Source organism: Stenotrophomonas sp. YJH_SMC_43 (assembly GCF_059372535.1).
Window position 1 is genome coordinate 1,125,552 of sequence record NZ_JCAFVQ010000001.1, and the last position, 53,701, is coordinate 1,179,252.

Consider the following 53,701-nt stretch of genomic DNA (forward strand, 5'->3'; position numbering starts at 1 on the left):
CCGACACCCATGCCCGCAGCGAAGGCTCCACGGTCTCCCGCGTGGTCGATGGCTCGCTGGAGGGTCATGCGCTGACCGGTATCGCCGGCGTCGCCAACATCGGCGTGGACCGCACCTGGAGTGGCTCGCACTTCGATCAGGCCAACTGGTACGCCTTCGGCCGACTGGCCTGGAACCCGCAGGAATCCGCGCGCGCGATTGCCGAAGACTGGGCAGCGCTGACCTTCTCGCCCGACCCGCAGGTGACAGGCCCGATCGTGCGCATGATGATGGACTCGCGCGAGGCGGTGGTGGATTACATGACGCCGCTGGGTCTGCATCACCTGATGGCACGCGGCCATCACTACGGCCCCGGCCCCTGGGTGGACGGCGGCCCGCGTGCGGACTGGACGTCGGTCTACTACCACCGCGCAGATAGCAAGGGCATCGGCTTTGACCGCAGCGCCAGCGGAAGCAACGCCGTGGGCCAGTACGCCCCGCAGGTCGCCGAGGTCTATGGCGACCCCGAGCGGGTGCCCGAGTCGCTGCTGCTGTGGTTCCATCATGTGCCGTGGGATCACCGCATGCGCTCGGGCAGGACGCTCTGGGACGAACTGGTCGGGCGCTATTCGCGCGGCGTGCGCCAGGTGCAGTCGATGCAGGCGACCTGGGCTGGCCTGAGCGACCGGATCGATCCGCAGCGGCATCGGCACGTCGCGGCGTTCCTGCAGATCCAGCACGACGAAGCGCAATGGTGGCGTGACGCCAGCGTGGCGTACTTCCAGTCGCTCAGTGGCCGGCCACTGGCCGCCGGCGAGCGGCCGCCGCCGCATCCGTTGTCGTATTACCAGGCCTTGCAGTTTCCGTTCGCACCGGGGGATGGCCGATGAGCAGGTTCGGAGCGGTCGGGTGTGCGCTGTTGATGATGGCTGCGGCAGTAGTGGCGATGCCGGCCGCGGCGCGGGAAACGACGGGACTGCTGCATCCTCTGTTCAAGGATCACGCGGTCCTGCAGCGCGACCGGCCCATTGCAGTCTGGGGGCGCGCAGGCCCCGGGCAGCCGGTTTCCGTGACGTTTGCGGGGCAGGCGGTGAGCAGCCGGGCGGACGCCGCAGGCCGCTGGCAGGCGATGCTGACCCCGGTCGCCGCTGGCGGTCCCTACACGCTGGAGGTAAACGACGGAACGCGCCGGCAGACGGCGCGCGATGTGCTGATGGGCGACGTGTGGCTGTGCTCGGGCCAGTCGAACATGGAGCTGCCGGTGTGGCGCTCGCTCAACGCTGCCAGCGAGATCGCCTCGGCCACGATGCCACGGATCCGGCTGTTCACCGTGCCGCAGGAGGGGGCCGCGCAGGCACAGGAGAGCTTCAAGGGCGACCCTGCATGGACAACGGCAACCCCCGACAGGGTGCGCGACTTCTCCGCAGCCTGTTTCTATTTCGCGCGCGAGCTGCAGCGCACGGCTGCCGTGCCGATGGGCTTGATCCAGGCGGCGTGGGGCGGGTCCCGGATCGAGGCGTGGACCAGCCCGGGCGCGCTGCGCGGGCAGGGCGGCATGGACGAGCCCCTGGACATCCTTGCTCAGTCTGCCCACGACCCGCAGCAGGCACATGCACGCTGGGGTCGCTACTGGCAGCACTGGTGGGCCACACGCGAGGGCGCACTGTCAGGTGACGCACCATGGCGGACGGATGCCGATGACCGCGGATGGTCGCGCGCACCGGCCACACTGGGCGCATGGGAGCGGTGGAACGAGCCCGCACTTGCCGACTACAACGGCATGGTCTGGTATCGCACGCAGGTGATGCTGAGCGCTGAACAGGCTGCACGCGGCGCGACCCTGGAGCTGGCATCGGCTGACGAGGTGGACGTGACCTGGGTGAACGGGGTCGCCGTCGGCAGCCAGTACGGCGCCGGCGAGAGGCGCTACCCGTTGCCACATGGCCTGCTGAAGGCAGGATCCAACAGCATTGCGGTCAACGTGCTGGACACCTACGGCGAAGGCGGCCTGGCCGGCCCTTCAACGGCACACCGCCTGCAGTTCGATACCGGCGAGCGGGTGCCACTGCAGGGACCGTGGATGTATCGGGTTGCGCCGGGCCAACAGGCGCCGCCGTTTGCCCCGTGGCAGGCCGCCACCGGGCTGTCGACGCTGTACAACGGAATGATCGCACCGCTCGCGGGCTTCGGTCTGCGCGGCATGCTCTGGTATCAAGGTGAATCGAACACCGGCGATGGTGCGGCCTATGCAGTGCGGTTGCGTGCGCTGCGCGAGGACTGGCGGCGGCAGTTCGGTGCGCGCACGCCACTGCTGCTGGTACAACTGGCCGGCTACGGCCAGCCGCCGGCTGCGCCCGCCGACAGCGGCTGGGCGCAGGTGCGTGAGGCGCAGCGGCGCGTCGCGGCCGAGGATGCGCAGAGCGGTCTTGCCATTGCCATCGACATCGGCGACGCCTACGACATCCATCCGCCGAACAAGCAGGAGCTCGGGCGCCGCCTGGCGCGCGTGGCGCGCCATGTGGTGTACGGCGAGCAGGGCATGGCACCGTCGGGCCCGCGAGCGGTCGCCGCCGTGCGGACGCCCACGGGCGTCGCCATTGCGTTCGAGGATGTCGAAGGCGCGCTCACCGCGACCGGCGCACTGCGTCCGATCGGCTTTGAACTGTGCGAGGCCAGGGGCCATACGCGCCACTGCGAGTACGCCGATGCCGGACTGGATGCGCGCCGGATCCTGCTGCGCGGCCCGCTGTCCACGCGCGCAACGCATGTGCGCTACTGCTGGGCCGATGGCCCGGTGTGCACGCTGCGCGACCGCAGCGGGGCGCCGGCCGGCCCGTTCGAACTTCCCATTGCCGAAGCCGAGGCCCGACGATGATGACGTTGTCCAAGCAGTCCCCTCTGGCCCGCGACAGGGCCGGCCTGAGGTCGATGGCGCGCCACCTGCTGGGGGCGTTGTTCCTGCTGTCGGCCGCAACCACCCGGGCCAGCGCGCCACCGGATGCTCCCCCGGTGTACTTCGACTGGTTCGAGTACCGCGGCAATGACCAGGCGTTTGAAGTGCCGCTGCCGGCCGGCCACTACCGCAATCCTGTCCTGGCCGGCTTCCATGCCGATCCCAGCGTCGTGCGCGCGAACGGCCGGTTCTACCTGGTCAATTCCAGCTTCACCTACTTCCCTGGCATTCCGGTGTTCGAAAGTGCCGACCTGGTGCACTGGAAGCAGATCGGCAATGTGATTGACCGCCCCACGCAACTGGATTTCGACGGCCTGAGCGTCTCGCGCGGCATCTTCGCGCCGACCATCGAGTACCACGACGGTACCTTCTACGTCGTCACCACCGCCACCGACAGTGGTGGCAACTTCATCGCCACCGCGCGTGATCCGGCCGGTCCGTGGTCCGATCCGCACTGGCTGCCCGGCATCGATGGCATCGACCCGTCACTGTTCTTCGACGATGACGGCAAGGTGTACCTGGTCAACAACGATGCACCGCCCGGCCCGCCGCGCTACGACGGGCACCGCGCCATCTGGATGCAGCAGATCGATCTGGCGGCGTTCAGGCCGATCGGGCCGCGCCGGGTGCTGGTTGATGGAGGCGTGGAGCCGGCAAAGAATCCCATCTGGATCGAGGGACCGCACATCTACAAGCGGGAGGGCTGGTATTACCTGTCCGACGCTGAAGGAGGTACCGGGCCGCAGCATTCGCAGGTGGTGCTGCGCAGCCGCACGGTGTGGGGCCCCTACGTTCCCTATACGGGCAATCCGATCCTGACCCAGCGAGAACTGCCGGATGACCGTCCACTTCCGATCACCAATGCCGGCCATGCCGACCTGGTCGAAGGCCCGGATGGCTCGTGGTGGGCGGTGTTCCTGGCCAGCCGCAACTACCAGAAGCGGCACTACAACACCGGGCGCGAGACCTACCTGTTGCCGGTGCGCTGGCAGGATGGCTGGCCGCAGATCCTGCCGGTTGACCAGGCCATTCCCTATGTGGCCAAGGCCCCCGCGTGGATGCAGGGCGAGGCATCCCAGGCCCCTTCGACCGGCAATTTCGTAGCGCGCGACAATTTCGATGGCCCGACGCTTGATCCACAGTGGCTGCGCGTGCGGGTGCCCCGGCATGCCTGGGCCGACCTGGCCACGCGCCCCGGCATGCTGGCCGTGCATCCGCTTGCCGAGGATCTGGACACGCTGCGCAATCCGACGTTTCTCGGCCGGCGCCAGCAGCATCTGCGCTTCGAGGCGAGCACCGCGATGACCCCGCCAGCTTCCGGAGTCGCCGCCGGTCTGGCGGCGTTCCAGAGCGAGGCGTACTGGTACTTCCTTGGCGTTCGTGACCTTGGCGGGGGGCGCCTCTCGCTCTTCCTCGAAGCGCGCGACGGTGGCCGCAGCACGCGGACGCTGGCCAGCCGTGAAGTACCGGTGCCTGCAGCACTGCGCCTGAAGATTGCCGGCAACGAGGGCGACTATGCGTTCTCGTTCGACACCGGCGATGGGCAGGGCTGGCAACTGCTCGCAGGCGGGGTGGACGGCACCGTTCTGAGTACGGACCGGGCAGGCGGCTTCGTGGGCGCACTGCTGGGTCCTTTCGCGCGCGACGAGCGCACCGGGAGAAGCAAATGAGGCTGTCGATTTCGTCCAAGGCCCGCCGCCGTACCTTGCGCGGTGGGGCCGCGCTGTTCGTACTGACCTGCGTGGCGGCCGCCGCGTCCGCGGCCGCGCTACGGCCCTGGCTGGACGTTTCGGCCAGCTTCGAGCAACGGGCCGCCGCACTCGTCGCGCAGATGACGCTGGAAGAGAAGGCCGCGCAGATGCAGAACGCCGCGCCGGCGATCGAACGGCTGGGGGTACCCGCCTACGACTGGTGGAACGAGGGACTGCACGGCGTCGCACGGGCAGGGCAGGCCACGGTGTTTCCGCAGGCGATCGGCCTGGCCGCGACCTTCGATGTACCGTTGATGGGGCAGGTGGCCGCGACCATCAGCGACGAGGCCCGCGCAAAGCACCACCAGTTCCTCCGCGAAGGCTCGCACGGGCGTTACCAGGGTCTGACCTTCTGGTCGCCGAACGTCAACATCTTCCGCGACCCGCGCTGGGGCCGCGGACAGGAAACCTATGGCGAGGACCCGTACCTCACCGCGCGCATGGGCGTGGCCTTCGTACGTGGCCTGCAGGGCGACGACCCCGTCTACCGCAAGCTGGACGCCACCGCCAAGCATCTGGCCGTGCACAGCGGACCGGAGGCCGACCGCCATCACTTCGATGCACGGCCCAGCCGGCGCGACCTGTATGACACCTACCTGCCGGCGTTCGAGGCGCTGGTGAAGGAGGGCGACGTCGATGCGGTCATGGGCGCCTACAACCGCGTGTACGGGGAGTCCGCCAGTGCCAGCCGTTTCCTGCTGCGCGATGTGCTTCGACGCGACTGGGGCTTCAAGGGCTACGTGGTCTCGGACTGCTGGGCCATCGTCGATATCTGGAAGCACCACCGTATCGTCACCACGCGCGAAGCCGCTGCGGCGCTGGCGGTGAGGAACGGCACCGAGCTGGAATGCGGCCAGGAGTACGCCACATTGCCCTCGGCCGTGCGCCAGGGGCTGATCAGCGAGGCGGAGATCGACGATGCAGTGACCCGCCTGTTCACCGCACGGATGCGCCTGGGCATGTTCGACCCACCGGAGCGGGTGCGCTGGGCGCGCATTCCGGCCTCGTTGAACCAGGCGCCGGCCCATGATGCGCTGGCCCTCAAGGCCGCGCAGGCATCGCTCGTGCTGCTGAAGAACGACGGCATCCTTCCACTGTCGCGCGACATCAAGCGCATTGCCGTGGTCGGACCCACTGCCGACGACACCATGGCACTGCTCGGCAACTACTTCGGCACACCGGCGGCGCCGGTGACGATCCTGCAGGGCATACGCGAGGCGGCCAAGGCCGTTGAAGTGCGTTATGCCCGCGGCGTCGACCTGGTGGAAGGCCGCGACGATCCCGGCGCCACACCGCTGATCGAGCCGACCTATCTGCGGTCCTCGGCGGAGTCGCCCGAGCGCGGCCTGCGCGGTGAGTACTTCCGCACGCCCGACTTGTCCGGCACTCCGGCCCTGGTGCGTACAGACGCGCAGATCGGCTTCCGCTGGGACCGCGGCTCGCCGACCGACAACCTGCTGGCTCGCGGCGAAGCGGCACCAGGGCAGGGCATACCCAACGACCGCTTCAGCATCCGCTGGAGCGGCCAACTGCTGCCGCCCGTGTCCGGTCGCTACCGGCTGGAGGTGGCCGGCGATGATGGCTACCGCCTCTATCTGGACGGCAAGCGCGTGATCGATCACTGGGTGAACACGGATCGCCTGCATGCCGAGGGTGTCGAACTCGACCTGCAGGCCGGGCGTGCTTATGAGCTGAAGCTGGAGTACTACGACGACCAGCGCGATGCCGGCGTGCGCCTGGGCTGGCGCATGCCCGGCGCCAAGGCACCGTTCGATGAAGCGCTCGATGCCGCACGCGATGCCGATGTGGTGGTGTTCGTTGGTGGACTCACCGGCGATGTCGAAGGCGAAGAGATGACGGTCAACTACCCGGGCTTTGCCGGTGGCGACCGTACCGACCTGCGGCTGCCCGCGCCGCAGCGCACCCTGCTGGAGGCCCTGCACGGCACCGGCAAGCCGGTGGTGATGGTGCTCACCGGTGGCTCGGCCATCGCCGTGGACTGGGCGCAGGCGCATCTGCCGGCGATCCTGATGAGCTGGTACCCGGGGCAACGCGGCGGCACCGCTGTCGGCCAGGCGCTGTTCGGCGACGTCAATCCCTCCGGCCGTTTGCCGGTCACGTTCTACAAGGCCGGCGAAGCGATGCCGGCATTCGACGACTACGCCATGGAGGGCCGCACCTATCGCTACTTCCGCGGCACGCCGCTGTATCCGTTCGGTCACGGTCTGTCGTATACGCGGTTCGACTATGGAACGCTCCGCCTCGATGCAGACAGCCTCCGCGCCGATGGCCGCCTGGGCGTGGCAGTGGATGTCGCCAACACGGGCACGCGCAGCGGTGACGAAGTGGTACAGCTGTACGTGCGGCGCGAGCACGCCGGCAGCGGCGATGCCGTGCAGGAACTGCGTGGCTTCCAGCGCGTCCAGCTGGCCCCGGGCGAACGCCGCACGGTGACGTTCACCCTGGAGGCGGCGCAGGCCCTGCGCCACTATGACGAGGCGCGTGCGGCGTACGCGGTGCAGCCCGGTGCCTACGAGGTCAGGGTGGGGGCGTCCAGTGCCGATATACGTGCGCAGGGCAGGTTCACCGTGGTGCCCGCGCATGACTGATCGCCCCCGCCGGCATCGATTCCCCTTCGACCAGATCCCTTTTCCAGGATGTCCGCTGCATGGCAAGCACTGAACACGCACTATCGGTACGCGAGAAGCTCGGCTACAGCCTGGGCGATCTCGCTGCCAACCTGATCTTCCAGACCCTGATCACCTACCTGGCGTTTTTCTACACCGACGTCTACCGCCTGCCAGCTGCCACCGCGGCCACGATCATCTTCGTGGTCGGCCTGCTGGGTGCGTTCGTGTTCACGCCGTTGATCGGCATCGCGGCTGACCGAACGTCCACCCGCTGGGGCCGCTTCCGCCCGTGGATCCTGTGGACGGCCATTCCCTTTGGCGTACTGTCACTGCTGGCATTCAGCACCCCCGACCTGGGCGAGCGCGGAAAGGTGATCTATGCACTGGCCACCTACGCGCTGCTGGTCTGCGTTTACGCCGCGAACAACCTGCCGTACTCCGCGTTGAGCGGCGTGCTGACCGGCAGCATGGCCCAGCGCAACAGCCTGTCGGCCTACCGCTTCGTGGCCGTGATGATCGCGCAGTTCATCATCCAGGTGCTGCTGATGCCGCTGGTGCTGATCCTGGGCAATGGCGACCGGGTGCGCGGCTTTGAACAGGTCATGACCGCCTTCGCACTGATCGGCACGGTGTTCTTCCTGATCACCTTCGCCACCACCCGCGAGCGCATCGTGCCGACGCGCGAGCAGACCGGCGGCATAGTGCAGGACCTGTCGGACCTGCTGCACAACCGCCCGTGGCAAGTGATGCTGGCGCTGACCGTGCTGGTGTTCATCAACCTGGCGTTGAAAGGCGGCACCTACATCTATTACTTCCAGTACTACATGAGCGAAGCGGCGCTGGCCGGCTTCCTGGAAAACTCAGGCTTCAACGGCCTGATCAGTGCATTGAATGGCGCCCTGGCCAGCGCCGGTTTCGCGGCGTTCACCTGGCCGAAGGATGCGGCCACCTCGGCGTTCAGCCTGTTCAACGCGTGCGGCATCCTCTGCATGATCCTGGGTATCGGCGCATCACGGCGGCTGGCGGATCGCTTCGGCAAGCGCGATGTCTTCGGTGGCGCCCTGTTTGTCTCGACCCTGTTCCTGCTGGCCTTCTACCTGTTCCCCCCGACGGCGATGGCGGTGGCGTTCGCAGCCTTCATGCTGCATGGCTTCTGCTATGGCATCACCATCCCGTTGCTGTGGGCGATGATCGCCGACGTCGCGGACTACTCGGAGTGGAAGAACCATCGAAGGGCAACGGCGATCATCTTCTCGGCGATGTTGTGCGGGCTGAAGATCGGCCTCAGCGTCGGCGGCGCGCTGGTCGCCGCGATCCTTGCCCACTACGGCTACCAGGCAGGACTGGCGCAACAGCCTGAGGGCGTGGTGCAGGGCATCCGCTTGACCGTAAGCGTCTACTGCTCCCTTCCTTTCCTGCTCGCCGTGGCGCTGCTGTTCTTCTACAGGATCGACAAGCGCACCGAAACCCGCATCGAGCAGGACCTCCACCTGCGTCGACGTTCCGCCGACGCCTCCGCGTAACGCCAAGATGACAACCATGATCGACCTCCATGCCGGCGAAGACGGCCAGGCCAGCAAAGCCCGTCTTGCGCAGCTCACCGCGCACGCCATTTCGCAACCGCTGGTGACCCACATCTACACCGCCGACCCTTCGGCGCACGTGTTCGAGGGGCGCCTGTACATCTATCCCTCGCACGACATCGACGGTGGCCAGCCATTCGACGACGAAGGTGGCCATTTCGGCATGCAGGATTACCATGTGCTGAAGATGGATACGCCCGATAGCGCGGCCATGGATTGCGGCATGGCGCTGCACGTGCGCGACGTGCCCTGGGCGCGGAAACAGATGTGGGCCCCCGATGCCGCCTGCCGCGATGGCCACTACTACCTGTACTTCCCGGCCAAGGACGCCGAGGGCCGGTTCCGCATCGGCGTGGCGATCGGTACGCGGCCGGAGGGCCCGTTCGTGCCCCAGCCGGAGCCGATCAAGGGCGCGTACTCGATCGACCCGGCCGTGTTCGAAGACGAGGATGGCAGCCACTACCTGTACTTCGGCGGCATCTGGGGCGGGCAGCTGCAGAAGTATCGTGACAACCAGTACAGCGAGGCCCACGAGGAACCCGAGGGCAGCGCGCCGGCCCTGGGGCCGCGCGTGGGCCGCCTGGACGCCTGCATGACCGAGCTGGCCGAACCCACCCGCGAAGTGCAGATCCTGGATGAGCATGGCCAGCCGCTGCGTGCGGACGACCATGCGCGCCGCTTCTTCGAAGGCCCGTGGCTGCACAGGTACCAGGGTCGCTACTATCTGTCGTACTCCACTGGCAACACCCACCAGCTGTGCTACGCCATCGGCGACAGCCCGTATGGCCCGTTCACCTACGCTGGCGTGATCCTCACCCCCGTCGTGGGCTGGACCACCCACCACTCCATCTGCCAGTTCGAAGGGCAGTGGTACCTGTTCTATCACGATGCGCTGATGTCCGGCGGCATCACCCACCTGCGCTCGGCCAAGTGCACGCCGCTGCACATGGAGCCGGACGGAAGCATCCGCACGATCAATCCGTATGGGGCCTGAGCGCATGCTGCCGGTGGATGATGCGCTGGCCCCGCTGCCGGCCGGTGAACTGCACTGGCTGAGATGCGGCGAACTGGAGGTTGCGCTCGCCGCAGGGGCGGGCGGGCGCGTGGCGCACCTGCGTTACCAGGGCGTGGAGTGGCTGGTGGACGCGCAGGAGGGCGGGGCGGCTGCGATCGCCTGGGGCTGCTACCCGATGGTGCCCTGGGCCGGTCGCATCCGCCATGGAACGTTCCGCTTTGATGGCAGGCCGCATCGGCTGCCGCTCAACTTCGACGGGCATGCCATTCATGGGTTGGGCTTCTCGCGACCGTGGCAGATCGACCGGCTGGATGCGGCGGCAGCCAGGTTGTCGCTGGCGTTGCCGCGCGACGGCTACTGGCCCTTCGGTGGCATTGCCATGCTGGACCTGCAGCTGCAGGCCCACACCCTGCAGATGCGCCTTTCGGTCCAGGCCGGCGAGCAGGCGATGCCGGCGGTGCTGGGCTGGCATCCCTGGTTCCGGAAGCCGGACCGGCTGCTGTTCACGCCTCGTGCGATGTACCCGCGGGACGAGGAAGGTATTGCCACGCTGCCCTGTGTGGATCCCACTACCGGTCCCTGGGATGACTGCTTCATCGCCGACAGCGACATCACGCTGATACGCGAAGGCCAGCGCCTGCGGCTGCGCTCGGACCACGACCATTGGGTGGTCTACGACGGCACGCCGCACGCCACCTGTGTCGAGCCGCAGAGCGGTCCGCCGGACGGCTTCACGCTGGCGCCGCACCGGCTGGAGCCCGGCCAGCGCCTCGCGTTGACGTTCGACCTGGCGTGGGCGGCGGACAGCACCTGAAACCCCGGCCAGGGCAGGCGATCATCCGGGTGCCGGGCGGTCGGTACGCCGCCTGGACCGGCCGTGGACCCGGTGCCTGACACGGGCCGCGCCCAGGAGCACCTGACATTTCCTACAGGTTCCAGTCGATCCGCATGCCCGCGATCAGCGCATCCGGCAGGTCGTGCTGGCGTGCGGGCTCATTGAACTGGTCGGGGTGCACGATGTAGTGCAGGTTCGGTGCAACACGAAGCTGCGGGGTGAGCTGGATGCCATAGCTCAGCTCCATCATCACCTGGCTCCCGTGCGGGGTGCCGCTGCCACCGGCTGCGGCGCGGGCGAGGCGCAGGTCTTCCAGCGCCATGCTGCTGTACTTCTGCTGGGTCACGACGAAAGCGATGCTGTCCTGCGGCCGGTGGGCGAACGTGCCTTTCTGCACCAGCCCGGCCTGCAGGAAATGATCCTCGATCAACTGGCCAGAGGTGCCCTTGAGCGCCGCACCGAAAAGGGTCAGGCCACGGCCGCTGCCATCACTGCTGAGCTGCTGCTCGAAGCGGGCGAACGCGCCGGAGCGACCGTGACGTGTTGCGTATTCCTGACCACTGAGCAGCGCCGGGATGCCGTTGGCATCGCGCAGCGGATCGCGATAGGTCGAGTTGTCCTGCCAGCCACCGAGTTCGTAGCGGGCTTTCAGTCGTGCCGAAGCAGGGCTGCGCCAGCCGATCGTGTAGGGCACGATCCAGCCGGTGGCCTGGTTCGTATTCCACTTCAGGCCATGCTGGCCATCCTCGGCCTGGCTGGGATCAACCTGGTAGGCGCCGACGCGCACGTAGACATCGGGCGTCACCCAGGCCGTGGCATCGGCCATCCAGCTCGATACCGGCCACCAGGTGAAGTTGCTGGTACGGAATACGTAGGTCGGGTTGCCGCAGGCCGAGTTGCCCTGGAAGTACTGGCACAGCTCCGAACCGAGATGATGGATGTTGGCGACGCTGCGTCCCGCCTCAAGCACCAGCCGGTCGTCCAGCAGTTTCTGCTCCAGCGTCAGGTTGGCCAGGCGCGTGCCCTGGCCACCGTAGATTTCCTGCACCGAGGTGCTGTTGCCCGTGCTGCTGTTGGCGAGGTTGGTGCCATGACGATTGATGCCGTAGGCCTTGATCGTCGCGCCTCGCCAGCCAAACGCAGCGTCCAGGTCCACGTCGGCACCGAACATCAGCTGGCCGGCATAGGCCGTGCCGCTCCGCTTGCCCCCATCGAGCGTGGCGGCGGCTTCGCCGGTGTAGGCGAGCTTGGGAGTGAAGACGTCGCTCGCGTCTGCGGTGGTGGCCAGGGATGGCAGGGCAAGCGCGATCGCCATCGGCAACATGTGTCGGGAAGAGCGGGTCATGGGCGAGGGTCCTTGTGCAGGGCGTAGGTCGCTGCGCCCCTGCGTGCGCAGGGGAGGTGGAAGGGGCTTGGTGATGGGGTGGATCAGGCCGGCGTGGTGACCGGCTTCTTGAGGATGCGCAACGCGACTGCAGTGACGGCCACGCCCGCCAGCAGTGCCAGCAGGTAGATGCCGAGGTGAGTGACTGCGTTCGGGATCGGCAGCACGAACACGCCGCCGTGCGGCACCTTCAGCTCGACGCCAGCGGCCATCGAGATTGCACCTGCCACGGCAGAACCAAGGATCAGCGCCGGAATGGTGCGCAGCGGATCACGCGCGGCGTAGGGGATCGCGCCTTCGGTCACGAAACTGAGGCCAAGCACGCCGGCGGCACCGGCCGTGCCGCGCTCCTCGGCGGTGAAGCGGTTGCTGAACAGCCATGTCGCCAGTGCAATACCCAGCGGCGGCGTCATGCCGCCGATCATCGTCGCCGCCATCGGCGTGTAGACCTGGCTGGAAATCAATGCAGTAGAGAACGCGTAGGACGCCTTGTTGACCGGCCCGCCCATGTCCACTGCCATCATTCCGCCCAGCAGCAGGCCAAGCAGGATCGCGCTGCCGCCCTGCATACCGCGCAGCCAGTCGGTCAGCCAGGCCAGCAGGCCGGCGACCGGCGTGCCGATCACGTACATCATCAGCAGGCCGACCAGCAGCGTGCCCAGGACCGGCAGGATCAGCACCGGCTTGAGGCCTTCCAGGCTGCGCGGCAGGCGCAGCGCACGGTTGATCCAATGCACGCCGTAGCCGGCGATGAAACCGGCCAGGATACCGCCGATGAAGCCCGCATCCATGTTGACTGCCACCAATCCCCCGATCATGCCCGGGGCGATGCCCGGGCGATCGGCGATGGAGTAGGCGATGTAGCCGGCCAGTGCCGGCACCATCAGCATGAAGCCGGACTTGGCGCCGATCTGGAACAGCGACCAGGCCAGCGTGCCCTTGTGTGCATCGTCGAAGGCATAGATGCCGCCGAGCGCGAACGCCAGTGCGATCAGCAGGCCGCCGGCAGTGACGAACGGCAGCATGAACGACACGCCGGTCATCAGGTGCTTGTAGGGGCCGGTCACCCTGGCCTTCTCGGTGGTGCGACCTGAAGCCACCGTGCCGGTCTGCACGCCAGCTTCGGCCAGCGCCTTGCGGATCAGGTTCTGGCCGTCGCTGATCGCCGGTTTGGTGCCGCTCTTGAACAGGCGTTTGCCAGCGAAGCGCGACAGATCGACTTCGCGGTCTGCGGCGATCAGGACGAGGTCAGCAGCCGCGATTTCCTCGTCGCTCAACGCGTCCTGCGCGCCGACCGAGCCCTGGGTTTCGACCCGGATTGCATGGCCCAGCGCCTTGGCGGCCTGTTGCAGCCCCTCCGCCGCCATGAAGGTGTGAGCGATGCCGGTGGGGCAGGAAGTAACGGCGACGATGCGCTTGCCGGCATTCGTGCCAGCGTTGCTCGACAGTGTGGCCGCGAGCGGTGCGAGCGCCGCAACCGGGTCGTCCAGTACCTCGCCCAGGCTGGCATGCGCGACTTCGGCATTGGCGAAGCGCGCGATGTCCGCCTCACCATCCCCCACCAGCAGCAGGTGCGTCGCGGCGGCGGCGTTCGATGCAGGTAGTGCGCCGGTCACGCCCTGGTCGCTGCGGATCTCGATCATCAGCTCCAGCCCGCGCTGGCGGGCGGCGCGGCGCAGCGCTTCGGCGGCAAGAACCGCCTCGATGCTGCGCTCGCCAGCGGCGATGACTACGGTGGAAGCGTGCATGGGAACTCCTGGAATTCTTCGGGTTCGTCCTTGCCGAGGGCGCTGCGGTTGGCGTGAAGCCAGCCGCCGTGCCTCCGGCAGGAGGGGTCAATCCAACCGCTCGATCAGTACATCGCCGGCCCATGCGCGTACCTGCGCCGGGTCCAGCCGTCGTGCGTCACCGCTTTGCAGCCGGCTCATCGAGAACGCGGTCGCCAGCCGTGCGCAACCGGCCAGATCGAGGGAGGACTCCAGCATCGCGGCAGCGATGCCGGCGACCATGGCGTCGCCCGCACCGACCGTGCTGCCCTGGGCCAGTCGCGGCGGTCGTGCGACCAGCGCGCCGCTGCGATCAATGAACAGCGCGCCGTCGGTGCCCATCGAGATCGCTACGAGCGCAACACCGCGTTCGACCAACGCCTGGCCAGCGACACGCAGGGCGCTGCGGTCCGGCAGCTGGGTGCCGGTCCAGGCCTCCAGTTCGTGGCGATTGGGCTTGACCGCGTGGGGCAGCGCACCCGCGGCGTCACTCAAGGCAGCCACAAGTGCGTCGCCGCTGGTGTCCAGCAGCACGCGCGCACCGGCGGTGCCGGCCTGTATCTGCAATCGCGCCCATGCATCGGCCGGCAGCCCGGACGGCAGGCTGCCGGACAGCACCACCGGCAGGCCCGGCCGCAGCAGGGCAGCGAGCCGGCCCGACACCGCATCCAGATCGGCCTCACGCAGTGACAGGCCGGGCAGGTTGATGTCAGTGGTCTCGCCGTCGGCCTCATCGACCAGCTTGATGTTGGTGCGGGTATGGCCAGGAACGCGCAGGCAACCATCCTCGATGCCCCGTTCGGCGAACAGTGCGGAGAACACGCCGGCGTTGCCATCGCCGACCACGCCCAGCGCGGTAGTCGGCACGCCCCAGTCGGCCAGGCAGGCGGCCACATTGATGCCCTTGCCTCCTGCATCGTCGTGGCTGCTGCGGGCGCGGTGCACGTGGCCCGGCCGCAGGCCGGCCAGCCGCACGGTCTGGTCGATCGCCGGGTTCAACGTGACGGTGACCGCGCGGCTACTCATGCGCCTGCTCCATCGAGCGCGCGTACCTGTTCAGCGGTTTCGCAGTCCAGTGCGGCGTTGGCCAACCTCTGCAGATCAGCCAGCGCAGTGCCGCGCAGGCGTGCTTTCACCGACGGGATGTCGTTCGGGGTCATCGACAGTTCGTCCACGCCCAGTCCCGCCAGCAGCATCGCACCGAACGGATCGCCGGCCAGGCCGCCGCAGACACCCACCCAGCGCCCCTGCGTGCGTGCACCGTCCACCGTGGCGCGGATCGCGCGCAGCACGGCCGGATGCAGGCTGTCGGCCTCTGCGGCAAGCTCCGGATTCTGGCGGTCGATCGCCAGCACATACTGGGTCAGGTCGTTGGTACCTATCGAGAAGAAGTCGGCGTGGCGCGCCAGCGCATCGCTCTGGGCTGCGGCAGCCGGCACTTCGATCATGATGCCGATCGGCACGTCGGGCGCCTCGAGTTCGGTGCGCAGGCGCTCGCAGATGGCGCGCAGAGCGACCAGCTCGGGCACCGAGGTGATCATCGGGAACATGATGGACAGGCGTGCACCGTCCTTGGCTGCGCGATACAGCGCACGCAGCTGCGGTTCCAGAAGATCCGGGCGACGCAGCAGCAGGCGCGCGCCGCGCACGCCGAGGAACGGGTTTTCCTCGTGTGGCAGCTCCAGGTGGGCGACCTGCTTGTCGCCACCGATATCGAGCGCGCGCACGATCAACGGACGGCCGTCCAGCGCGTTGGCCATCGCCATGTAGGTTGCGTACTGCTCCTCCTCGCTGGGCGTGCTGCCGCGTTCGAGGAACAGGAATTCGGTGCGCATCAGGCCGACACCTTCCGCGCCCTGTTCCAGCGCCAATGGCACCTGCTCGGGCAGGTTCACGTTGGCACCGATGTCGATGCGATGGCCATCGGTGGTCTGCGCTGGCTGCGCACGTTGCGCCGCTTCTCGCGCGCGGATCTGCTGCTGCCCAGCGATCCAGGCGCGAGCCGAAGCAAGATCTGCCTCGGAGGGGGACAGGTAGAGCCGCCCGCTGCTGCCGTCGATGATCGCCTCGCGGCCGGCCTGGATCACCAGCAGTTCGGCGCCACCGGCCACCAGCGCCGGCAGGCCGAGCGTGCGCGAGAGGATTGCAGTGTGTGAGGTGGGACCGCCCAGTGCGGTGGCGAGGCCGAGCACGCGGGTGGTGTCGAGGTTGGCGGTATCAGAGGGCGACAGGTCGGCGGCAAGCAGGATGCACGGCTGCGCCGGCAGATCGGCCAGGCCGCCACCGGCCGCAGAGGGGTCAAGCTGCGCCAGTACGCGCCGACCCACATCGCGCAGGTCGGCAGCGCGCCCGGCCAGCACCGGATTGCCCAGCGCCGCCAGCCCGGAGGCGATCTGCTCGATGGCCTGGTGCCACGACCAGGCGACACCATGACCTTCAACCATCAGCTGGCAGGTGCGGGTAATCAGGTCGGTGTCGTCAAGCAGCGCAGCCTGCGCCTTGAAGATCGCAGCATCCGAAGCGCCAAGGCGGCGCTGCGTGTCGTCCTGCAGTGCGGCCAGCTGCTGGCGGGTGCGACCGAGTGCATCCTGCAGGCGTGCGCCGCCCTCGCCGAGCGGGGCAGGGCGATCGGCAACATCGGCCTGCGCGCTGGCCAGTACATGCACCGGTCCGATGGCCAGTCCGGGGCTGGCGCCGATGCCGACGATCGCCGCCTGCGCTTCGGGTGGACTCCAGCCCGCGACCGGCGCTGCCTTTCGCTGTGCTGCACGCTCCGCATCGGTCTTTTCCTGCGCCACCAGCCCATCCATGACCTTGCGCAGTGCGGCCAGCAGGGCGTGGGCATCGGCACCCTCGGCAGAAACACTAACGGCATCGCCCTCGCGAAGCCCGAGCTGCAGCAGCGCCACCAGACTCTTGGCATCGGCCACCTGATCGCCCGCGCGCACCTGCGCACGGGCCGTGAAACCCCGCGCCGTCTCTGCCCAGCGCGTGGCCGGGCGCGCGTGCAGTCCACTGGGGTAAGCGATGGTCCAGTCGAAGCGCTCGGCCAGGTCCGCCACCGGCACGTGGGCTGCCGTGACCGCGACATCACTGGCCAGCGCATTGACGATGTCGCTCGAATCGGGGGTGGTGAACAACCGCTGCAGCGCGGCCTCGTCCTGGATCAGACGGGTCAGCCTGCGCAGCAGGGTGATGTGGGTATCGGACTGGGCAGCGATGCCAACCACCAGGCGGGTGGCCTGGCCGGGGTTCCATTCCACGCCTTCCGGCAATTGCAGCACCGCGATGCCGTCGCGGCGCACCAGGTGGCGGTCCTCGCCGAGCCCATGCGGGATCGCCACACCATGGCCGAGGAAGGTGTTCGCCAGCGCTTCGCGGCGTCCCATGCTGGCCTCGTAGCCCGGCGCCACGCAGTCGGCGGCGACCAGCATCTGGGCTACCTGGGCGATGGCATCGGTCTTGTCCTGTGCCCGCGCGTCCAGGCGGATCAGTTCCCGGCTGACGGGGGAGGGGGAGGTCAGGGGCGACAAAGCGGGCTCCGGGAAGGGGGGGGGGGGCTGGGACGTATTGGGAACGTTCCCACTCCGTATTTCAATGTGCACTGCACAAAAAGCCAATATTCCTTTGGCGTTAGGATTATCCTGGACAGCCATTCGGCCATGAACAGCGCACGTTTCCGGGAACGTTTCCAATGAGCATCAGCATCAACGACGTCGCACGCGTGGCGGGGGTCTCCAAATCCACGGTGTCACGGGTGCTCGGAGGCGGTCCGGTCAGCGAGGACGTGCGCCGCAGGGTCGAGCTGGCGATCCGCCAGACCGGCTATCGACCCAACCTGCAGGCAAGACGGCTGCGCTCCCGGCACACCGGCATCATCGGGTTGATCGTTGCGGATATCCGCAACCCGTTCTTCACTGCGCTTATCCGTGCGGTGGAGGAGGTCGCCTATCGCGAAGGCCTGCGCGTCACGCTCTGCAACACCGATGAAGACCCCGAGCGCGAGGCGCTGTATCTTCAGTTGATGCACGAGGAGCGCATCAGTGGACTGATCTTTGCGCCCACACGGACCACGGTGGGGCGGCTGGAACGGCTCGCGCTGGACTTCCCGACGGTACTGGTGGACCGCGCCGCGGCCAGCGGGTCGATCGACAGCGTGGTGCTGGACAATCCCGCGGCGATGGGCGCCCTGGTCGAGCATCTCGTCGAGCGTGGCTATCGCCGCATCGGCGGCCTGTTCGGCAGCACCAGCACCACGGCGGCCGAGCGCCGCGACGGCTATCTTGCTGCGATGCGCACGCACGGGTTGGAGCCGGATTACCGCGAAGTCGAGCCAACGGCCGAGGCCGCCATCGCAACGGTCGACCAATGGCTGGCCGGCCCTTCGCGTCCCGACGCGCTGGTCACCAGCAACAGCCTGCTGCTCATGGGTGCATTGAAGGCGGCGCGCAGCGCCGGTCTCGCCATCCCAGGAGAGCTGGCGCTGGCAGGGTTCGACAACGAGCGCTGGACCGAACTGGTCGAACCTGGCATTACCGTGGTCGAGCAGCCGGTTGAAGACATGGGGCGAGCTGCGATGTCGCTGTTGCTGGAACGCCTGCGCATGCCGGAGCTGCCCGTGCGCAGACTGGTGATGACGGGAAGGTGCGTCGTGAGAGGGTCGACGGCTGCGCGATAGTCCGGCGCCTGCTTGCGGCAGTCCATGAAGCAGCCGCCAGGTGTTGGCGGGTCATGCGTTGTCTGCTACAAGCCATCCGTACGCAGACACAGTGGAGGATCGCATTGTCAGAGCCATATTCAACACTGCTCCGCCTGCAGATATCCCACCACGATCTTTCCAGATGGCTGGCAGCGCCCGTGCCTTCAGCATCCCGTTGGTCCGACTAGCGACGTATCTCCGGGCAGTGGCGCATGGAAAACGGCCAATACGACGTATTCTGAAAGCCTCTACGATGCCATCGCGTTTCTTGGCTAGCTTGATCGGCTTTGACCTCTGCCGCGTGGCATCCATGAAAGCAACAGCCAGGGCCTCAACATGAAGGGACATCACCAACCCCAGGCGCGCCGCGTCATGTGTCGGCTCCTCGCACTTGGCCTCTGCGCGCTGGCTGGGTCCGCCGTGGCCGGAACAACGCAGCCGGCACGGACCTGGCTTGTCAGCGGCACGGAACTCATCACCCTCCTGCAGGGGAAAGGCGATGACGGGTTCTGCGACGGCGAACAGTGCCGGAGCCTGTCCAGCGCTCGCGCCAGCGGCTATATCCTGGGCGTCGCCGATGCCAGCCGCGGACAGTGGTGCGGGCAGGGCCAGATCCTTCCGCATGAACTGGTCGACCATGTGTCTTCCCATCTCCGGCAACTGCCCCGCGAGCGATTGCAGCAGGATGCGTCGCCACTGGTTGTCGAAGGGCTGCGGACGGCGTTTCCCTGTGGTCGCGGCACACCACGTGGCAACAGTGCCGAGCCCGGCAATGACCAATGAAGCACGCCGCGCCCGCTTGGCGACGGTGCGAACGTCCTACACCCTCGCGACACGGTGCATTCACGGCCACCGACATTCGCGCTTGCCACACTGCATGTTCCTTCCACAGCACGAGGTGCCCCATGGCTACCTGTGATGTCTGCGGCAACAACTACGACAAAAGCTTTACGCTGCAGCAGGGCGGGCGCAGCGGCACGTTCGATTCGTTCGAGTGCGCGATCCACGCATTCGCACCCCGCTGCGCACACTGCGAATGCGCGGTTATCGGGCATGGCGTTGAAGGAAATGGCCAGATCTTCTGCTGTGCACATTGCGCCGGTCATGCGGGCGTACAGGGTATAGCCGACCGGGCCTGAGCTGCCTTCAGCGCCATCCTGCTTCCTGCCCGGAGACGAGCGAAGAAAGCCGCGCGATCCTGGCTGCGCCCGAATCAGCCAGCAGCGCCAGTGCGCGCCGCTTCCGGGATGGCAGCCCCGCCACGACCTCCGGTGCCAACACGACGTGGAACTCTCTGGCGTTGGCATCCAGCGCGGTGGCGAGAACGCACGAATCGGCCGTCATGCCACTCAGGCACAGGCGGCGCACTCCGAGTTTGGCCAGCAGAATCGGCAAGGGACTGGCCAGGAACGCCGAATGCTTGGGCTTGAGTACGAAGTAATGACCGGGCAAAGGTGAGAGAAGGCTGGCAATTCGCCCCGCCGGACCGCCGTCACGCCGGCACTGTTCCACCTGCTGGCGGAAATCGCGCTTCCAATCCGAGAAGTTGTCATTGGCGTAGATGACCGGCCACCCGCGTTCGTCGAAGTCATCCCTCAGGCGCCGGATCTGCCGGGCCGCCCGCTCTGCCGCGGGCGCCAGCTCCTGCGCGCCCGGGAAATCGAAACGGCTGAACATGTCGATGATCAGCAAGGCAGTCGACGGATCATCTGCCATGGTTCAATCTCCTGTCTGGGTATGTGGCGCCTCGACCGGCTTGGATTGCGGCGAATCTTTCTGGCGCAGGAAGATCGTCAGCACCACCAGAGACAGCACGGCCAGGAATTCGCTTTGCCAGTTCTGCATGGATTCGAACCAGAATGTGCTGCTGGCCAGGTGCTGCAGGAAGCCGGGTGCGGGCAGGCCCTGCAACAGCTTCTCGGCTTGCTCGGCTCGCCAGCTTCCCAACGCGTGCAGCGTGAAGCTCAGCAGGAACAACAGCCCGAAGGCGATTGCAAGCGAATGACCGTACAGCACCTTCCAGATGCCGCCACGCTTCACCGGCCAGGGCGTAGGTCCTGGCTCGACGCGGCTCTGCTCCCGTGCAGTGTCCAACGGCCGCGATTCAGCCGAACCGCGCTGGCGTAGGCTGACCGTCAGCAGAACGTACATCCCCATCTGCAGGAATTCGCTCTCCCAATTCTCGAACGTAGCGCTGACGAAGTGCCCGGTAGCCAGGTAGTGCCAGAAATCGATCGGCATGCGTCCGTGCTCGACCAGTTCCTGGTTGTGCACGTGATGCCCTGCAACTGCCTGCCCCACAATGAACACCAACGTGAGCGCAAGCAGCACCAGCGAGAGACCGTTGCGTTTCCACATGCAACACCTCGTTCAGGCTGTTCCAAAGACCGTCCATGAAGCTTGCGTGGGCAAAGGGCCTTGCCTCGTGATTGCTGCGCATCCGGAATGTGAGGCGGGCTCAACGCTTGTCTGTCGGGTCAGGATCCGGCCGCTCGTAGTCTTCAGGTACCGCCTTGGGGCCGTCCCCATCGTCGGGCATGTCGTGGTCCTTCCACCTGGCCTGGTCGTTGCGACGTTTGTCCGGCGTATGGGCCTTCGACTGATCGTCCATGTCTGTGGTTGGATTGAAAGGCAGCTTGTCGTTCATGGGCAGCTCCTGCGGCGAGAACCTGAAGCCTGCACCGGTCCGGGTTAACGCCACGACGCCGCGGAATGAACGCTGCGCACACCCGGATGTCACCGCAGCAGGAGGAGCGCCCTGCGATGCTGGTGTTCCGATCTTTCTGGAGCACCGCGATGCAGGCATTGACCTATCACGGCCGCAAGGATGTGCGCGTCGAGACCGTGCCGGACCCGGTACTGGCGGCCGAGGATGATCTGATCCTGAGGGTGACCGCCACCGCCATCTGTGGTTCGGACCTGCACCTGTACCGGGGCAAGATTCCTGACCTGCACGATGGCGATGTGCTGGGCCACGAATTCATGGGCGTGGTGGAAGAGGTCGGCAGCGGCGTGACCCAGGTGAAACCCGGTGATCGCGTGGTGATCCCGTTTGTGATTGCCTGTGGCGAGTGCTTCCACTGCCGGCTGGCCGAGTATGCCGCCTGCGAGACCACAAATCCGGGCAAGGGCGCCGCACTGAATCAGAAGGGCATACTGCCTCCGGCCGCATTGTTCGGCTACAGCCATCTGTATGGCGGCGTGGCCGGTGGGCAGGCCGAATTCGTGCGTGTACCGAAGGCGAATGTGGGTCCCTTGCGCATTCCGGAAGGCATTGCTGATGAGCAGGTGCTGTTCCTGTCTGACATTCTCCCCACCGGCTACCAGGCTGCGTTGAACGCAGGGGTCAAGGCAGGCTCGACGGTGGCCATCTTCGGTGCCGGGCCGGTGGGGCTGATGAGCGCAGCCTGCTGCCGGCTGCTGGGGGCCGAGACCATCTTCATGGTGGACCATCTTCGCTACCGCCTTGACTACGCGCGTCGCGCCTACGGGGTGACCCCCATCGACTTCAGAGAGATCGAGGACCCGGCCGATTACATCCTGACCCAGACCAGCGGGCGCGGCGCAGACGCCTGCATCGAGGCCGTAGGCTTCGAGGCCGAAGGCAGTGCGCTGGAGTCAGCGCTGACCGCCGTGAAACTGGAAGGCAGCAGCGGGGTGGCGATCAGGCAGTGCATCGCAGCGGCCCGCCGCGGCGGCGTGGTCAGCATCCCCGGTGTCTATGCCGGCTTCATCCACGGTTTCCTCCTGGGCGACGCGTTCGACAAGGGCTTGACGTTCAAGATGGGGCAGACCCATGTCCAGGGGCTGATGCCCGAGCTGCTGGACGCCATCATGGAAGGAAAGCTGGACCCGGGTGACATCATCTCGCACCGGATGCGCCTGGCCGATGCAGCGCAGGGCTATGCGATGTTTGATGCCAAGGATGACGACTGCCGCAAGATCGTTCTGACACCGTGAGTGTGGCGCCATGAGTGCGATTGTCGTGGGCTGTGTGTACGCACTGTGGTTGGTGGCCGGTTCGCTGGACTTCCATTTTCATCGCCGGACCGACCTTCCACACACCTCCGCGATGCGCGAAAGCCTGTTGCATGGGGTGCAGCTGCTTCTGATCGGCAGCGGCGTGCTGGCGTGGCTGCTGCTGGAAAACACGTTGTCGCTCCTCACGTTTCTGGCACTTCTGGTCATCGCACACGCGGTCGCCGGATACTTCGATACCGTCAGCGCGGACGGCCGTCGACGCATCAGCCCGGCGGAACAACATTTGCACAGCGTGTTGGATGCCGCGCCGTGGGTCCTGCTGGGCTGGGTCGGCTGGCAGGTGCACCCCCGGTGGTCGCTCGAAGTGAAATCTGCAGCACCAGACGTCTGGTGGTTCACCCTGTTGCCGGCACTGGGCCTGGTGGTGCTGCCATGGCTGTGGGAACTGCGGCAGTGCGTGCGTGCACGAGAGCAACGCACGCAGACGGGTCTGTGAGGATCACGGTACCGGGCATTCATGTGCCCGCCACGCCGTCAAGACAGGCATGTGACTGCCTGCCGCCTACGTTCATGGCGTATCTCCATTGCAGGTCTGCCACCCATGCAGGATGTGACGTCATCCTCTTCGCTGTTCAATCGCGCACGCCAGGTGCTGGTACAGCAACCGGCATTGCCTTTGCCCGGGGGCGGCCAGACGCTGCAGCGTTGGCAGGCGCTGGCAGCCTGGGGGGCAGAGGATCTCTGCCTGGCCAAGGTACTGGAGGCCCACTATGACGCCCAAGCGATTGCTGCCGAGTTGAGGGTGCCCATCCATGCTGAAGACACGTTGCTGGCGGTGTGGGCTGCAGACGGTCCGGCCAACACCGTTCGCATCGATGCCGGCGGTGGACTGTACGGTGACAAACCCTGGTGTTCCGGCAGCGCATGGGTGGATTCGGCACTGGTAACGGTTCGCAACGCGCAGGGCGTGTGGCTATGCCAGGTGGCGGCGGAACACTGGCACACACTTGCAGGCGAGCCATGGCCCGCCGTGGGCATGGCCGCAATCCCGTCCACCACGGTGCGCTTTGACGGCGCACCGATGGTGATCCTGGGGACGCGCGATGACTACCTTCAGCGCCCGGGCTTCTGGCATGGCGGGGCAGGCATCGCGGCGGTCTGGTTTGGCGCAGCGGCCGCATTGGCCGAGCGCATGCGACCGGCCTGCACCGAGGGGAATCGCGCGCGGCTGCTGGGTGAAGTGGACCTCGCCCTCGGCCCGGCTGCCGCGCTGCTTCGCGAACTGGCGGCGCGCATCGACGCCGCGCCCGAACTGGCCCATCGCGAAGATGTGGTGCGCCTGCGCTGTGTGGTCGAGCGTGCGGCAACGCGTGTGCTGGACCTGGCGGGTCGCGCGCTGGGCCCGGGCCCGATGTGCCTGGAGGCCTCCCATGCCCGGCGCTGCGCGGACCTGACCGTGTTCCTTCGCCAGAGCCACGCCGATCGCGATTGGGAATGGCTGGGCGAGCAGCGTGCCACACAGGAGGCGACATGGGCGCTGTAGCCAGGACACCCCTGCAAGGGGAAGGAACCCAGGAGCAGGCCTGGCTGCACTGCGATTGGCTCTGGCAGCAACCGACCATACCGGCAACCGCACTCTGCAGCGGGCATGACCGCATGGTGGTGGTCGCGCCGCATCCGGATGACGAAATACTCGGCTGTGGCGGGCTGCTGCATCACGCTGTGGGGCAGGGTATCGACGTCAGTGTCGTTGCCGTGACCGACGGTGAAGCATGCTATCCGGGCGAGCCGTGGTGGACGCCCGAACGCCTGCGATCAACGCGCCGAGCGGAGCTTGCCGCGGCATTGGGCGAACTCGGTATTCCGGTCGGCTCCATCTTCCACCTGGGTATCGCCGACGGCGCGGTCAGCGCGCACGAGCAGGGGCTGGAAGGCTGGCTGCAGCAGTATCTGCAACCGCGCGATCTGGTCCTGGCGCCATGGCGGTTTGATGGCCACCCCGATCACGAAGCCGCAGGGCGCGCTGCCTGCCGCGCCGCGCGGGCGGCCGGTTGCCACCGGCTGGAGTACCCGGTGTGGGGCTGGCACTGGCTTGACCCTGCCTGCGCACATATGGCGTGGGAGGTTCCGAAGCTGATCGACATTTCAGCGGTGGCGTCCGCAAAACGAAACGCGATCGCGCATTTCCGGACGCAGACGGGTGACGTGGCGGGCCTGAACAGCCCGCCGGTGCTGCCCGCACATGTACTCGCCCGATTCTTCCGAAACTACGAGGTGTTTCTGGCATGAGCGCCCAACCGTACTTTGATGACCTGCATGAGCAGGAGGACCCGTTCGGCTACCGCAGCCGGTGGTATGAAGAGCGCAAGCGTGCGCTGCTGCTGGCAAGCCTCAGCCAGCGCCAGTTCGCTCGCGGCTGGGAACTGGGGTGTTCCAACGGCGTACTGACCGAGGCGCTGGCGGCACGTTGCGAACGCCTGCTTGCAACCGACATCAGTCCACGTGCGGCGTTCCAGGCGCGCCGCAACCTGGCCCATCTGCCGCACGTGCAGGTCCATTGCGCCAGCCATCCCGAGCAATGGCCGCCAGGACGCTTCGACCTGATCGTCTGCGGCGAAATGGGCTACTACCTGGGGGCAGGCGCACTGCGCGAACTGCGCGGTGGCATCGATGAAGCACTTCGCGATGACGGCCTGCTGGTCGCCTGCCATTGGTTGCCCTCGTTCCCGGGACGCGCGAGCCGGACCGAGGTGGTGCATCGATGCCTGGGGGAAGGCCTGCAGGAAGCCTTCCACTACCGCGATGCGGACTTCGTGCTTCAGGGATGGACACGGGGCCCCTTATCATTGGCCCGGAACGAGGGCTTGCGGTGATAGGCGTCCTGATACCCGCCCACAATGAGGCGGACAGTATCGCGCGGTGCCTGCAATCCATCCGGGTGGCGGCCCTGCACCCAGGCCTCGGCGGCGAAGCAGTGGAGGTAATGGTCGCGCTGGACGCTTGTACGGATGCAACGGGCACCATCTGCCACCGATACCGGGTCGGGAGCGTACAGCTGGATGCACGCTGCGTCGGTGTCGCCCGGGCCGCAGCCGCTGCTGAACTGCTGGGGCGGGGCGCCAGGTGGCTGGCAAGCACGGACGCTGACAGTGAGGTGCCTCCCGAGTGGCTGGCCGCACAGGTTCAGAGCAGTTGTGACGCTTTCTGCGGACTGGTGGACATAGCGACGACCTGCCAGAGTGAACGGCGCCTGCGCAGGGCATTCCAGGCAAGGCAGCAGTGGGGCGACCATCATGGGCGCATCCACGGTGCCAACCTCGGCGTCTCTGCCTGTTCCTATCGGGCCGTTGGCGGCTTTGCTCCCCTGCACTGTAGTGAAGACGTGGCGCTTGTCAGAGCGCTGCAACGCCGCGGTGCGGTGGTGCGATGGGCCGGCGCTCCCGTGGTGATGACCAGTGCGCGTCTGCAGGGGCGCGCTACAGGCGGATTCTCCGCTTATCTGGCGGCGCTGGGTGGCGAGCGCTCTGGCGCGGAAGCACCCGCCCTGATCACCTGAGGGTCAGCCACTCCGTCACGCAAGGGCCCCGTGTTATCGGGGCGTGCGGTTTAGGAAAGCGTCGGGACAGGGCAGGCCACGAAGGCCCTCATCCCTGCCTACTCCGAGATCCGCAGCGTGGCGCGCAGCAACTGGGATGGGCTCTCCCGTGGTGGCGCGCTGCGCCAGCTGAGCCTGGTGGTGGCCCCGTACCTGGGGTGACGGTTGTATGGAGTCAATGCGCGGGCGGCTGCGCGCAGGTATCGCCCAGCACGCGCCGGACCGTGTCCTGCAATTGACTCACATGGAACGGTTTGGCCACGAAGGCTGCGCGCCGGTGGCGCTGCGGCACCAGCTGGTCGTAGACCGCAGAGACAAACAGGTAGGGGATGCCGAGTTCTGCCAGGCGATCAGCGACGGGAAAGACCACACCGTCGCGAAGTTCGACATCGAGCACGGCGCCGTCGAACCGCTGGGTGTCCAGCAGCCCGAGAGCGTCGAACACGCTGTAGGCATGCGTCACCTGATCGCCGACGTCCTCAAGGGCGTGCTCCATGAGTGCGGCCAGGTCGAGTTGGTCTTCCACCAGCAGCAGGTTGCATCTGCGCTGGCCGGTTGCGGATTGCATGCGTTCATGCCTGTGTTGTCCTGGGAACACCAGTTTCTGCTGTGCTGCATCAAGATCCTGCGTGTGCATTGTCAGTCCGGCGCGAAGCTCTGCGCGCGTGGCCAACCTCGTGGAGGAGGCGTGGAAGGCGTTATGGATTTCGTTGACGGCTTCTTGGCATGCACTGTGGATACTGCCGCCGACCCCTTATCGGAGTTTCTGTCATGCCTCAATCCGGAACCGAAGCGGCCTCTCCTGGCGTGCTGCGTATCGAGTGCATGCCGCTCGATTGTGGCGGCGCCGCCATTGTCGTGGAACTGGACCGTACGCCTGATCGGACATGGATGAAGTCGCTGAAGCGAGCGCTGCTGGCCGACGACGCCCTGGACGGTGCACAGGCCAAGTTTGATGGGCGCTTTGTCTATGTCGTGGGCGTGGACGGCGGCGCGCATCGTGCTGAACATCGGGTCATGCAGGCCGTGATGGCGGCAGAGGGCGCGGGCGCCTCGAACGCCAGGCGCCAGCGCCCTGCAGTCAACGTAGGCGTATCCAGCGCCTTGGCGAACTGAGAGCGCCCGGGTCCAGCAAGGGGACGCGGATGTTGTTATCGCCGCATCAGCGCTGCGTGCAGCGCCGAGCTTCGGCGGATCACAGCGGCCGACAAGGCGGTGATTGCCAGCGCTCCACCATGGTCTCCGGAGGCATGTTGCCCCGCACCGGAGATCGAGATGGCAGACCAGAACACCGCCCGAAGCGAGCGCCTGCTGAAGTGGCTGCAGGACGCCTACGCCATGGAACAGGAAGCGGAGACCATGATGAAGGCCATGGCTTCGCGGATCGAGAACTATCCCCAGCTTGCCGCACGCGTCAGCCAGCACGTCCAGGAGACGCAAGGGCAGGCAGCTTCCCTGCGCGAGTGCATTGAGGCGCTTGGGGGAAGCGTGCCGACCGCAAAGGGGCTGTTCGCGAGCATGACTGCCGCCCTCCACGCGGCGGGCACCAGTCTGATGGAGGACGAGGTGGTCAAGAGCGTAGGCCTCTCGTTCGGCTTCGAGAATACCGAGATCGCCACCTACCGGGCGCTGGTGATCGCTGCCGAGCGCGCCGGCGCGCCCGACATTGCGGCCGTGTGTGGCCAGATCCTGCAGGAAGAGGTTGCCATGGCGCGCTGGCTGGAGGACCACCAGGACGGCCTGGTCGGTGCATTCCTCAATCGCGACGAAACGCCGGGCGCCCAAGCCAAGCGCTGACCCCAACACCCGCCCACGCCCGCCATTGGAGAAACCCCATGTTCTTTCATCACAAGAAGCTGATGTATACCGTGCGCGTGCGCGAATCCAACCCGCAGCTCGCCAGTCTCATGCTTGAACAGTTCGGCGGCCCGCAGGGCGAGTTGGCCGCGGCGATGCGCTACTTCACCCAGGGACTTGGCGAATGCGACCCCGGGCGCAAGGACCTGTTGATGGACATCGCCACCGAGGAGATCAGCCATCTGGAGATCATCGGCACCATCATCGCCATGCTCAACCGCGGGCCCAAGGCGATCCAGTCCGAAGGGCTTGCCGAGGCCGAGGACATGCGCCTGCTGGGCCAGAACAGCACCAGCCACACCGAACAGATCCTGTACGGTGGCGGCCCCGCGCTGGTCAATTCCAGCGGGGTGCCGTGGACAGCCGCCTACATCGACTCGATCGGCGACCCCACCGCCGACCTGCGCTCGAACATCGCGGCCGAAGCGCGCGCCAAGCTGGTGTATGAGCGCTTGATCAACGTCACCGACGACCCCGGCATCAAGGATGCGCTGCGCTTCCTGATGACGCGCGAGATCGCGCACATGAAGTCATTCGAGAAGGCGCTGCACAGCATCCAGCCCAACTTCCCGCCGGGCGAGCTGCCGGGGGACCCTGCATTCACCGATCTGTACATTGACATGTCGCAGGGCGACGGCGCCGACGACCTGCAGGGCAGCTGGAACAGCGGCGAGCTCTGGGAGCGGGTCAGCGACCGCGAGGCACAGGCCGCTGTGGATGGTGGCGACGGCGGCGGCACGGTGGACCTGGACCCACGCGAACAAGCGGCAGTACAGGCCATGACCCTGCGCACGCTCTCCGACCCGGAAGCGCGGCCGACCACCGGGGCCGAGCTGGGGGCCGGCCCGGGCGCAGGCGCACTGGACCTGCCACCACGCGAGCCGTGAAAGAACCCGGTGCGCCCGTGCGGCGCCCCGGTTGCAACGCCCTTGGGCAGCGTGGGGCGTACGAAAGTGGGCGGACATCACGTCCGCCCACGAAGGGATGCATCGGGTTTCAGCGCCGATCAGCGCTGCTGGCCACCGCGGTTGTTGCCGCCGCGTTGCTGCTGTTGCTGCCCGTCTCCCTGGTTACCACCGCCACGGCTGTTCTGGCCGCCTTCGCGGCCGATGTCAGCCATGTGCTGGCGGTCCTGGCTCACCGCTTCGCCACCCTTGCGGCCGGCTTCGCGTGCTTCTTCCGAGCTGAATTCATGGGCGTTGCCTGACTCGTGCGCGGCACGTCCACCCTTGGCGGCGATCTCGCGCTGCTTGTCCTCGTCCATCGAAGCGAAACCGCGGTTGCTGGTGCCCTGGTTCTGGTTCTGGTTGGCCATGGAAAGTCTCCTTGGGTTCAGCCGCCGCATTGGCGGCAGCGACCATCTTCCAGATCCGGCGCTAGACGGCGGTGGCACGACTGCCAACGTCGCGTCATCCCGAAGGCGCTGATTCCTCATCCGGCCTCCACGAACATTCGTGCGTGCGCAAAGTGGCAGGCACACGTTCAGCGGCCCAACCGCGCGTCAACGCGATGCGGAAGGTACACGCCACAGTTCGACGCAGCCTCCACACCGGTCTCACCGCGCGTACGATCGGTGTGGCTAAGGTAGAGCGGTCTGCAACAACCGGTGGTGCCATGCCCTTTAGAGCGATTGCCTATGTAAGTGAAGCCTCCCGCAACCTGACGGAACAGCGGCTGCAGGAACTTGTGGCAGAGGCGGTGCAGTTCAATGAGTCCGCCGATGTCACCGGCACATTGCTGTTCGACGGCTCGCGCTTCCTGCAGTATCTGGAGGGCCCGGAGGCCGGGATCAATGCGGCTTACGCGCGCATTCTCGCGGCCGGCAGCCACAGTGGGATCGTCGAACTGAACCGGGGCAGGGTGGGGCGCCGGCAGTTTCCGCACTGGCGGATGCGCAGCGTGCGGGTGGATGAGCTCGCGCTGGGGAAGATCGCCATATCCGACTGGACCGGCTTCGTGCGCAGCGCGTCGGCGCTGGAATCGGGCACCAGCGCCCTGGATCGACTACTGTCGGTTTCGCAATCGCAGACGGAAGCAGGCGCGGGCGGCATCATGGAACCAGACGGGCAGCTGGCACGATGATGTCGTCAGCCGCCCCGGTGGTGCCTGAGCTGCTACGCGTCGGCTGTGCAGGGTGGTCGCTGTCGCGGTCGGATCAGGAGGCGTTCGGCGCGGGCGACAGCGCGCTGCAGCGCTACGCCACACGCCTGCCGATGGTGGAGATCAACTCATCCTTCTATCGACCGCACCAGGCCAAGACCTATGCGCGATGGGCGGCGAGCGTGCCGGAGGGCTTCCGGTTCGCGGTGAAACTCCCGCGCGAGATCAGCCATGAGCGTCGGCTGCGTGATGCAATGCAACCGCTCGAGCGGTTCCTTGAAGGCGTGCTGGAACTGGGTGGAAAGCTCGGTCCGTTGCTGCTGCAGTTGCCGCCCAGCCTGGTGTACGACACGGACACGGCCGAAGCCTTCCTGCGGGGCCTGCGCGCGCGCACGCAGGCCGAAGTAGCGTGCGAGCCGCGCCATCCGAGTTGGTTTACGGCGGACGTGGATGCGCTGCTGAGCGCGCATGGCGTTGCACGGGTAGCCGCAGATCCGGCACGTGTGCCGGCGGCAGCGGTTCCCGGCGGTGATCGTGCGTGGAGCTACTGGCGCTGGCACGGCCAGCCGCAGATCTATCGCAGTGCGTACAGCGAACAGGCCCTGGCGGAACTGGCGCAAGGGCTGCGGCGCGAAGCTGATGCGCAACGGCCGGCCTGGTTCGTACTGGACAATACAGCACTGGGCCATGCCACCGGCAACGCACTGCGCCTGCAGGCGCTGCTGCAGGAGAACGCCCATGCCTGAGGGTCCTTCCATCGTACTGCTGCGCGAAGCAGCGAGCCATTTCAAGGGGCACGTGGTCCGCACCGTCTCCGGGAACAGCCGCATCGACCTGTCGCCGCTGCAGGGCCGAAGGGTCAAGGCGGTCCGCAGTTGGGGCAAGCACTTCCTGCTGGAATTCAGCCATCACACGCTGCGCATCCACCTGATGATGTTCGGCAGCTGGCGCATCGACGAGCGGAAGCCAGCCCCGGCGCGGGTATCGCTGGTGTTCGACAACGGTGAGCTGAACTTCTATGCGTGTTCCGTGCGCCTGATCGACCAGCCTCTGGACGACATCTACGATTGGCGGGCGGACGTGATGAACGATGCCTGGGATCCGAAGCTGGCCAGGCGCAAGCTGAAAACCATGCCGGACGTCCTTGCCTGCGATGCGCTTCTGGACCAGACGGTCTTCGCCGGCGTCGGCAACATCATCAAGAACGAGGTGCTGTTCCGGATAGGCGTGCATCCCGCCACCCGATTGGGCGACCTGCCGCCACGCAGGCTTACCGCGCTGATCGAGCAGGCCCGCGCCTACAGCTTCGATTTCCTGGAATGGAAGCGCTGCCTTGAGCTGAAGAAGCATTGGCAGGTGCACACGAAGAAGGTCTGTCCCGTGTGCGGTGGCCCGATCAGCAAGCTCTACATGGGGACCACGCGGCGACGCACGTTCTTCTGCCCCAATGATCAAGTGCTGTACGGGCCCTGAGGCTGCCGTCCGTGGCAGCCGGGTTCCGGGGCGCGTCGATCAGGCGGCCTGCGCTGCCTTGGCGTTGCCGCCGTCCTTGGCCAGCAGGGTGAGCTTTTCGTCGGTGGCTTTCTCTTCCTCAAGCGTCTCGAGCAGCAACGGCAGGGCGTCCTTGTAGCCCAGTTGCTTGGCCAGCGCGGCGATGGTGCCGTAGGACGCAATCTCGTAATGCTCGACCTTCTGTGCGCCACCGATCAGGGCGGCATCGCGCACAGGGCCCTTGTCGATGCTGTCGATCACTTCCTTGCCTTCCTCCACCAGGCCCTCCATCGCCGCGCACTTGATGCGCTTCAGGCGAATGCCCAGGATCTCCACAACCTGGTCGATGCGCTCGATCTGGCCCTGGGTTTCTTCCAGGTGCGTTTCAAACGCCGTGGCCAGGTCCGGGTTCTCGGCCGCACGGGCCAGGCGCGGGAGGGCCTTGGTCAGCTGCTTCTCGGCGCTGTAGATGTCTGAGAGTTCGTGGATGAACAGGTCTTCCGCCGTCTTGATAGCCATACTGGGCTCCGCAGTGAGTGGAGCGATCAGCGTAGGGTCTGCCCGGTTGCGATCAGGCAGGTGCCAGGTGAAGGCGGCATGTGAAGGTCCACGCGAACCGTGCGCGTGCCCTTCACGATGCGGGATCCGCCACTGCGGGTTGGCGCCGGTGCCGCCAAGCCTTCGCCATGGCTTCACAATGGCATCGCCTGGTGCCCATGCACCGGCCGGTACGGTCACTTCACGCCCGATCACGCGTGGAGACTCCCATGAGCGACGACAAGAAGAACACCGGACGCCCGGACCGGGATCGCATCAACGTCAACGAAGATTACGAGCTGCAGTACTGGACCACGGCGCTGGGCGTGTCCGCCGAGGAACTTCGTGCCGCTGTGGCGGCGGTCGGCCCCACAGCCGTTGCTGTCCGCAAGCATCTGGGAAAATAGCGCGGAGTTGCCCATGTCCCTGGTCGAGTACCGCCGCAAGCGCAGTTTTGACAAGACCAAGGAGCCCGAGCCGGGCAAGGCGCTACCGAAAGGGCAACGCGCCATTTTCGTGGTGCAGCTGCACCACGCCAGCCGCAGGCACTACGACTTCCGCCTGCAGGTGGGTGACGCGCTGAAGAGCTGGGCCGTGCCCAAGGGGCCCAGTTACGACCCGAAGGTCAAGCGCATGGCGGTGGAGGTGGAAGATCATCCTGTCGACTATGCGACCTTCGAAGGCGAAATCCCCAAAGGCCAGTACGGCGGCGGCCATGTCGCCCAGTTCGACCACGGTGTGTGGGCTACGCAGGGCGACCCGGAAGCCCAGCTCGCCAAGGGCCATCTACGATTCGAGCTGTTCGGCGCCAAGCTCAAGGGTGGATGGCATCTGGTCCGTTCAGGCAAGCCAGCGCGCCAGCCACAGTGGCTGCTGTTCAAGGACGACGATGAATTTGCGAGCGACATCGAGGCAGACGATCTGCTGGCGGATGTTGCTGTAGCGCCCCCGGTGGACCTGAAGCGTGCCGGGGCCGGAAAGACCGCGAAGAAGAAACTCACGGTCGTACCCGCCACACGCGCCCGACGAAAGAACTGGGCGAAGAAGGCCCTGGCGCTCAGCAAGGCAAGAAAGGCCGCAGCGCCGTCCGGGCCGTTTGAGCCACAGTTGGCCAAGCTGGGCGAAGCGCCGCCCCAGGGCGGGCAGTGGGTGCATGAGATCAAATGGGATGGGTACCGCATCCTTGCTACGGTGGCTGAGGGCAACGTGCAGCTATGGTCGCGGAACGCACTGGAATGGACCGGCAAGCTCCCTGAAATACGTGACGCGATCACAGCACTGGGCCTCACCTCGGCGGCACTGGACGGTGAGCTCATCGCCGGCGCCGGCACCAGGGAGGACTTCAACCTGCTGCAGGCCACGCTCTCCGGCGAGCGGCAGGGCGTCCTGACGTATGCATTGTTCGATCTGCTGCACCTTGATGGCGTGGACGTCGCCGATGCGCCCTTGCTGGAACGCAAGGCCCTGCTGCAATCCGTGCTGGAAGGGCAGGGCAGGCCATTGGCGTTCAGTTCGCATGTACAGGGGGATGGCGACGAGGCCTATCGCCTGGCCGGTGAGCAGCACTTCGAAGGCATCATTTCCAAGCGCGCCGAGCGCAGCTACCACAGTGGCCGCAGTGAGGATTGGCGCAAGACCAAACAGCTGGCCAGCGACGAGTTTGCGGTGGTCGGATACACCACACCGAAAGGCAGCCGCACCGGGTTCGGCTCGCTGCTGCTGGCGCGGCCAGACCCGAAACATGGCTGGCTCTACGTCGGCCGCGTCGGATCCGGGTTCTCGGACGAACTGATCGGCGAAGTCAGCAAGCGCATCGAAGGCGGCGGCAGCCGCAAGCCGACGGCGTACGTGCCCACCCAGGACACCGACCTGCGCGCCGCGACCTGGTTCCCACCGCGTTTCGTGGTGGAGGTCTTCTATCGCGGGATTGGCGGGCAGAAGCTGTTGCGCCAGGCGTCACTGAAGGCGGTAAGGGCGGACAAGGACATCGCCGATCTCGCAGATTCCGATCGCGCCGGGCCGGTCACGATCTCTGGTGGGAAGTCCGCAACGGCGCGTCCTGCGCGCGATGCGAAAACGTCACCCGCTACCGACCGCACACCGCCCGCGCTGTCGTCTCCCGGCAAGATCCTGTTTCCTGGCGATGGCTACACCAAGCAGGAGGTATGGGACTACTACGCGGCAGTGATGGAGCATCTCCTGCCCGAGGTGGTTGATCGTCCGCTGTCGATCATCCGATGTCCCAGTGGCACCGCAAAACCCTGCTTCTTCCAGAAACACCATACAGCCGGGCTGGAGTTGGTCGACGCAGTAAAGCTCAAGGAAGAAAGCGGTATAAACGCCCATTACCTGGTGGTGCGGGACGCAGCCAGCCTGCTTGAACTGGTGCAGTTCAACGCGTTGGAGTTCCACCCCTGGGGCAGCCACGCCGAAGCGCCCGACAAGGCCGACCGCGTGGTGTTCGACCTGGATCCAGGACCGGACGTACCCTTTGCCGAGGTCAAGAAAGCGGCAACCGACATCCGGAAACTGCTGGCGCAGCTGGAGCTGGAATCGTTCCTGCGTGTATCCGGTGGCAAGGGCCTGCACGTGGTCGTGCCGCTCAATCCGGGATGCGACTGGGACCTGACCAGGCGCTTTGCGAAGGGTTTCGCCGATGCGCTGGCGCAATCCGAGCCCCAGCGATTCCTGGCAACGGCCACCAAAAGCCTCCGCAACAAGCGGATCTTCGTGGACTATCTGCGCAATGGGCGCGGTGCGACGGCGGTTGCGTCCTACTCGCTGCGGGCCAGGCCGGGGGCACCGGTAGCACTGCCGATCGCCTGGGGCGATCTGACGAAACTCAAGCGCGCAGACGCGTTCACGATCAAGGACGTGCCAGCAAAGCTGAAACGGCAGCGCAAAGACCCTTGGGCCGGTATCGGGAAAGTGAAACAGAATCTTGCGCGATGGGCGCAGGCAGACCCGTAGCCCGCGCCTACGCTTCGGGCGCCTGCACGCTACCGGGCAATACATGATCGCATTCGACCAGCCGCGCGTTGCTGACCGTCTGGCGCGACGGACAAGCACCGCACACCAGCGTCGTTCCACCGGGTACCGCCCCCAACGCGTCCCCCGACAACTGCGTAATCCCGCCGCAGGTGTTGCAGCGCACGCGAATGGACCTGACGCGCTCAATACCCTGCACGCCGGAAGCGGCGTCCAGCTCCAGAACATGGAAAAGGCCGGTATTGGGCATGGGGTGCTCCCGAGTCATCTGCCCCAAGCGTAAACGATCCATGGCATTGGGCGGGGAGGCGTCCTGCATGCCGTTTGTCGGCTGGGTCTCAACTGATTCACAAAATGCACAGGATGGGAACAACTGCGGGGCGCAGGTGGCCTATCCTAGCGGAACGGAATCTGGGGGGATTCACTACAGGAGCAGTCAATGCCGATCAGGGCAGTCGCATACGTCAGCGAAGCGGGCCCAGCCGTTGCCGGTGACCCGTTGGGCCTGCGCAGCGGGAAGCTGGACGATCTGGTCGATGATGCCGCCCGCTTCAACCGAAATGCCGGCGTTACCGGAGTTCTGCTGTTCGATGGCGCCCGCTTCCTGCAGTACATGGAGGGACCCGAGGACGGCTTGAGCGTGGCGTACTCGCGAGTGGTGGGTGCTTCCAGCCACGCAGGTCTCATCGAGTTGCAGCGGGGCAGGGTGGGCAACCGGCGACTCCCGTTCTGGCCGATGCGTTGGCTGCCGACGCAACCCGAGCAGTTGAAAATTCTTGCCTGCGCGGACTGGTCGGGGTTCGCCCAGCACAGCGGTGACGAAGCGCCAACCGAGACGGCGATGGATGTCCTGGCCAGGTTGGTGGAACCCTATGCCGTGGCGGCGTGATCCACCGGCCTAGCGACCTCCATGGCGCTCGGCCCACGGAATTTCGCCGCTACACACATGGAGGTGCCCGGTGCGCATCACGCAATACAGCCGCGCCTCCGGCTCCGCGCTGGCAGCGATATAGTCCAGTGCCTCGGCGAGCATGCGGATGAACTGCGGCTCGGGGTAGAGCGCTGCCCAGGTCGGCAGCAATTCCTCCAGTTGCGCGATCATCAGATCCAAGTGCGTGCTCACTGCCTGATCCTCCTTCCAGGTACGTTAGCGACCACGCTGCAAGCAAGGAGTTGCGGTTCGCAGAGGCGACACAGGCGTGTTGCCCACGCAACGCTCACCTGGCCTTGACCATGGCGTTGATCGTGGCAGCGCGTGAGCATCATCTGCACGACCACGCCACCGTCGTTTCACCCGGCAAGGCGTATCAGAGAGGCCTCCCAGCTGAAGCTGCAAGGATCTCTTTCATGTCCGAACCGTTCCCGCGCGCCAGCTTATGGTCAGCTGACACCGAGTCGCACAGCTTCCGCCCCCTTGCCGGCACGACGCGCGCGGACGTGCTGGTGGTGGGCGCCGGCATGACCGGCCTGCTGACAGCGGCCCGCCTGGCCGATAGCGGCCTGGATGTGCTGGTGGTTGATGCGGGGCCCATCGGCGGGCGCAATACGGTGATGTCCACCGGCAATCTTTACGCGCCCGTCTCCCGGCTGGCCGATCTGATCTCCCGTTGGGGCGGCGACACGGCCAGCCGTGTCGTGCAGTGGCGGCAGCAGGCGCTGCGGTCCATCGAAACACTGGTTCATCGCTACCATCTGCGCTGTGGCTTCCAACGCGTGGGCATGCAGTACGGCGTGCAGGAGCGAACCCGCGAGGTCACCGCGCAGTTCGAGCGTGAGCTGCAGGCCTATCAGCGCGTCGGCCTGCAGTGCGAACACCGGCAGTCCGGACTGCCGTTCGCATTGGGCCACGCCTTCCGCGTTCCCGATCAGGCGCAGTTGGATCCTGCGGCGTTCTGCAGGCAACTGGCACGTCATCTGGCAGGTCGCGTGCGCATCCACGACTGGACCCGGATCAACCGCATCGAGGCATCCGCCGGCGTTGCGACAGCCGATGGCGCCCGCATACAGGCCAGGCAGTTCGTGCTGGCTACGCATTCGCCCGCAGGCTTCAACCTGGTGCAGGCCGAGATGGAGGTGTACCGCGAGTACGGGGTGGCGGTGCCGGTTGCCAACCCACCTGCGGCAGGCATTCACTGGATCGCCGACCGGCACCGCTCATTGCGCGGGGTGCACGGCGCTGATGGCCGCGACTGGCTTGTGCTGGTTGGCGAAACACACCGCACCGGCGAAACGCCAGCGGTGGATCCGGCCCAGCATCTGCTAGCCGACGCGCGCCGCAACTTCAACGTGCAGCGCGAGCCGCTGTGCTGGTCGGCGCAGCAATTCCGGCCCGCCGACCAGCTGCCCTACATCGGCAGCAGCGCCCACGATAATGTGTGGGTCGCTACCGGCTATGGGCCGGACGGTTTGACCTGGGCGGGCGTGGCCGCGTGCGCGATCACCGAGGGAATCATGGGCACGACCAGCGAGATCGAGCAGTTGCTCAGCCCCATGCGCTTCACCCCGGTGCGCTCGGCGGCCGGCTGGGCCCGCACCAACGCCACGGTGGCGCGGCACATGGTGGGAGATCGCCTTGCCACGGCGCCGTCGCACTCACCCAGTGAGCTCGCCCGTGGTTGCGGCGCACTGCTGGACGTGGACGGAAAGCGCACTGCGGTCTACCGCGACGAGGGCGGGCGCCTGCACATGATGTCGGCGCTCTGCCCGCACCTGAAGTGCGTTGTCCAATGGAATGGCCATGAGCGCACCTGGGACTGCCCCTGCCACGGCAGCCGCTTTTCCGCCACCGGAGCGCTGCTGGAAGGCCCTGCCAGACAGGGCCTCACACCAGAACAGCTGTAGGCGCAGGCATCCACCTCAGGCTTCGGCGGCTGCATCCGCATCGCAGGGCATGCAGCGCTCCTTCTTGGACTTGATGTCTGCAGCGGTCTTCGCCAGTGCCTCGTAACGCTGGCGTATCTCTTCAAGATGGGCCGGCTCCATCGACTCCAGGTTCAACAACTCCTGGTTGGCGTCCTTGCTCACCCGGATCAGTTCATCCAGCTTGATGTGCAGCGCAGCGGTATCAGCGTTCTGCGTATGCTGGATCAGGAACACCATCAGGAAGGTCACGATGGTGGTTCCTGTATTCACCACCAGCTGCCACGTGTCATTGAAGTGGAAGGCCGGCCCGCTGGCAGCCCAGGTGATGATCACCCCCAGCGCTGCGACGAATGCCCCCAGGCTGCCAGACAATCGCGCCGTCGCCGCCGCGACACGGGCGAAACCGCGCCGGATCACTGGTCACCTCCCGCGGCCTCCTCATCCGTGTGGCGGTCCGGCAGTTTAACCCGCTCCCCGAGGCGCTTGGCCTGCTCGTCCGGCGTGGGCGCAGCGACGAAGGGGGAGATCGGGTCACTGGCGGGGAAGGTTTCCTGCAGCGCTTCGTCATGATTGCGGCGGTTGTGCAGCGTCGCCTGCAGCGGACTGACAGGATCGGGGCGCTGCGCCTCCGTGTCCGGATGGGGAAGGTCTTTCTGGTCGCGTTGCATGGTGCATCTCCAGGTTGATCACCACCTCGCAGGTGGCGGGCCCAGCATAGGAATGCACTGTGAGCGGCCTCATCAAGGGCGGGGCAACGTGGCGTCAATCCTTCAGGCAACGCGCGTTAACAATCAGCGCGGCGGCGCGGTCTGCGTCGGCCATGGCGTTCTGATGCGGCACGTGGTTGCGCACCCCCTCACGCCATTCACCCCGCAACAGCGAGAATGGCCTACCGGGCGCACCATGCGCGAGCCGCCCACCGATTGCAGGAATGCTGAGATGTCCAACACCCCCTATGGTGAGTCGTCATGTGCTGCCGCAGCCAGCGGCTGCATCGAAGTCCGTGGTGCGCGCGAGCACAACCTGAAGAATGTCGATGTCTCCATTCCGCGCAATGCACTGGTGGTGTTCTCCGGCGTGTCGGGATCCGGCAAGTCCTCGTTGGCCTTCGGCACGGTTTTCGCCGAGGCGCAGCGGCGCTACTTCGAATCCGTCGCACCCTATGCGCGCCGCCTGATCGACCAGGCGGGCGTGCCCGATGTGGATGCCATCGACGGGCTGCCCCCGGCGGTCGCCCTGCAGCAGCAGCGCGGCGCCAGCAATGCGCGCTCCTCGGTGGGCAGCGTGACCACGCTGTCCAGCCTGGTGCGCATGATGTTTTCGCGGGCGGGAGCCTACCCGGCCCACCAGCCCATGCTGTACGCCGAAGACTTCTCGCCCAACACCCCACAGGGCGCCTGCAGCACCTGCCATGGCCTGGGGTATGTCTACGAAGTGACTGAAGCACTGATGGTTCCGGACCCGTCGCTGAGCATCCGCGAGCGCGCCATCGCGTCCTGGCCACCGGCATGGCATGGCCAGAACCTGCGCGACATCCTGGTCACGTTGGGCTACGACATCGATGTGCCGTGGAAGAAACTGCCGAAGAAGGACCGTGAGTGGATCCTGTTCACCGAGGAGACGCCCACCGTGCCGGTCTATGCCGGCTTCACGCCGGCCGAGACCCGTACCGCACTCAAGCGCAAGCAGGAGCCCAGCTACATGGGCACCTATACCGGCGCGCGCCGTTACGTGCTGCACACCTTTGCCAACACCCAGAGCGCCTTGATGCGCAAGCGTGTTTCGCGCTACATGGAAGGCAAGCTGTGCCCCGCCTGCCACGGAAAGCGCCTGAAGCCGGAGGCGCTTTCGGTCACCTTTGCCGGTGTGGATATCGGCGAGTTCATGCGGCTGCCATTGGACCAGCTGGCGGCGTTGCTCGAGCCCATCGCGCGGGGCGACTTCAGTGCACACAGCCACGGCGCGCGTTCCAGCAGGCGTGCAACGCCCCGCGATCGCGCCAAGCGGGCAGCAAGTGGCCGCGCGACCCACGAAGGCGCACCCGACGTGCGCCTGACCTCAGCCTTGTCTGAGGAAAAGCGCCTGGCGGCACAACGCCTGGCGGGCGGGGTCATGGCGCGTGTACGGCAACTGCGCGAGCTCGGCCTGGGCTATCTATCACTTGATCGCGCCACGCCCACGCTGTCGGCCGGCGAACTGCAGCGCCTGCGGCTGGCCACGCAGCTCAGCTCGTTGCTGTTTGGCGTGCTGTACGTGCTCGACGAACCCTCGGCCGGCCTGCATCCGGCCGACAGCCAGGCGCTGTACGACGCACTGGACCGGCTGCGCGACGGCGGTAACTCGGTGTTCGTTGTTGAACATGATCTGGAGCTGATGCGCCGCGCGCAGTGGCTGGTCGATGTGGGCCCGCAGGCAGGGGAGCATGGCGGACGCGTTCTCTACAGTGGCGAGCCCGATGGCCTGCGCGACGTTCAGGATTCGCGCACGGCGCAGTACCTGTTCGACCAGGTGCCTGCGCCCGCCAGCCGGCAGCGCAGTGTCATCCGCTGGCTGGAGCTGAAGGGTATCCATCGCCATAACCTGCAGGGGGTGGACGCGCAGGTGCCGCTGGGGCTTCTGACCGCAGTGACCGGCATTTCCGGGTCGGGCAAGTCCAGCCTGATGGCGCAGGCGCTGCCCGAGCTGATGCTGCTGCACCTGGGGCATGAGCCGGTGGACGACAGCGCCGACAGCGCACCCACGGACGGACCGACCGTGATCGAAGCCACGCGGGGCCAGCTGGCCGGCGACGTGGACGCCATCCAGCGCGTGGTGCAGGTAGACCAGAAGCCCATCGGCCGCACGCCACGATCCAATCTGGCCACCTACACCGGCCTGTTCGATCACGTGCGCAAGCTCTTCGCCGCGACACCCGACGCGCGTCGCCGTCGTTTCGATGCGGGGCGCTTCTCGTTCAACGTGGCCAAGGGCCGGTGCGAGACCTGCGAAGGCGAGGGTTTCGTGAGTGTCGAACTGCTGTTCATGCCGAGCGTCTATGCGCCGTGCCCGACCTGCCATGGCGCCCGCTACAACGAAGCCACCCTGAAGGTGCTGTGGAATGGCCGCAGCATCGCCGAGGTCCTGCAGATGACGGTGGACCAGGCGCAGGCGTTCTTCGCCGAAGAAGACGCCATTGCCCGCCCGCTGCAGTTGCTGCAGGAAATCGGTCTGGGCTACCTGCGGCTGGGCCAGCCGGCCACCGAGCTTTCAGGCGGTGAGGCACAGCGCATCAAGCTGGCGACCGAGCTGCAGCGCAGCCAGCGCGGGCGCACGCTGTATGTGCTGGATGAGCCCACCACCGGCCTGCATGCATCGGACGCGGACAGGTTGCTGGCGCAGCTGCAACGGCTGGTTGAGGCTGGCAACACCGTGGTGATGATCGAGCACGATATGCGTTCTGTCGCACAGGCGGACTGGGTGATTGATGTCGGGCCAGGTGCAGGCGGCGCGGGTGGCACCATCGTGGCGAAGGGCACGCCGCAACAGGTGGCCCGCGCCAAGGGAAGCAGGACGGCGCCGTTCCTTGCGCGCGAGCTGGGGCAGGCCAGCTGACGCCATCTCATCTGGGGCTGGACGCATTCTGTTGTACTGTGGGAGTACTCGCAGCGCCCATCAGCGAGAGGATGGTCAGGTGAACGCTTCCATGCTCCCAAGAATCGTCGGCTTCGATGTCCCGTTGTTGCATGAGCGTGTAGACGCATCCACCGACGAGGCCATCACCGCGCTGCTGGATCTGGCGCCGGGCGCTCGCTGGACAGAGATGTTCCTCATCAAGTGCAGGGCCCTGGCGTCCCAGCTCCAGCTGGCGGATGTTCGCATTGAAGGCGCCAGGATCTACTTCTACGGATCCATCAGCGATTCTCGTGGACTTGCCGACGCGGTGATGTCCATTGTCCACGTACTGAATGATGAGTTGATGCGCGAGCGGAATCACGCAGCCAGCCGCGCCTAGGCGCAGCCAAGCAGGGACCAGCACCGATCGGCAATCTCCGCTGCGCCAGGATGGCCGCGCAGGCTCGATCGCTTCGCAAGCCTGCCCTGCAGATCGTCAATCCATGCCGACCGGGTGCCATGCGGATCTCTCACATAGATATCGCAGGCAAGCCGGATAACGGGCGCCACTTCATATCGGAAGCTCATCGCGGGCAGGGCGCCCAGGTTGAACGCGATTTTCCAGTGGGCCAGCTCGCGCTCGACGTCGACAACGTGCTTGCTTCTTCCATGGATCATGGCGTTACCCCTTTTCGAAACTCCACTGTACACGCTTGTTGCTGCGGGCCTGTTCATGACCCTTGTTCATATGGGACGCGTCCCCGTACGTTCCCGTAACGGCGACACGCCCACAGTCAATCGGCAGCAGACTTGCTGCGGCGGAGAATCGAAATGAACAGCGTCCCCGAACAGAACAGGAATGACCGCTCCAACGCGTCCGCTGAAGCAGAACAGCCTGCACAGCAGGGGCAGGTCGAGGGGAGCGAGCCTGGCGGGAAGGAGCCCGGCAAGCAAGGGCAGCAACAGCAGCAGGACAACAAGGATCGCGAGAGCCCGAAGCCAGCGGATGAAAAGAAGGGCGGTCTCGGCGGCGATACCCGCCGCTGAGGAACAGGAGGAGCCGCGCGCCGCGCGGCTGCTTCCGCAGCAGACAGGGAGCGTGCATGTCCGCACAAAGCCAGGCGATCAGCCTGATGACCAAGATCATGTACCAGTGTCGCCCGGAGAAAATCACAACAATGGCGCAATGCCGTTGCTGCCACGCGCCCAGCCCTGGCGGGATGGAGTGCGCACGGTGCCTGACCGGCAGGCTCGGCGATACGATTCACAATCGTGGTGCAGCGTTCGGCTGGCTGGAATCGTTCCGCAGGGTCCAGCAGGACGAAGCACACGTATTCGAATGCGCAAAGCGCACCGATGCGGCATCTCCCTAGGCGTCGCATCCGGACCTGACATCGCGCAGGCGTATGCTCGAGTCATTCAGGAGCAATGCGATGACTTTTCCGATCTGCATCTACGATAGAACGGGCACAGGGCTCCGGCTGCCTGCGGGATGGTGGATCGACCTTCAGTCCGATCTGCCTGCACTGGTGAAGGGTCCCACGCGCATCGACCTTCCGCGATCCTCAAAAGACGAGCATCCACGATTGGATCCTGAGGTTCTCAGGGATCTCTTCCGGCGCATTGGAGGCTCTCAGTGGTCAGGTTGAATCCAGCCCATTCCCTGGGAGTGCGCTGGCTGTTCTTTCGCCTTCGCAACGGGCAGTCCATCAGCCCCGCCAGGTTGATGTCTGTCTGGTCCGAGGCGGCAGAATCCAACGACTGCGCCGTGCGCCGCGAGATCATCGACGGCGCCGGCTACGTCTACGCCTTGTATGCGCCCAACAGCCTGCTTTCACCCAGGCGCGTGGAGCTGCGCATGAGAGCGCTGCTGGAGGAGGCCGGCTACGCCTTCACGATGGGCAGCCTGGCGGGCCGGCACCCGGGCGACGGTTGAGGCGCGTAGCTGGCGCTGCGTCCGCAAGCGCCCGGAACGCGCTCGTCATTCCGGAGTGTCTGGTTCCAGAGGTTCGTCAGGCTTTGGATCAAAGAGCGCCAGCATCCGTTCACGGCGGCATTGTTCGAGCCAGTGGTGCCATATCTCCACCTCGTCCATCAGCCCCGTGGCACCGCATGCGGGGCAAGTGAGCGTCGTGCCCAATGGGCTTGTCTGAATGCCGGCGTTCTCGCTCATTGACGAGCGCAGGCCGCAACTCTTGCAGGTAGATCGCAACTGATCAAGGCGAACGATTGCGCCATTGCGCGCAAGAAGGGGCTGGATCGCGTGGATCCGGAAGGCATTGGGAGGATGCATGGCCGTGTCGTCTAAGGCTGGACACGGGAGCAAAGGATTCTGCGCCGGAGAAGAGCCGTGAGGGCGCAGTGTCCTCCGTTGGAGGTTAACCCTTCATCAAAGTGCGGAACGCGCTCCATCGTTGGCCTGAAATCCCACGGCCGCAATCGTGCGCTGACGTGGCAGCCGGCGCTCATCCGGCGCCGGCCCTGTTTCTGGGCAGGAAGGGCTCCGCCATCACAACGGAGCCCCGGCCACTCACTTTTCCTGCAGGAACGTCAGCAGATCCTGGTTGACCTTGTCCTTGTGGGTGTCGGTCAGGCCATGCGGCGCACCCAGGTAGACGATCAACCTGGCGCCCTTGATGAGCTTTGCCGATTGGCGGCCTGAGATATCGATCGGCACGATCTGGTCGTCGTCACCGTGGATCACCAGCGTGGGCACATCGAACCTCTTCAGGTCCGCGCGGAAATCGGTGGCCGAGAACGCGGCGATCGAATCGTAGGTGTTCTTGTGGCCGCCCTGCATGCCCTGCGCCCACCACGCATCGATCAACCCCTGCGACACCTTCGCGCCCGGGCGGTTGAAGCCATAGAACGGGCCCGACGGAATGTCCTTGTACAGCTGCGCGCGGTTATCCATCTGCGCCTTGCGGATGCCATCGAACACTTCAATCGGCAGGCCGTTCGGGTTGTCGGCGGTCTTCAGCATGAACGGCGGTACCGAGCTGATCAGCACCGCCTTCTTCACTCGCCCGGTGCCATGCCGGCCGATGTAGCGCGCCACTTCGCCACCACCGGTGGAGAAGCCCACCAGGGTGACATCGTGCAGGTCCAGCGTATTGATCACCGTGGCCAGGTCATCGGCGTAGTGATCCATGTCATTGCCTTCCCACGGCTGGCTGGAACGCCCGTGGCCGCGACGGTCATGCGCGATGACACGGTAGCCATGATCGGCCAGGAAGATCATCTGGGATTCCCAGCTGTCCGAGTTCAACGGCCAGCCGTGGCTGAAGGTCACGACCGGGCCGTCCTTCGGGCCCCAGTCCTTGTAGTACAGCTGCACGCCATCGGCGGTGGTGATGTAGCTGGCGGTGCGCGCGATGCTGGTGACTGCCGCCGGCGTGGCCGGTTCGGCGGCCTGCGCGGACAGGCCGGCCTGGACCGAGAGGGCGAGGGCGGCGACGGCCAGGGTACGGGCGAAGGTGTTCATGCAGGAACTCTGATGGGTGGGTGGTGAGACGTACTTTGCGCCCGCGATCAGGCGCCAGGGATATGACAAGTCCGAATTTCTTGATAGATCGTCCTGAGTGCACGGATCCACAGTGGGGTCGACTGGATGATCATCCGAAGCTGCCCGACCTGGGCCTGCGCGCTACCGAACGAGCCAGAGGTGCTTGCAATGGTGGCATTGCAGCCGGTTCCGCATTGCTTCCCGGAACGCAACATGACGTCCCCCTTCACGGCGCTACCGCACCTGCGGCGTACTGCCTAGGCTGATCCCACACGGCACCTGCCGTGTTCCGGGCCCATTGCCCGCGCAGTGGCCCGTCTTCCCATGAACTCCGCAGCGCTGGCCTGCCAGGCAACCGTGCCCTGGCAATGTCACTGCCTGCGCCATGGGCAGGCGCCCGGATTCGTTCGCGCCAGCCTTGCATTGTTGCCCGCCAAATGGCTCTTCGTGGAGATCCCTCATGTTCAGTATGGAAAACACCGCCGCGCCCATTGCCCCCGCCCTCGATGAACTGGTGCCCTCGCGCTACGCCCTGAAAGTGGGCGACGTCGAAGTGCTGGTGATCAGCGATGGCGTCCTGCCGTTGCCCACCCAGATGCTCGGCCACAACGTACCGGCGGCCGACCGTGCCGAATGGTTCGAAGAGATGTACCTGCCGCAGGATGCCTTCGACTGGGCATTGAACGTGATGGTGGTGCACAGCGGGGATCGCACCATTCTCATCGATGCCGGCCTGGGCATGGACCCGGACCTGCAGCTGCCGCGCGCCGGCCAGCTGATCCGTCGCCTTGGTGCTGCCGGTATCAACCTGGGCGAAATCACCGATGTGGTGATCACCCACATGCACATGGACCACGTCGGCGGGCTGCTGGTTGAAGGTGTGAAGGAACAGCTGCGCCCGGACCTGAAGATCCACGTGGCCGCAGCGGAGGTGGAGTTCTGGAAGTCGCCGGACTTCAGCCGCACCAACATGCCGCAGGGTTTCCCCGATGCGCTACGCGCCACGGCCAAGCACTTCTGGGCCGAGTACAGCAGCTATGTGCATACCTTCCAGAACGAACAGCAGATCGCGCCGGGCGTAACGGCCCGCCGTACCGGTGGGCATACCCCGGGCCACTGCGTAGTGCGCGTAGCGTCCGCGGGGCAGGCCCTGACCTTTGCCGGTGACGCCGTGTTCGCGGTCGGCTTCGACCAACCGAACTGGCACAACGGTTTTGAGCACGACCCGGAGGAATCCGCACGCGTACGCATCGCTCTGCTGAAGGAACTGGCCGGCACCGGCGAAATGCTGGTGGCCACGCATCTACCGTTCCCGTCAGTGGGCCGGGTGTCGCTGGAGGGCGAGACGTTCCGCTGGGTGCCGGTGTTCTGGGACTTCTGATCGGATCCTGCGGATACAGCGCAAGCAGGGGTTTTCGACGGGGCGCATCGGCGCCCCGCTCGAATCCCGCAAGGACGAGGCCGACAACGGACGCCATCCACACCTGGCGTGGAACTACTGGATGGCGGTAGGGCGAGCCAACCGCTGCAGCTTGTGCGGGTTGCGCTGCACCAGGATCTGCGTGATCCGCTCGCCATCGGTCTCGAAGGCCATCGCCGCCTCCAGCACGCCATCGAAATAGCGCAGCAGTCCCAGCCGTCCGTTGAGCATGGCCGGCACCATCCGCAATTGCGCGCTGCGCCGCAGGTGCGGGGCATACAGCAGCTGGGCAATGCGTGCGCCGCCGAGCATCGGCCCGGGAAAGCTGGTGACGATACCGCCGCCGTCACCCACCAGCTCGGCCGATTCGGCCATCAACGCCTTCATCGTGCGGAAATCTCCACTGGATGCAGCCTCGGCGAAGCGGCGCAGCAGTTTCTGGTGCACGTCCTGCGGGACGTTGTAGCGCGGACGCTCCTGCCTGAGCTGCTGGCGTGCGCGATGCACGATCTGCCGGCAAGCGGCTTCCGTCTTGTCCAGTGTGCGCGCGACCACCGCATAATCCTGATCGAACACATCGTGCAGCAGGAAAGCCGCACGCGCATCCGGGGCCAACCGTTCCAGCACACTGAGGAAGGCGACCGACAGATCGCTGGCGGTTTCCAGCACGTACTCGGGCGTGGCGGCGTCATCGGTCAGCAGCGGCTCGGGCAACCACATGCCCACATAGTGTTCGCGCGCATGCCGTGCCAGGCGCAGGCCATCAATGGCGCGACGGGTGGTGGCCGCCACCAGCCAGGCTTCCGGATTCTCGATCTGTGACCGGTCGGCGCCATGCCAGCGCAGCCAGACATCCTGCACCACGTCTTCGGCTTCGTGCGAAGACCCAAGCATGCGGTAGGCCACGCCGAACAGGCGTGGGCGGAGGCGTGAGAACAGCGCAGTGGATTCGTCCATGCCAGCGTAGACGGGACAGGTCCCCGGATTGTGACACCCGGGAACCTGTCGTTGGTGCCAGCGCCGGACGTGCGATCAGTGCGGCGGCAGCACCGCCGGCTTGCCGATGTCCTTGATCAGGAACACCACGAACTTTGCCGGCTCGGTAGCGCTGGCGTTGCGGCCTACGGTGTGCAGATCGGCCGGGCCCTCATGGAAGGCCTCGCCCGGGCCAAGGGTGACTTCCTTGCCGCCGGCCACACCCATCACGATCCGTCCTTCCAGGACGTAGACGAAGCCATGGGCATCGTGGCGGTGGACAGGATCGGCGCCACCCGGCGGGTACTCCACGGTAAGGATCAGCGCTTCCTTGCCGTGCTGCTCCGGCAGGGCGCGGGTCATCACCTCGCGCACCAAGGGCTGGGGCGCAGGAGAGGGCGGGGTGGCGGCAGCGCCGCACAGTGGCAGCAGCGCAAACAGGACCAGAACAGAGCGACGCATGGCAGGTCTCCAAAGCGGTGGAGGAGGGCCGCAGCATGTGGCAGCGGCGGAAGGATCAGGCCAGGCCGGCCTTGTCCAGGCCAAAGGCCGTATCCAGGGTGCCGGGCGTGGTACGGAAGGCAACGTTGGCGCGGTTCCAGGCGTTGATCGCCATCACCGCGTGGGTGAGGTCGACAATTTCCTGATCGGACAGCTGGCCGCGCACGCGCGCGTACAGCTCGTCGGGCACCCCCTGCGCCGGCAGCTGGGTCAGTACTTCGGTCCAGGCCAGGCAGGCGCGCTCGCGCGGGCTGAACAGCGTTGATTCACGCCATGCCGCCAGGTGATGCAGGCGCAGCGGGCGCTCACCACGCAGGGTGGCCTCCTTCACGTGCATGTCCAGGCAGAAGCCACAGCCGTTGAGCTGCGATGCACGGATGTTGACCAGATCAATGATGGCCCCTTCGATTGAGGCGGTGTGGGCGGCATGCGAGTACAGGCCGAGCTTCTTGAACAGTTCGGGGGATTGCGCGGCGTAATCCAGGCGTGCGGTCATGGTGTGTTCCTGTAGCGTGTGAAGGGCACAGCGAGGCTAGGCCTGCATTCGCAATGCCGGTAGGCGGGGGCCGGGCCGCACGCTGTTGCATGAAAAACACCAATGTCCTGTCACAGCGGCCGATGCTCGGCCGTCTGCCGGGCATGGACACCTCATCGCACCTGCGCACCGCATCGCGCCCTGCCAGCGAACAGGTCTGGCAGGCCTTCCTCGCCGCATTGCGCGAACTGCCGCCCGACGCACGCGCGATCCTGCTGTTGCACGACGTGCTGGGCGCCGGATTCGAGGACATCGTGCCCCTGCTGGGGCTCGACCCTTCCACGTGCAGGCAACGGTTGGCGCTGGCGCGGAGCCACCTGCACGCACAACGTGCCCGCCTGGAGCCAGGCCACCCATGAATGCCGCAACGCCCCGCGCGGCCAGTGACGGCCACGATGCGCTCAATGCGTCCTTCTCCACCAGCTACGCCGGTGTGCTGGCCTTCATTGCAGTGGCGTCCGAGGGCAGTTTCGCGCGCGCGGCCGACCGCCTCGGCATCGGCCGCTCGGCCGTCAGCCGCAGCGTGCAGAAGCTGGAAAGCCAGCTGGGCGTGCGGTTGTTCCTGCGCACCACGCGCTCGACCACGCTCACCCGGGAAGGCGAGCTGTTCCTGGAGGGCTGCAGCCCGGGCGTGACCTGCATCCTGCAGGCGCTGGAGGAAATGCGCGACCTGCGCGAGGGCCCGCCGCGCGGGCACCTGCGCATCAGTGCCAGCCACGGCTTCGGCCGGCGGGTGATCGCCCCCTTGCTGGCCGCATTCCGCGCCGAGTACCCGCAGGTATCCGTGGAACTGCTGCTGGACGAGCAGGCCCCCGACCTGGCCGGTGACCGCATCGACGTGGCGTTTCGCGATGGCCTGCTGGAAGACAGCCAGGTGATCGCCAAGCAGCTGGTGCCGATGCAGCTGGTCGTATGTGCATCACCGGCGTACGTGCAGGCGCACGGCCTACCCGCGTCGGTGGATGCGCTGTCCACGCATGACTGCATCGGGCGGCGCCTGCCGGGCGGACGCATGCAGCCCTGGGAATTCCGTGTCGACGGTGCCGAAGTACACCTTCAGCCGCCGGCCGCACTGGTGTTCAACGATGCCGACCTGGCCCTGCAGGCCGTCATCGACGGGCTGGGCATCGCCCAGCTGCCCAGCTATCAGGTGCGTGAAGCGCTGTGGGCGGGCAGGGTGGTGACCTGCCTGGATCGGCATGCGCCGCTCGATCGCGGCCACTACCTGTGCTACCTCAGCCGCCGCCAGCTGCCCAAGCGCGTGCGGGCCTTCATCGACTTCAGCACGCAGCGGGTACGCGCGCTCGAACTGGATGTGATCTCGCACTGGGAAGCACGCCAGCAGGCCACCCCTCTGAAGCCAGGCGCACAGCCTGCCTGGGCCTGAGCGTACTGGTGCGTGCCGGGCAACAGTGCGCGGCCGGTCACGGACCTACTGCCTCGCGCCCGCGCCACCTACGATGCCTGCGCCCGGCCACACCCGGCAGCCCCTCTACATACCAGGAGACACGCAATGAAGTTCCTCGTCGTCGGTGGTACCGGCCGCATCGGCAGCAAGGTGGTGGAGCGCCTGCGCGTAGCCGGGCATGAGGTCGTGGTGGCAGCGCCCTCGACCGGGGTGGATGTGCTGACCGGTGAAGGTCTGGATGCCGCCATGGACGGCGTCGACGTGGTGGTGGACCTGGCCAACTCGCCCTCGTTCGAAGATGCGGCAGTGCTTTCGTTCTTCGTGACCGCTGGCCACAACATACTTGCGGCCGCTATCCGTGCCGGCGTACATCACCACGTTGCGCTTTCCGTCGTAGGCACCGACATGCTGGCAGCCAGTGGCTATTTCCGCGGCAAGATCGCCCAGGAGCGGCTGATCCGCGACTCGGGCCTGCCGTACACCATCATCCATTCCACGCAGTTCTTCGAGTTCTTGCCGGGCATCATCCAGTCCGCCGGCGATGGGGAGACCCTGCGGCTGCCGGCCGCCGACGTGCAGCCGATTGCCGCCGAGGATGTTGCCGAAGCGGTGGCACGCATCGCGCAGCAGCCGCCGGCCAATGGCGTGCTGGAAATCGCCGGGCCGCAGCGTAGCGCGATGGCGGATCTGGCCAGGCAGTATCTGCAAATGACGGGTGATTCCCGGCAGGTCGTTGCGGATGCCCAGGCGCTGTACTTCGGCGCGCCGCTGCAGATCGACACGCTGGTGCCGGTCGGACACGCGTGGCTGGGGCAGGTCGATTTCGACGCCTGGCTGCAGCAGTCCGGCCTGTTGCAGCGGCAGCCTGCCTGAGCGGCGAATCGATCGCCTGCCGCAGCTGCGCTTGATGGAGCCGCGCAATGACCGAGCTGAAGCCTCCTTCGCCCGCCATGCTGGACCGTTACCAGGGCGACGACGTGAAGCCGCTGTACACCGGCCGCGTGCGGGTGAGCGGTGGCCAGGCCCAGCACGGGCGGGCGTCCGGCGTCGTGCGGTCGGACGACGGTGCACTGGCGGTGGACCTGCGCCTGCCGCCGGAACTCGGCGGGCCTGGCGGCGGCGCCAATCCCGAGCAGCTGCTGGCCGCAAGCTACGCTGGCTGCTTCCACGGTGCCATGGTGCTGGTGGCCGCGCGTGCCGGCCTGCTGCTGCACAACCCCAGCATCGAAGTGGCGGTCACCTTCGCCCGTGATCCGGCAGATGGGCTGTACCTGCTGTCGGCCGAGATCGTGGTACATCTTCCCGGCATGGATGAGAACCTGGCCTGCGAACTCGTTCGCAACACCGAACGCGTCTGCCCATACGCCAAGATGTTCCATCGCGGCGTCAGCCATGTGGTGCATGTTCGGGTCGGCCCGCAGGCTCCGCCTCTGTAGAATCGAGCCATGCTCGACTCCGGGAAGGTCCTGGCCCTGACGATTACACGGCTAGGCCGTATTCCGCCACAACCCAGCTCGGCTACGATGGTGGCGCCGGCAACCTGGCCGGTGGGGCAGGGGATGCAATGGACATGCAGGCAGGGGGCGGATTCGATCCGCCGGCAAAGACCGATTCGCAGGAACTGACATTCCACTGGCTCTACCAGCGGGTGCAGGGACTGGTTGAGCACAGCATCTACCCCAAGGCGGGCAGGGTGGAGACGTGGGCGTTTCGCATCGGCGTGGGTGCGGCGATCATCGGCATTCTCATGGGTCAGCTTCCGGATCGATGGTTGCCTCTTGGGGTAGTGCTCCAGGTGGTTGTTGCCTGCTTGGCAATCGAAGTAGGAGGGTTCATTGTCGGTGGCGTACTGGCCGCCCGCAGGGGCATTCGCCAGTTCAGACAGCCGCGGCTCTCGCACGCCCGGGAGATGGATGAAGACTTCGCTCACTGGCAAGCGGTGGTGACCGAGCTTCGCGGATTTCCGCGCGTCCAGCGCGAGCGGCGACTCAAGTTCGTCAGCACCTTGCGCACAAACATGATTGAGCGCATGGGCATGATGTATGGCGGCCTGCAGCGGCTGGGACCATTCCCGCTGTTGATTGCCCTCTACCTGCAGTTCCGCGGATGGAAATGGGGCGACTGGGCGGGCGCTTTCAATGTTGGCCCGCTGGGTGCACTACTGATCTTCGCCATGGTGCTGCTGTACCTGCTGGGCTGGATGCTGATCGGCCTTCGCACCAGGCTTGATACCTACGTTGCCTTGTTGGAGGGCTCCATCCACGAACCCGAGCCCTCCCAGCCAACGCCTTTGTAGCGTCGGGCCATCATGTTCCTCATGCTGAGGGACAAACAGGACTGTGAGTCATCCAGTGAGGCATACGCATGGCTCAAGAGTGCCGCGCTGTGGCTGGATGCAGACGATTTCTTCGGGCTTGCTGCATCATGTTGGTACATTTCGCCGACTTCACAGGTCTGTGCCCCGCAGAGGGGCATAGTAGCCCTTCGGTAGTGTGAGCGCGTCCATCCAGCCACGGGGTTTCCCCGAACGCCAGGAGGTCACTGTGCCAAGTTGTGATGAAGGAATGAAGTTGACGCGTCGCCAGGTGATCGCCGGCGGCGTCACGACCGTGGCAATGTCCGCCGCACCGGGGGCCTCCTCGCTCGCCGCCGAACTGGCGGCGCCCCCGCCGCCCAGGCCGCCGGTCATCAGCACGGTGGCCTTGACCGTCAACGGCAAGCGGCGGGAACTTGAACTCGACACCCGGACCACGCTGCTCGATGCCCTGCGCGAACATCTGAAGCTGACCGGGACCAAGAAGGGCTGCGACCACGGTCAATGCGGTGCCTGTACCGTGCTGGTCAACGGTGAGCGCATCAATGCCTGCCTCAGCCTGGCGGTGCAGCACCAGGGCGATGCCATCACTACCATCGAAGGCCTCGGCACCCCCGATGACCTGCATCCGATGCAGGCTGCTTTCATCAAGCATGATGGCTACCAGTGCGGGTATTGCACGCCGGGGCAGATCTGCTCGGCGGTGGCGGTACTGGACGAGATCAAGCGGGGTGACCCCAGCCATGTGCAGGCGGATGTCAGCGCACGGCCCCGGGCCACCAACATGGAAATGCGCGAACGCATGAGCGGCAACCTCTGCCGCTGCGGGGCCTATTCCAACATTGCCGAGGCGATGGCAGAGGTCGCTGGCGTGACCTCTGCAGGGAGACGCTCATGAGGGCCTTCAGTTACGAACGCGCGAAATCCCCGGCCGAGGCCGCCAAGGCCGTCGCCGGCATCGAGGGCGCGAAGTTCCTGGCCGGAGGGACCAACCTGCTCGACCTGATGAAGCTGGAGGTCGAGACGCCAGCGCACCTGGTCGATGTGCAGGACATCGGCCTGGACAGGATCGAACCCACCGACGAGGGCGGCCTGCGCATCGGCACGCTGGTCACCAATACCGCGCTGGCCTCGCATGAGCGCGTGCGCCGCGACTACGCGGTGCTGACCCGCGCGATCGTGGCAGGCGCCTCCGGGCAGTTGCGCAACAAAGCCACCACCGGCGGCAACCTGCTGCAGCGCACGCGCTGCCCGTACTTCTACGACCCTAATCTGCCCTGCAACAAGCGCCTGCCCGGATCCGGCTGCGGCGCACTCGAGGGGTTCTCCCGGCAGATGGGCGTGATCGGCACCTCGGACAGCTGCATCGCGACCTATCCGGGCGACATGGCGGTGGCCCTGCGGGTGCTGGACGCCTCGATCCAGACCGTCAGGGGTGACGGCAGT

The 53,701-nt window shown here is 66.3% G+C and carries 59 protein-coding genes (2 of these 59 only partly in view); 39 read left to right on the forward strand and 20 right to left on the reverse strand.

The window, feature by feature from the left end; all coding sequences use genetic code 11:
* The 7 genes in view from AC5QAH_RS05215 to AC5QAH_RS05245 are tightly spaced (at most 59 nt apart) and all read left to right on the forward strand, a layout consistent with a single transcriptional unit that may run on beyond the window.
* On the forward strand, positions 1-869 hold the 3' portion of the coding sequence (locus AC5QAH_RS05215; protein ID WP_495232150.1) for an alpha-glucuronidase family glycosyl hydrolase. 1,306 nt of this gene lie to the left of the window's left edge; only the last 869 of its 2,175 coding nucleotides appear in the window; its start codon lies beyond the left edge, outside the window; it ends in the stop codon at positions 867-869.
* Entirely contained in the window at positions 866-2,854 is a 1,989-nt protein-coding gene (locus AC5QAH_RS05220) for a sialate O-acetylesterase (RefSeq protein WP_053092148.1), read from the forward strand. The genes AC5QAH_RS05215 and AC5QAH_RS05220 overlap by 4 nt, the downstream gene beginning before the upstream one ends.
* 53 nt (positions 2,855-2,907) lie before the next feature.
* Positions 2,908-4,602: a glycoside hydrolase family 43 protein gene (locus tag AC5QAH_RS05225; protein WP_495232193.1), complete on the forward strand. Its 1,695-nt coding sequence runs from the start codon at positions 2,908-2,910 to the stop codon at positions 4,600-4,602.
* Complete coding sequence (locus tag AC5QAH_RS05230) at positions 4,599-7,292, forward strand: glycoside hydrolase family 3 protein (RefSeq protein WP_495232151.1); 2,694 nt, start codon at positions 4,599-4,601, stop codon at positions 7,290-7,292. The genes AC5QAH_RS05225 and AC5QAH_RS05230 overlap by 4 nt, the downstream gene beginning before the upstream one ends.
* Positions 7,293-7,351: 59 nt before the next feature.
* Positions 7,352-8,836, forward strand: coding sequence for an MFS transporter (locus AC5QAH_RS05235; protein ID WP_495232152.1), 1,485 nt, complete (start codon positions 7,352-7,354; stop codon positions 8,834-8,836).
* Between the two features lie 16 nt (positions 8,837-8,852).
* Positions 8,853-9,890 (forward strand): glycoside hydrolase family 43 protein, encoded by a 1,038-nt coding sequence (locus AC5QAH_RS05240; protein ID WP_049455219.1) that lies wholly within the window; start codon positions 8,853-8,855, stop codon positions 9,888-9,890.
* Positions 9,880-10,725 carry an aldose epimerase family protein gene (locus AC5QAH_RS05245; RefSeq protein WP_495232153.1) on the forward strand — a complete coding sequence of 282 codons (846 nt, stop codon included), beginning with the start codon at positions 9,880-9,882 and terminating at the stop codon, positions 10,723-10,725. Before AC5QAH_RS05240 ends, AC5QAH_RS05245 begins: the two co-directional genes overlap by 11 nt.
* Positions 10,726-10,837: 112 nt before the next feature.
* Here the strand turns inward: AC5QAH_RS05245 and AC5QAH_RS05250 are convergent, their stop codons facing one another.
* The 4 genes from AC5QAH_RS05250 to ptsP form a co-directional block, all read right to left on the reverse strand.
* Positions 10,838-12,091: a carbohydrate porin gene (locus AC5QAH_RS05250; protein WP_495232154.1), complete on the reverse strand. Its 1,254-nt coding sequence runs from the start codon at positions 12,089-12,091 to the stop codon at positions 10,838-10,840.
* A gap of 83 nt (positions 12,092-12,174) precedes the next feature.
* Positions 12,175-13,878, reverse strand: a complete 1,704-nt coding sequence (locus tag AC5QAH_RS05255) for a PTS fructose transporter subunit IIC (protein WP_495232155.1) — start codon at positions 13,876-13,878, stop codon at positions 12,175-12,177.
* 87 nt (positions 13,879-13,965) lie between these two features.
* Positions 13,966-14,922 (reverse strand): 1-phosphofructokinase family hexose kinase, encoded by a 957-nt coding sequence (locus tag AC5QAH_RS05260; RefSeq protein ID WP_495232156.1) that lies wholly within the window; start codon positions 14,920-14,922, stop codon positions 13,966-13,968.
* Entirely contained in the window at positions 14,919-17,429 is a 2,511-nt protein-coding gene (gene ptsP / locus AC5QAH_RS05265; RefSeq protein ID WP_495232157.1) for a phosphoenolpyruvate--protein phosphotransferase, read from the reverse strand. The genes AC5QAH_RS05260 and ptsP overlap by 4 nt, the downstream gene beginning before the upstream one ends.
* Before the next feature lie 161 nt (positions 17,430-17,590).
* On the opposite strand from ptsP, the gene AC5QAH_RS05270 reads away from it, so the two are divergent.
* The 3 genes from AC5QAH_RS05270 (at position 17,591) to AC5QAH_RS05280 (ending at position 19,734) form a co-directional block, all read left to right on the forward strand.
* Positions 17,591-18,574, forward strand: a complete 984-nt coding sequence (locus tag AC5QAH_RS05270) for a substrate-binding domain-containing protein (RefSeq protein WP_049455223.1) — start codon at positions 17,591-17,593, stop codon at positions 18,572-18,574.
* Positions 18,575-18,931: 357 nt separating this feature from the next.
* Entirely contained in the window at positions 18,932-19,378 is a 447-nt protein-coding gene (locus AC5QAH_RS05275; protein WP_224329367.1) for a Rap1a/Tai family immunity protein, read from the forward strand.
* A gap of 122 nt (positions 19,379-19,500) precedes the next feature.
* The gene (locus AC5QAH_RS05280; protein ID WP_100041155.1) at positions 19,501-19,734 is read left to right on the forward strand and encodes a metallothionein; all 234 of its coding nucleotides are present in this window, start codon (positions 19,501-19,503) and stop codon (positions 19,732-19,734) included.
* A gap of 7 nt (positions 19,735-19,741) precedes the next feature.
* On the opposite strand, the gene AC5QAH_RS05285 is transcribed toward AC5QAH_RS05280, so the two are convergent.
* The 3 genes from AC5QAH_RS05285 to AC5QAH_RS05295 form a co-directional block, all read right to left on the reverse strand.
* Positions 19,742-20,311, reverse strand: a complete 570-nt coding sequence (locus tag AC5QAH_RS05285; RefSeq protein WP_019337697.1) for a cysteine hydrolase family protein — start codon at positions 20,309-20,311, stop codon at positions 19,742-19,744.
* Between the two features lie 3 nt (positions 20,312-20,314).
* The gene (locus tag AC5QAH_RS05290) at positions 20,315-20,953 is read right to left on the reverse strand and encodes a DUF6766 family protein (protein WP_049455225.1); all 639 of its coding nucleotides are present in this window, start codon (positions 20,951-20,953) and stop codon (positions 20,315-20,317) included.
* Between the two features lie 100 nt (positions 20,954-21,053).
* On the reverse strand, positions 21,054-21,242 hold the full coding sequence (locus tag AC5QAH_RS05295; protein WP_049455226.1) for a hypothetical protein: 189 nt from the start codon (positions 21,240-21,242) through the stop codon (positions 21,054-21,056).
* 149 nt (positions 21,243-21,391) lie between these two features.
* On the opposite strand from AC5QAH_RS05295, the gene AC5QAH_RS05300 reads away from it, so the two are divergent.
* The 6 genes from AC5QAH_RS05300 (at position 21,392) to AC5QAH_RS05325 (ending at position 26,132) form a co-directional block, all read left to right on the forward strand.
* Positions 21,392-22,555: a zinc-dependent alcohol dehydrogenase gene (locus AC5QAH_RS05300; protein WP_029550776.1), complete on the forward strand. Its 1,164-nt coding sequence runs from the start codon at positions 21,392-21,394 to the stop codon at positions 22,553-22,555.
* Between the two features lie 10 nt (positions 22,556-22,565).
* Positions 22,566-23,072, forward strand: a complete 507-nt coding sequence (locus AC5QAH_RS05305; RefSeq protein WP_049455227.1) for a hypothetical protein — start codon at positions 22,566-22,568, stop codon at positions 23,070-23,072.
* 105 nt (positions 23,073-23,177) lie between these two features.
* The gene (locus tag AC5QAH_RS05310) at positions 23,178-24,119 is read left to right on the forward strand and encodes a hypothetical protein (RefSeq protein WP_049455228.1); all 942 of its coding nucleotides are present in this window, start codon (positions 23,178-23,180) and stop codon (positions 24,117-24,119) included.
* Positions 24,107-24,865 carry a PIG-L deacetylase family protein gene (locus tag AC5QAH_RS05315; protein ID WP_043395815.1) on the forward strand — a complete coding sequence of 253 codons (759 nt, stop codon included), beginning with the start codon at positions 24,107-24,109 and terminating at the stop codon, positions 24,863-24,865. The genes AC5QAH_RS05310 and AC5QAH_RS05315 overlap by 13 nt, the downstream gene beginning before the upstream one ends.
* Positions 24,862-25,449 (forward strand): class I SAM-dependent DNA methyltransferase, encoded by a 588-nt coding sequence (locus tag AC5QAH_RS05320; RefSeq protein WP_019337690.1) that lies wholly within the window; start codon positions 24,862-24,864, stop codon positions 25,447-25,449. Before AC5QAH_RS05315 ends, AC5QAH_RS05320 begins: the two co-directional genes overlap by 4 nt.
* The gene (locus AC5QAH_RS05325; protein WP_043395812.1) at positions 25,446-26,132 is read left to right on the forward strand and encodes a glycosyltransferase family 2 protein; all 687 of its coding nucleotides are present in this window, start codon (positions 25,446-25,448) and stop codon (positions 26,130-26,132) included. Before AC5QAH_RS05320 ends, AC5QAH_RS05325 begins: the two co-directional genes overlap by 4 nt.
* Positions 26,133-26,346: 214 nt before the next feature.
* On the opposite strand, the gene AC5QAH_RS05330 is transcribed toward AC5QAH_RS05325, so the two are convergent.
* Positions 26,347-26,739, reverse strand: a complete 393-nt coding sequence (locus AC5QAH_RS05330; protein WP_019337688.1) for a response regulator — start codon at positions 26,737-26,739, stop codon at positions 26,347-26,349.
* Between the two features lie 239 nt (positions 26,740-26,978).
* Between AC5QAH_RS05330 and AC5QAH_RS05335 the strand changes: the two genes are divergently transcribed.
* The 3 genes from AC5QAH_RS05335 to AC5QAH_RS05345 all read left to right on the forward strand — a co-directional run bounded on the left by AC5QAH_RS05335 (position 26,979) and on the right by AC5QAH_RS05345 (position 28,915).
* Positions 26,979-27,287, forward strand: coding sequence for a hypothetical protein (locus AC5QAH_RS05335; RefSeq protein ID WP_239682781.1), 309 nt, complete (start codon positions 26,979-26,981; stop codon positions 27,285-27,287).
* A gap of 159 nt (positions 27,288-27,446) precedes the next feature.
* Entirely contained in the window at positions 27,447-27,968 is a 522-nt protein-coding gene (locus AC5QAH_RS05340) for a ferritin-like domain-containing protein (RefSeq protein ID WP_019337686.1), read from the forward strand.
* Between the two features lie 38 nt (positions 27,969-28,006).
* Entirely contained in the window at positions 28,007-28,915 is a 909-nt protein-coding gene (locus AC5QAH_RS05345) for a manganese catalase family protein (RefSeq protein ID WP_495232158.1), read from the forward strand.
* 119 nt (positions 28,916-29,034) lie between these two features.
* Here AC5QAH_RS05345 and AC5QAH_RS05350 read toward each other — a convergent pair whose 3' ends face one another.
* On the reverse strand, positions 29,035-29,343 hold the full coding sequence (locus tag AC5QAH_RS05350) for a KGG domain-containing protein (RefSeq protein ID WP_043395808.1): 309 nt from the start codon (positions 29,341-29,343) through the stop codon (positions 29,035-29,037).
* Between the two features lie 299 nt (positions 29,344-29,642).
* Here AC5QAH_RS05350 and AC5QAH_RS05355 point away from each other — a divergent pair, with 299 nt between their 5' ends.
* The 3 genes from AC5QAH_RS05355 to AC5QAH_RS05365 are packed head-to-tail and all read left to right on the forward strand — an operon-like array spanning position 29,643 to position 31,601.
* A complete protein-coding gene (locus tag AC5QAH_RS05355; protein ID WP_043395806.1) occupies positions 29,643-30,110 on the forward strand; it encodes a BLUF domain-containing protein in 468 nt (155 codons plus the stop codon).
* Positions 30,107-30,874 carry a DUF72 domain-containing protein gene (locus tag AC5QAH_RS05360; protein WP_495232159.1) on the forward strand — a complete coding sequence of 256 codons (768 nt, stop codon included), beginning with the start codon at positions 30,107-30,109 and terminating at the stop codon, positions 30,872-30,874. Before AC5QAH_RS05355 ends, AC5QAH_RS05360 begins: the two co-directional genes overlap by 4 nt.
* Positions 30,867-31,601: a DNA-formamidopyrimidine glycosylase family protein gene (locus AC5QAH_RS05365; protein WP_043395799.1), complete on the forward strand. Its 735-nt coding sequence runs from the start codon at positions 30,867-30,869 to the stop codon at positions 31,599-31,601. Before AC5QAH_RS05360 ends, AC5QAH_RS05365 begins: the two co-directional genes overlap by 8 nt.
* Positions 31,602-31,640: 39 nt before the next feature.
* Here the strand turns inward: AC5QAH_RS05365 and AC5QAH_RS05370 are convergent, their stop codons facing one another.
* A complete protein-coding gene (locus tag AC5QAH_RS05370) occupies positions 31,641-32,138 on the reverse strand; it encodes a YciE/YciF ferroxidase family protein (protein ID WP_021202421.1) in 498 nt (165 codons plus the stop codon).
* 248 nt (positions 32,139-32,386) lie between these two features.
* On the opposite strand from AC5QAH_RS05370, the gene AC5QAH_RS05375 reads away from it, so the two are divergent.
* Positions 32,387-32,563: a DUF3606 domain-containing protein gene (locus AC5QAH_RS05375; RefSeq protein WP_019336566.1), complete on the forward strand. Its 177-nt coding sequence runs from the start codon at positions 32,387-32,389 to the stop codon at positions 32,561-32,563.
* 13 nt (positions 32,564-32,576) lie between these two features.
* Positions 32,577-35,126 (forward strand): DNA ligase D, encoded by a 2,550-nt coding sequence (gene ligD / locus AC5QAH_RS05380; RefSeq protein WP_049455231.1) that lies wholly within the window; start codon positions 32,577-32,579, stop codon positions 35,124-35,126.
* Between the two features lie 7 nt (positions 35,127-35,133).
* Here ligD and AC5QAH_RS05385 read toward each other — a convergent pair whose 3' ends face one another.
* Entirely contained in the window at positions 35,134-35,394 is a 261-nt protein-coding gene (locus AC5QAH_RS05385) for a hypothetical protein (RefSeq protein WP_227199396.1), read from the reverse strand.
* Positions 35,395-35,583: 189 nt separating this feature from the next.
* Here AC5QAH_RS05385 and AC5QAH_RS05390 point away from each other — a divergent pair, with 189 nt between their 5' ends.
* Positions 35,584-36,033: a BLUF domain-containing protein gene (locus tag AC5QAH_RS05390; protein WP_043395790.1), complete on the forward strand. Its 450-nt coding sequence runs from the start codon at positions 35,584-35,586 to the stop codon at positions 36,031-36,033.
* A gap of 9 nt (positions 36,034-36,042) precedes the next feature.
* On the opposite strand, the gene AC5QAH_RS05395 is transcribed toward AC5QAH_RS05390, so the two are convergent.
* On the reverse strand, positions 36,043-36,267 hold the full coding sequence (locus AC5QAH_RS05395; protein WP_049455232.1) for a hypothetical protein: 225 nt from the start codon (positions 36,265-36,267) through the stop codon (positions 36,043-36,045).
* A gap of 224 nt (positions 36,268-36,491) precedes the next feature.
* On the opposite strand from AC5QAH_RS05395, the gene AC5QAH_RS05400 reads away from it, so the two are divergent.
* Positions 36,492-37,985 (forward strand): FAD-dependent oxidoreductase, encoded by a 1,494-nt coding sequence (locus AC5QAH_RS05400; protein ID WP_049455233.1) that lies wholly within the window; start codon positions 36,492-36,494, stop codon positions 37,983-37,985.
* Between the two features lie 15 nt (positions 37,986-38,000).
* On the opposite strand, the gene AC5QAH_RS05405 is transcribed toward AC5QAH_RS05400, so the two are convergent.
* Together AC5QAH_RS05405 and AC5QAH_RS05410 are read right to left on the reverse strand one after the other, a co-directional pair.
* Entirely contained in the window at positions 38,001-38,423 is a 423-nt protein-coding gene (locus tag AC5QAH_RS05405; RefSeq protein WP_019336571.1) for a low affinity iron permease family protein, read from the reverse strand.
* The gene (locus AC5QAH_RS05410) at positions 38,420-38,674 is read right to left on the reverse strand and encodes a hypothetical protein (protein WP_043395782.1); all 255 of its coding nucleotides are present in this window, start codon (positions 38,672-38,674) and stop codon (positions 38,420-38,422) included. Before AC5QAH_RS05410 ends, AC5QAH_RS05405 begins: the two co-directional genes overlap by 4 nt.
* A gap of 271 nt (positions 38,675-38,945) precedes the next feature.
* On the opposite strand from AC5QAH_RS05410, the gene AC5QAH_RS05415 reads away from it, so the two are divergent.
* Together AC5QAH_RS05415 and AC5QAH_RS05420 are read left to right on the forward strand one after the other, a co-directional pair.
* Positions 38,946-41,597, forward strand: coding sequence for an excinuclease ABC subunit UvrA (locus AC5QAH_RS05415; protein WP_049455234.1), 2,652 nt, complete (start codon positions 38,946-38,948; stop codon positions 41,595-41,597).
* A gap of 79 nt (positions 41,598-41,676) precedes the next feature.
* Positions 41,677-41,997, forward strand: a complete 321-nt coding sequence (locus tag AC5QAH_RS05420; RefSeq protein WP_019336574.1) for a hypothetical protein — start codon at positions 41,677-41,679, stop codon at positions 41,995-41,997.
* Here the strand turns inward: AC5QAH_RS05420 and AC5QAH_RS05425 are convergent.
* Complete coding sequence (locus tag AC5QAH_RS05425) at positions 41,994-42,275, reverse strand: hypothetical protein (RefSeq protein ID WP_010485730.1); 282 nt, start codon at positions 42,273-42,275, stop codon at positions 41,994-41,996. The two genes, AC5QAH_RS05420 and AC5QAH_RS05425, sit on opposite strands and share 4 nt — an antisense overlap.
* Positions 42,276-42,428: 153 nt before the next feature.
* Between AC5QAH_RS05425 and AC5QAH_RS05430 the strand changes: the two genes are divergently transcribed.
* The 3 genes from AC5QAH_RS05430 (at position 42,429) to AC5QAH_RS05440 (ending at position 43,533) form a co-directional block, all read left to right on the forward strand.
* The gene (locus tag AC5QAH_RS05430; protein ID WP_049455235.1) at positions 42,429-42,644 is read left to right on the forward strand and encodes a hypothetical protein; all 216 of its coding nucleotides are present in this window, start codon (positions 42,429-42,431) and stop codon (positions 42,642-42,644) included.
* 56 nt (positions 42,645-42,700) lie between these two features.
* Positions 42,701-42,970 (forward strand): hypothetical protein, encoded by a 270-nt coding sequence (locus AC5QAH_RS05435; protein ID WP_100051410.1) that lies wholly within the window; start codon positions 42,701-42,703, stop codon positions 42,968-42,970.
* 263 nt (positions 42,971-43,233) lie between these two features.
* Positions 43,234-43,533 carry a hypothetical protein gene (locus AC5QAH_RS05440; RefSeq protein ID WP_049455236.1) on the forward strand — a complete coding sequence of 100 codons (300 nt, stop codon included), beginning with the start codon at positions 43,234-43,236 and terminating at the stop codon, positions 43,531-43,533.
* A gap of 45 nt (positions 43,534-43,578) precedes the next feature.
* Here AC5QAH_RS05440 and AC5QAH_RS05445 read toward each other — a convergent pair whose 3' ends face one another.
* Positions 43,579-43,890: a hypothetical protein gene (locus AC5QAH_RS05445; RefSeq protein ID WP_099560612.1), complete on the reverse strand. Its 312-nt coding sequence runs from the start codon at positions 43,888-43,890 to the stop codon at positions 43,579-43,581.
* Between the two features lie 237 nt (positions 43,891-44,127).
* Entirely contained in the window at positions 44,128-45,081 is a 954-nt protein-coding gene (locus tag AC5QAH_RS05450) for an alpha/beta fold hydrolase (protein WP_329762820.1), read from the reverse strand.
* 481 nt (positions 45,082-45,562) lie between these two features.
* Between AC5QAH_RS05450 and AC5QAH_RS05455 the strand changes: the two genes are divergently transcribed.
* On the forward strand, positions 45,563-46,483 hold the full coding sequence (locus tag AC5QAH_RS05455; protein ID WP_049455238.1) for an MBL fold metallo-hydrolase: 921 nt from the start codon (positions 45,563-45,565) through the stop codon (positions 46,481-46,483).
* Positions 46,484-46,597: 114 nt separating this feature from the next.
* On the opposite strand, the gene AC5QAH_RS05460 is transcribed toward AC5QAH_RS05455, so the two are convergent.
* The 3 genes from AC5QAH_RS05460 to AC5QAH_RS05470 all read right to left on the reverse strand — a co-directional run bounded on the left by AC5QAH_RS05460 (position 46,598) and on the right by AC5QAH_RS05470 (position 48,494).
* Positions 46,598-47,479 (reverse strand): RNA polymerase sigma-70 factor, encoded by an 882-nt coding sequence (locus tag AC5QAH_RS05460; protein WP_049455239.1) that lies wholly within the window; start codon positions 47,477-47,479, stop codon positions 46,598-46,600.
* 75 nt (positions 47,480-47,554) lie between these two features.
* Positions 47,555-47,959 (reverse strand): cupin domain-containing protein, encoded by a 405-nt coding sequence (locus tag AC5QAH_RS05465; RefSeq protein ID WP_049455240.1) that lies wholly within the window; start codon positions 47,957-47,959, stop codon positions 47,555-47,557.
* Positions 47,960-48,014: 55 nt separating this feature from the next.
* A complete protein-coding gene (locus AC5QAH_RS05470; RefSeq protein ID WP_049455241.1) occupies positions 48,015-48,494 on the reverse strand; it encodes a carboxymuconolactone decarboxylase family protein in 480 nt (159 codons plus the stop codon).
* An 89-nt stretch (positions 48,495-48,583) separates the two neighbouring features.
* On the opposite strand from AC5QAH_RS05470, the gene AC5QAH_RS05475 reads away from it, so the two are divergent.
* From AC5QAH_RS05475 to AC5QAH_RS05505, 7 genes are all read left to right on the forward strand, one after another.
* Positions 48,584-48,892 (forward strand): sigma factor-like helix-turn-helix DNA-binding protein, encoded by a 309-nt coding sequence (locus AC5QAH_RS05475; RefSeq protein WP_049455242.1) that lies wholly within the window; start codon positions 48,584-48,586, stop codon positions 48,890-48,892.
* Positions 48,889-49,920, forward strand: a complete 1,032-nt coding sequence (locus AC5QAH_RS05480; protein WP_262088726.1) for a LysR family transcriptional regulator — start codon at positions 48,889-48,891, stop codon at positions 49,918-49,920. Before AC5QAH_RS05475 ends, AC5QAH_RS05480 begins: the two co-directional genes overlap by 4 nt.
* 126 nt (positions 49,921-50,046) lie before the next feature.
* Positions 50,047-50,814 (forward strand): SDR family oxidoreductase, encoded by a 768-nt coding sequence (locus AC5QAH_RS05485; protein ID WP_049455244.1) that lies wholly within the window; start codon positions 50,047-50,049, stop codon positions 50,812-50,814.
* 47 nt (positions 50,815-50,861) lie between these two features.
* Entirely contained in the window at positions 50,862-51,377 is a 516-nt protein-coding gene (locus AC5QAH_RS05490) for an OsmC family protein (RefSeq protein ID WP_012480266.1), read from the forward strand.
* 128 nt (positions 51,378-51,505) lie between these two features.
* Positions 51,506-52,237: a hypothetical protein gene (locus AC5QAH_RS05495; protein ID WP_329762817.1), complete on the forward strand. Its 732-nt coding sequence runs from the start codon at positions 51,506-51,508 to the stop codon at positions 52,235-52,237.
* A gap of 268 nt (positions 52,238-52,505) precedes the next feature.
* Complete coding sequence (gene paoA / locus AC5QAH_RS05500; protein WP_329762967.1) at positions 52,506-53,153, forward strand: aldehyde dehydrogenase iron-sulfur subunit PaoA; 648 nt, start codon at positions 52,506-52,508, stop codon at positions 53,151-53,153.
* On the forward strand, positions 53,150-53,701 hold the 5' portion of the coding sequence (locus AC5QAH_RS05505; RefSeq protein WP_143994503.1) for an FAD binding domain-containing protein. Its footprint extends 399 nt past the window's final position; 552 of the gene's 951 nt are visible here — the first part of the coding sequence; the start codon lies at positions 53,150-53,152; its stop codon lies beyond the right edge, outside the window. Before paoA ends, AC5QAH_RS05505 begins: the two co-directional genes overlap by 4 nt.

Excerpts from the sequence above, each read along its gene's own strand:
- AC5QAH_RS05355 (WP_043395806.1), top strand. The coding sequence starts at position 29,643 with ATGCCCTTTAGAGCGATTGCCTATGTAAGTGAAGCCTCCCGCAACCTG.
- AC5QAH_RS05250 (WP_495232154.1), bottom strand. The coding sequence starts at position 12,091 with ATGACCCGCTCTTCCCGACACATGTTGCCGATGGCGATCGCGCTTGCC.
- AC5QAH_RS05235 (WP_495232152.1), top strand. The coding sequence starts at position 7,352 with ATGGCAAGCACTGAACACGCACTATCGGTACGCGAGAAGCTCGGCTAC.
- AC5QAH_RS05435 (WP_100051410.1), top strand. The coding sequence starts at position 42,701 with ATGTCCGCACAAAGCCAGGCGATCAGCCTGATGACCAAGATCATGTAC.
- AC5QAH_RS05280 (WP_100041155.1), top strand. The coding sequence starts at position 19,501 with ATGGCTACCTGTGATGTCTGCGGCAACAACTACGACAAAAGCTTTACG.
- AC5QAH_RS05460 (WP_049455239.1), bottom strand. The coding sequence starts at position 47,479 with ATGGACGAATCCACTGCGCTGTTCTCACGCCTCCGCCCACGCCTGTTC.
- AC5QAH_RS05365 (WP_043395799.1), top strand. The coding sequence starts at position 30,867 with ATGCCTGAGGGTCCTTCCATCGTACTGCTGCGCGAAGCAGCGAGCCAT.
- AC5QAH_RS05315 (WP_043395815.1), top strand. The coding sequence starts at position 24,107 with ATGGGCGCTGTAGCCAGGACACCCCTGCAAGGGGAAGGAACCCAGGAG.
- AC5QAH_RS05340 (WP_019337686.1), top strand. The coding sequence starts at position 27,447 with ATGGCAGACCAGAACACCGCCCGAAGCGAGCGCCTGCTGAAGTGGCTG.
- AC5QAH_RS05300 (WP_029550776.1), top strand. The coding sequence starts at position 21,392 with ATGCAGGCATTGACCTATCACGGCCGCAAGGATGTGCGCGTCGAGACC.
- AC5QAH_RS05350 (WP_043395808.1), bottom strand. The coding sequence starts at position 29,343 with ATGGCCAACCAGAACCAGAACCAGGGCACCAGCAACCGCGGTTTCGCT.
- AC5QAH_RS05360 (WP_495232159.1), top strand. The coding sequence starts at position 30,107 with ATGATGTCGTCAGCCGCCCCGGTGGTGCCTGAGCTGCTACGCGTCGGC.
- AC5QAH_RS05245 (WP_495232153.1), top strand. The coding sequence starts at position 9,880 with ATGGGGCCTGAGCGCATGCTGCCGGTGGATGATGCGCTGGCCCCGCTG.
- AC5QAH_RS05320 (WP_019337690.1), top strand. The coding sequence starts at position 24,862 with ATGAGCGCCCAACCGTACTTTGATGACCTGCATGAGCAGGAGGACCCG.
- AC5QAH_RS05230 (WP_495232151.1), top strand. The coding sequence starts at position 4,599 with ATGAGGCTGTCGATTTCGTCCAAGGCCCGCCGCCGTACCTTGCGCGGT.
- AC5QAH_RS05255 (WP_495232155.1), bottom strand. The coding sequence starts at position 13,878 with ATGCACGCTTCCACCGTAGTCATCGCCGCTGGCGAGCGCAGCATCGAG.
- AC5QAH_RS05495 (WP_329762817.1), top strand. The coding sequence starts at position 51,506 with ATGGACATGCAGGCAGGGGGCGGATTCGATCCGCCGGCAAAGACCGAT.
- paoA (WP_329762967.1), top strand. The coding sequence starts at position 52,506 with ATGAAGTTGACGCGTCGCCAGGTGATCGCCGGCGGCGTCACGACCGTG.
- AC5QAH_RS05445 (WP_099560612.1), bottom strand. The coding sequence starts at position 43,890 with ATGCATCCTCCCAATGCCTTCCGGATCCACGCGATCCAGCCCCTTCTT.
- AC5QAH_RS05275 (WP_224329367.1), top strand. The coding sequence starts at position 18,932 with ATGAAGGGACATCACCAACCCCAGGCGCGCCGCGTCATGTGTCGGCTC.
- AC5QAH_RS05295 (WP_049455226.1), bottom strand. The coding sequence starts at position 21,242 with ATGAACGACAAGCTGCCTTTCAATCCAACCACAGACATGGACGATCAG.
- AC5QAH_RS05370 (WP_021202421.1), bottom strand. The coding sequence starts at position 32,138 with ATGGCTATCAAGACGGCGGAAGACCTGTTCATCCACGAACTCTCAGAC.
- AC5QAH_RS05485 (WP_049455244.1), top strand. The coding sequence starts at position 50,047 with ATGAAGTTCCTCGTCGTCGGTGGTACCGGCCGCATCGGCAGCAAGGTG.
- AC5QAH_RS05285 (WP_019337697.1), bottom strand. The coding sequence starts at position 20,311 with ATGGCAGATGATCCGTCGACTGCCTTGCTGATCATCGACATGTTCAGC.
- AC5QAH_RS05260 (WP_495232156.1), bottom strand. The coding sequence starts at position 14,922 with ATGAGTAGCCGCGCGGTCACCGTCACGTTGAACCCGGCGATCGACCAG.
- AC5QAH_RS05470 (WP_049455241.1), bottom strand. The coding sequence starts at position 48,494 with ATGACCGCACGCCTGGATTACGCCGCGCAATCCCCCGAACTGTTCAAG.
- AC5QAH_RS05430 (WP_049455235.1), top strand. The coding sequence starts at position 42,429 with ATGAACAGCGTCCCCGAACAGAACAGGAATGACCGCTCCAACGCGTCC.
- AC5QAH_RS05410 (WP_043395782.1), bottom strand. The coding sequence starts at position 38,674 with ATGCAACGCGACCAGAAAGACCTTCCCCATCCGGACACGGAGGCGCAG.
- AC5QAH_RS05490 (WP_012480266.1), top strand. The coding sequence starts at position 50,862 with ATGACCGAGCTGAAGCCTCCTTCGCCCGCCATGCTGGACCGTTACCAG.
- AC5QAH_RS05465 (WP_049455240.1), bottom strand. The coding sequence starts at position 47,959 with ATGCGTCGCTCTGTTCTGGTCCTGTTTGCGCTGCTGCCACTGTGCGGC.
- AC5QAH_RS05345 (WP_495232158.1), top strand. The coding sequence starts at position 28,007 with ATGTTCTTTCATCACAAGAAGCTGATGTATACCGTGCGCGTGCGCGAA.
- AC5QAH_RS05225 (WP_495232193.1), top strand. The coding sequence starts at position 2,908 with ATGGCGCGCCACCTGCTGGGGGCGTTGTTCCTGCTGTCGGCCGCAACC.
- ligD (WP_049455231.1), top strand. The coding sequence starts at position 32,577 with ATGTCCCTGGTCGAGTACCGCCGCAAGCGCAGTTTTGACAAGACCAAG.
- AC5QAH_RS05375 (WP_019336566.1), top strand. The coding sequence starts at position 32,387 with ATGAGCGACGACAAGAAGAACACCGGACGCCCGGACCGGGATCGCATC.
- AC5QAH_RS05330 (WP_019337688.1), bottom strand. The coding sequence starts at position 26,739 with ATGCAATCCGCAACCGGCCAGCGCAGATGCAACCTGCTGCTGGTGGAA.
- AC5QAH_RS05305 (WP_049455227.1), top strand. The coding sequence starts at position 22,566 with ATGAGTGCGATTGTCGTGGGCTGTGTGTACGCACTGTGGTTGGTGGCC.
- AC5QAH_RS05475 (WP_049455242.1), top strand. The coding sequence starts at position 48,584 with ATGAAAAACACCAATGTCCTGTCACAGCGGCCGATGCTCGGCCGTCTG.
- AC5QAH_RS05450 (WP_329762820.1), bottom strand. The coding sequence starts at position 45,081 with ATGAACACCTTCGCCCGTACCCTGGCCGTCGCCGCCCTCGCCCTCTCG.
- AC5QAH_RS05385 (WP_227199396.1), bottom strand. The coding sequence starts at position 35,394 with ATGCCCAATACCGGCCTTTTCCATGTTCTGGAGCTGGACGCCGCTTCC.
- AC5QAH_RS05455 (WP_049455238.1), top strand. The coding sequence starts at position 45,563 with ATGTTCAGTATGGAAAACACCGCCGCGCCCATTGCCCCCGCCCTCGAT.
- AC5QAH_RS05240 (WP_049455219.1), top strand. The coding sequence starts at position 8,853 with ATGATCGACCTCCATGCCGGCGAAGACGGCCAGGCCAGCAAAGCCCGT.
- AC5QAH_RS05290 (WP_049455225.1), bottom strand. The coding sequence starts at position 20,953 with ATGTGGAAACGCAACGGTCTCTCGCTGGTGCTGCTTGCGCTCACGTTG.
- AC5QAH_RS05400 (WP_049455233.1), top strand. The coding sequence starts at position 36,492 with ATGTCCGAACCGTTCCCGCGCGCCAGCTTATGGTCAGCTGACACCGAG.
- AC5QAH_RS05415 (WP_049455234.1), top strand. The coding sequence starts at position 38,946 with ATGTCCAACACCCCCTATGGTGAGTCGTCATGTGCTGCCGCAGCCAGC.
- AC5QAH_RS05310 (WP_049455228.1), top strand. The coding sequence starts at position 23,178 with ATGCAGGATGTGACGTCATCCTCTTCGCTGTTCAATCGCGCACGCCAG.
- AC5QAH_RS05270 (WP_049455223.1), top strand. The coding sequence starts at position 17,591 with ATGAGCATCAGCATCAACGACGTCGCACGCGTGGCGGGGGTCTCCAAA.
- AC5QAH_RS05480 (WP_262088726.1), top strand. The coding sequence starts at position 48,889 with ATGAATGCCGCAACGCCCCGCGCGGCCAGTGACGGCCACGATGCGCTC.
- AC5QAH_RS05390 (WP_043395790.1), top strand. The coding sequence starts at position 35,584 with ATGCCGATCAGGGCAGTCGCATACGTCAGCGAAGCGGGCCCAGCCGTT.
- AC5QAH_RS05425 (WP_010485730.1), bottom strand. The coding sequence starts at position 42,275 with ATGATCCATGGAAGAAGCAAGCACGTTGTCGACGTCGAGCGCGAGCTG.
- AC5QAH_RS05220 (WP_053092148.1), top strand. The coding sequence starts at position 866 with ATGAGCAGGTTCGGAGCGGTCGGGTGTGCGCTGTTGATGATGGCTGCG.